Here is a 57,671-nt window from a genome sequence, read left to right on the forward strand (position 1 = left end):
AAGCATAGCGACAACAACCCTTTGGCGGGCATTCCAGACTATGACAAACTTTCCCACGCGTCAGATGATGGCGATGATTTGCCAGCCGATGACGATTACCCATCTTAACCGCCCCATCATGCAGGCGTGAGAATACCGCCACGCCTGCCATCTTGCAGAACCAAACAAAACGCCCCTAACGAATTAGGGGCGAAATGTGGAAAAACGAACAATAAAAAACACAAATTTCAATCACAAAAGAGATTATAACATGAAAGAAATTTCATTAAAACAAGAATTGATTAAAAATATTTCACTTGCCAAAAATGCAGGCGTGAAATATGATGAGCTTCTCTCTCAAAACTTACTAGCCGTTACGCCAAACGGTTTAAATTGGCTTTTTTTACGCCCAAACACCGCCAAAGCTGGCATTGGTGTAAGCGTAAGCCCATCATATACGCAAACTTTGCCCATGCTGGCAAATTTTCGCCCCTTTATGGTGTGGTTGATATTACAAAATAAGCCAGTTGGCGAATATGTAAAGCGGTTTCTAGTAAGACCGAGAGTGAGACCACACCGCCCATTTATGGGTAAATTACTCAAAACTTTACTAGGAGCGTCAATCATGACCGCATTTCTTACTGGCATTCTAGCCAAAAATTCCCTTGCAAAATCGCACGAGTTAGGCAATAATACCGCTACTACTAAACGAAAAGCGGTAAAGCCAAACCGTCATTCATTGGCTATTTTTATGCCCAAAGCTGGCGTAAATGCGTCATCACAAGATAAGCACGCCCCATCATGGGCAATCCGTGCTTTATCATCAGTTTTTGGCGGGTTGATAGGGGTAAATACAAAACCGAAAGGAAATAGCCCCAGCCGTCTTTTCGCGGTAGTTGAGACCTGCCACCCTATTTACGGGGTGGTATCACTAACTAAACGAAAAGGAAACCCCACCGTGAATAATACCGTTATTCATCATTCCCTAACCGTCCTAGCAGACGAATACCACCGCCATAGCGAACTACACACCCAAAATTCCCTTGCAAAATCGCACGAGTTAGGCAATAATACCGCTACTACTAAATTACTACACGGTTGCACACCGTCCAACAGTGCTTTTTTATTGTCTAAGACAAGACCAACAAACACCGCCCTAATTGGGTGCGTATCAAATTTTGTTGGGTTGATAGTGCAAAATACAATAGCCCTTGTGGTAAATATGCACAGCCGTGTAGTAACGGTAGTTGAGACCCAACGCCCTATTTGTGGGCGTGTTCATTCACTAACTAAATTTACTACTATGAACAATTCCATTCTTCATCATTCCCTAACCGTCCTAGCAGACGAATACCACCGCCATAGCGAACTACACGCCCAAAATCCATACGCAGGACATGGCGACCGTGCTAATGCCATCCATAACGCCATGAATGAGCTTGTAAAGCTGATGAATGAGCAAGATGGGGCAAGTGTACCACCTAAGCCAAAAACCATCACAGAACGCATTGTAGCGTTATTTAGCACGCCTGCTATCCGTGTTTTTGCCAAAGGAGGTGCAAGATGATTAAATTTATACTTGCCACACCAGCCAACGCCATGCATATTTGCCCACCGTGCAACCTAGCCAAAAATTCCCTTGCAAAATCGCACGAGTTGGGCAATAATACCGCTACTACTAAATTATCAGCGGTAAAGCCAAACCGTCATACATTGGCTATTTTTACGCCTAACACACAGGCAACACCAGCAAACACCGCCCCAAAAGGGTGCGTATCAAATTTTGTTGGGTTGATAGTGCAAAATACAATAGCCCTTGTGGTAAATATGCACAGCCGTCTGATAACGGTAGTTGAGACCCAACGCCCTATTTTTGGGGCGTATTCACTAACTAAATTATCAGGTGCAAATATGCAAAATTTCCTTGTTGGCATTCTAGCCAAACTATCTAACTTTACCCCTGCTGAAAGCCTTGTTATTAGCTTTATCGTTGGCTTGCCTATGGCTTGCCTTGCCATTGGCTTTTTGTCTGTAATGGGGGTGTAAGATGATTTCTTTTGAACATATCACACCAGCGACCGCCCACACTTGCCCACCGCGCAACCAAAGCACGCCATACACCAGCCAAGCGGTAGCATTTAAAGACATTCATGCGTTTTTACCGCCTGCTTGTGTGTTTGCCAATGGCAAAGATAAGCACCTTGTTATCACTTGCCAGCATTTTAATGAGCTTTCAGACGCAATCAAACACGCCCAAAGCATCGCAAGTAACGAAAGCATCAGCGTCGCCATTAAAACCATCACAGAGCAATTTTAATCTAAGGGAAAAATATCATGAATGTAGTTATCAATAACGGTACAACCGCCAATATCAACCAAACCACCACCAACAACATTAACCAGCCAAACCACTCATTTGACGAGCTTATGAGTGTATCAAGAAATGATATAGCTTGTTCAGCAGATGAATTTCATCTAGCGTCCACAAACTTTTGTTTGTTGTCTGAAGCGGTGGAGCTACTCAAAAAGCATAGAGATGACAAATCAGACTTTAACACCCTATGCGAGATAATCCAGCAGGCGTGCTACAACATGGCAAATAACGCTACCGACAGTCAGCAATACTTGGAGCAGTTGGCGAACACCACAAGCCATCAGCAGTTAGCCTAACCCAAGGCACAAGACACCCAAAAAGCCATTTATCTATTTTGGGTGAATGGCTTTTATTGTCTGATGGCTGGATTTATCGACATGGCAAAACAAAGCAGCCAAACCGAGCGACCGAACCAGCCCAAGTAATGATTAAAATTGTATCAGTGGAATTTATCATGACAAACGCCCACGAATTATTAAACCGCCCATTATTTGCCAAAAACGCATTTTTTAACAAGCGACCATTTGCCAATCAGCAAAACGCACACAGCCACGCCACAAGCCACGCCCAGCACCCACATGGGAAATCATACCACCCACACCCCACAAGCGAAAATAGACCGCATACAAGCGAAAATAGAGCGGTTGGCAAGCATGGTATGGGCAATCATCAGCACGCCATGCGATTTGATACCAATGACAAGCCCGACCCAGTCAGTTTTTATGCACGCTATGGCATACACCTAAAAGGCAAGCAGACTAATATTAAATGCGTTTTTCACAGCGACAAAACGCCCAGCCTAAGCATTAACAGGGATACAGGGGCGTTTTATTGCTTTGGTTGTGGAGCGTCTGGCGGTGATGTGCTTGATTTTTACCAGCGTTATCATGGCGTGGATTTTTTAACCGCTTGCAAAGAATTAAATATCTATGAACGCTAGCAAGGGCAACAACAATCACACAGAACAGACAAGGAAAATAAACCATGACAAACCACCACCAAAACCCCATGCAAATACCCACCAGCACCGCCACGCCTGCCACACCGCCAAAATACCCCAGTTTTAGCAATCAAGACGGGCAAGCGTTACAAACTTTGGTAAATGCCTTGCTTAGCATAGATAAAAGCCTACATGAGCAAGGTTTTGATATTAACCATTTGACCGCCATTTATCGCTATTATGATAAAGATGGTGATTTATTGTATTTTAAGCCCAGATTTGACAAGGACGGCAAAAAATGGATTAAGCCGTGCTGGTATGATGGCAGTCGCTTTCATCTAGGCGAACCAACCAAAGGCGAACACGCCCGTTATTCACCCAAAGCCAAACCGCTGTATCTATTACCAGATTTGACGACCGCCCACCCTACTCAAGTGGTGTATTTTGTGGAAGGGGAAAAATGTGCAAGTGCGTTAAACCGTTTGGGCTTTGTTGCGACCACCGCAGGAGCTTCCAGCAGTACCAATACCACCGATTTAACGCCCCTTGTTGGGCGTAGCGTGCGTTTATGGCGTGATTATGACACAGCAGGGCAAAAGTGGCTTGATGACATGGCAAACGCCTTAGATGGGCTTAAAATCGCTTTTGATGTGGTTGATGTGGATAGCATGGCACAAAATACACCGCTTGCCCCATCAGATGACGCACACGACCACATCACACGGCTAGAAAATGCACAAGCTGGCACGCTAGACATTTACCAAAACATTCAAAATTTACCGCTTATCGCTGGCACGGCATACCTACAAGCAAGGCACGCCCCAAAATCGGTAAATAGTACCTCCCCTGCCAAAGATGGGGATAATGACAAATGGGGTAAGATGGTTGCGTTTGATGAAGTTAAAAACATTGAAACACCATTCCCAGTAACCGCCTTTCCATCTTTACTTGCCAAAGTCGTTGAAAAAACCGCCTATTATCAGCAAGTCCCCTTGTCTATGGCTGGCTTTGGCGTGTTGGGTGCGTTAAGCCATATTGGACAAGGATTTATTGACGCGCCTTATATCAACAGCGACTACAACCCAGCCAGCCTATTTTTGGTGGTGCAGGGCGAAAGTGGGAGCGGTAAAACCCAAACCATCAAAATCACCCATAAAGCCATTTTGGATTTTGAACGGAGTGAATACGAAACCTACAAAGATGATAAGCGAATGTATGATAACGAATTATCCAGCAAAAGCAAAAAAGAAATCAAAGCCTTTCACGAACAAAACCACAAGCCAGCAGACCCACGCAGTATGTTTGGTAGTGGGAGCGTTCAAAAAGTCATGCAGGGCTTCACTGATGGCAATTACCAAAACGCCAGCTATACAGCAGACGAAGGGGCAAACCTGCTAGACGGTGCAAGCCTAAAAGCTGAAACAGCAGGTTCAAGCATTGGTGCGATTTGTGATATTTATAGTAAGGGTATCGCAGAGCGTATCACGATAAGCAATACAGGCAATCAAATAGCGTACGGCGTGCGTTTGACGCTGTTTTTATGTGGGCAAGATGTAGCATTAAAGCCAGCACTAAATAATACACGCCTAACCCAACAAGGATTATTGCCACGCTGTTTATTTGCCTTTCCCCCTGACAACAGGGGTAACAGAATGCTAATTACTGATAACTTTGCCACTGATGAGACTTTGCAAGAATACTGGCAAATTTGCCATAACTTTTTATCCTTGCCACCTGAACAAGGCAAACGCAAACAGCTGGCATGGCAAGCACAGGCATTAAAGCTGGTGCAAAGCTACTGGCAAAAGGTGGAAAACAGCCAACGCAAAGGCGGTATCAATCACAATGCCAAAGCCTATGCTAGTCGTATGGTTGAGAATGCCAGCCGTATTGCGTCATTATTCGCTTGGTTTAATGGTAAAAATGCCATTGGCATTGACGACATACAAGGTGCTATTGAGATTGTGGAGTATTCTGCCAGCGAGCGCAGACGCTATGATGACATTGCCACCGACATTACAGACGCTGAAAAGCTGTTACAATGGCTGGTTAAAAAAGCCAAAGAAACAGGACAAGATAAGTTTTATTTGTCGTATCTACAAACGAGCGTAACGCCCCAGCATTTACGAATTAAACAAACACTAGAAACAGCATTAGAATTGTTAAGTGATAACAATTATATCTATCTGAACACCGAGACCACCAACCGCCGTCCAAAGCGTGTAATAGAGCTAAACCCAGCATTGTTAAATCAATGTTAGCCCAACCGCCTTTATCATACAGGCAATACAAACAACAAGGGTAAGCGTTCGCCCTTGTTTTTTTATCGGTGCTTTGTTTGAATATAACAACCGCCAAAGCATACAGCACGCAAACACCAGCCCCACTGCCCAGATATAGCCATCAACAAAGATAAGCACCAGCACCGACCGAACCGACCGCCCCAGCACCGAACAGCAGGCTGAACCGTGCGACCATTCCAGCCACTACCACCCCTGCTAAGTTATTCCCATGCCTGCTAAGTTATTCCCACCCCTGCTAAGTTATTCAATTCTGATAATAAAACACCGAAAAGCCTTGTAAATAAAGGGTTTTATAGGGTTTTGTGTAGTCGTGGTTGTGCTGGTTTTAAGGGTACTTGGGGTAAAATTTATAATAACTTAGCAAAACTTAGCAAATGGCTGGAAAGTTTTTAACCCTTATGGTGTAAGGCTTACAAGGCTTTTTTTGAATAACTTAGCAAACTTAGCAGACTTTTGGGGGTGTATTTTTAAATTTATCCTTAAAAAGATGTGAATATGTTGATAATAAAAACAAGCACGCAAACACCAGCCCCACCGCCTAGATATAGCCATCAACAAAGATAAGCACCAGCACCGACCGAACCGACCGCCCCAGCACCGAACAGCAGGCTGAACCGTGCGACCATTCCAGCCACTACCACCCCTGCTAAGTTATTCCCATATCTGCTAAGTTATTCCCACCCCTGCTAAGTTATTCAATTCTGATAATAAAACACCGAAAAGCCTTTTAAATAAAGGGTTTTATAGGGTTTTGTGTAGTCGTGGTTGTGCTGGTTTTAAGGGTACTTGGGGTAAAATTTATAATAACTTAGCAAAACTTAGCAAATGGCTGGAAAGTTTTTAACCCTTATGGTGTAAGGCTTACAAGGCTTTTTTTGAATAACTTAGCAAACTTAGCAGACTTTTGGGGGTGTATTTTTAAATTTATCCTTAAAAAGATGTGAATATGTTGATAATAAAAACAAGCACGCAAACACCAGCCCCACCGCCTAGATATAGCCATCAACAAAGATAAGCACCAGCACCGACCGAACCGACCGCCCCAGCACCGAACCGCCAGCCAATCCGACCGCCAACAGTCGGGGGGTGTGCAAGAAATGCCAAACACCACACCAGCGGACACCACGCCCCTAGCCGTGCATAAAAAAAATTCTGTTTTGGAAAAAACTTCCGAAAAGACGGAGAAAGTAGGGCTGTAACAAAGTTACATAAAATTACATAAAACCGCCCCTATTTTCGCCAATTTTCGCACGCCTGCATGATGTGGTAAAAATGGGGTAAAATGGCAAAAACAGGGGGTTACTTTGAAAAAAACTGGTATATTTACTGGTATAACTGAAATTTAATATAAAATAATTATTTAAATATCAATAACTTATGTGTTTTGTGTGATGCCCGCTAGGTGCGCCATTTTATAAATACAAGAAAAATCACCCGATGATGACATCGAGTGATTTTTTGTTTTTAGTTTTGGCGATAGTTTGGTGCTTCTTTGGTGATTTGAACATCATGCACGTGTGATTCTTTCATGCCGGCAGACGTTACTTTCACAAAGGTAGTGTTCTTACGCATCTCTTCGATGGTGTGGCAGCCGGTGTAACCCATTGATGATTTTAGACCGCCCGCCAACTGGTTAATGATGCCGGTCACTGGGCCTTTATAAGGAACGCGACCCTCGATGCCCTCTGGCACTAACTTCTCAACGCCATCTTTGGCGTCTTGGAAATAGCGATCTGATGAGCCGTTTTGTCCGCTCATCGCACCCAATGAACCCATGCCACGATATGCTTTGTAGTAACGCCCTTGGAAGAGCTCAACCTCGCCCGGTGCCTCTTCTGTACCTGCCAGAAGGCTACCCACCATAATGCAAGAAGCACCTGCCGCGATGGCTTTTGCCATGTCGCCTGAGAAGCGAATGCCGCCGTCGGCGATTAGCGGAATGCGATCTTTAAGAGCGCTGGCAACGTTATCAATCGCGCTAATCTGTGGCACGCCAATGCCTGCAATGATACGGGTAGTACAGATAGAGCCTGGTCCGATACCCACTTTAACTGCGTTCGCGCCCGCGTCCATCAGGGCAAGTGCGGCATCGCCTGTCGCGATATTGCCACCGATTACTTGGATGTTTGGATAGTTTTTCTTGATCCATGCCACACGATCGATAACGCCTTTTGAGTGTCCATGAGCGGTATCTACGATGATCACGTCCACATTCGCGGCAACCAATGCCTCAACTCGTGCTTCGGTATCTACGCCCGTGCCCACTGCCGCACCCACACGCAAGCGACCTTTTTCGTCTTTACAAGCACTGGGGTTATTCTCAGCCTTGGTAAAGTCATTAACTGTAATTAGACCTTTTAGGCGAAAATCATCATCAATCACCACCACTTTCTCGATGCGGTGCTCGTGTAGTAGTGCTTTGATTTGTTCTTGTGGCGTGCCTTCTTTGACAGTGACCAATTTGTCTTTTGGCGTCATCACATTCGCCACTGGCTGATCTAAATTAGTCTCAAAACGCAAATCACGATGCGTCACAATACCCACCACGCGATCTGTACCACGCTCTACCACAGGCACACCGCTGATTTTATGCTCTTTAGTGATGCGCAATAGCTCACCCACGGTCGCCTCAGGATGTACTGTGATAGGATCGGCCACTGTGCCCGCCTCGAACTTCTTGACGTGACGCACACGACTGGCTTGATGCTCGATGTCCATGTTCTTGTGGATGATGCCCAGACCACCAAGCTGCGCCATGGCAATCGCCATCTTAGACTCAGTCACGGTATCCATTGCAGCGGAGATGATTGGTAGGTTTAGGTTGATGTCAGTAGTAAGGCGGGTGGTTAGTTTTGTTTCTTTTGGCAGGACTTCTGAATAGGCAGGCAGGAGTAGCACGTCATCAAAAGTTAAAGCGTCGTAGGCAATGCGTAGCATAGGTTATTTCCTTGGTGGTTGCCCTGCGATGAATCACGGAAAATGACCGCCATTCAATGAAAGCAGGTTATGGAATAACGCCGTATTGTATCAAAATTTCTAAGAAAAAAGCAAGCAATTTTTGGCTAATTTGTCAAACTTGCTAAAATTTGCTAGCAAAGTCAGGTAATTTTTGGCATAATGAATAAATTTTATTTGGCTATATAATGGCATTATAATGAGCATTTTTACAAACCGTATTTTTAATAAATTTGGCTTGGTTGGCGCCCTTGCCTGCTTAACTGTATTAAGCGCATGCGACAATAAGGCAAATAGCGACACAGCCACGCCAACCATCGCCTCAAGCAAAGCCCTACCCTCTGATGATGCTGTGGTCAGCGCTCTTCAAAAGAACCTACAAGCGTCAGGCGTAAACCTCACCGTTAAATCCGCCATGCCGACCGACATGCCTAACATGTACTGGGTGATGTTCGATGAAGCGCCGCCGATGTTTGTTGATGTCAACGGCGAATACATCATTCAAGGTCAGATCGCCAAAGTCGGCGGCGAAGAACCAGTTGATATCACTGCCGCCATGCAATCTACCATCGCCAAAGAGATGTTATCAGCGGTCGATAAGAATGAGATGATCATCTACCCTGCTACTGGCGAGACCAAAGCTGCCGTGTATGCATTCACCGACCCAAGCTGTCATTATTGCCAAAAGCTGCACAGCGAGATCGACGACATCACAGCTCAGGGCGTTGAGGTTCGTTATTTGGCATGGCCTAGAACCGAACAATTCGTGCCTGTGGCTCAAGCCATCTGGTGCAGCGCTGATCAAAAAGACGCCATCACTCGCGCCAAAAAAGGCGAAAACATCACCGCACCCGCCTGTGACAACCCTGTGGCAAAACACATAGAGCTTGGACATGCGATTGGCGTGAGTGGCACACCTGCAATCTTTAGCGAATCCGGCCATCAAATCGGCGGCTATCTACCTGCTGATGAGCTCGCTAAGATGGCAATCAAACATCGCTGATAGGTAGTGACTGCTTTTTAATACTTTCATAAAATTTTCACAAAATCACGTGAAAATTGCTAGTAAGTTTTATAAAGTTATGCTAAGTTAAGCAATCTTCTTTATCCTATATACAATCCATCAGCTGACAGACGCCAATTTTAATTAAGGAATGGATGATTTGATTGGCGCCGATTGTGATTATTATTAAATTTATAACATCAAACTTGACAACTTTTGAGAAACGATACCGTGAATAAGTCAATCAATCTTGCCGTATTAGGTCTGGGTACCGTTGGTACTGGCGTGGTTAATCTTCTAAAAGATAACGCCAATGAGCTGGCACGCCGCAGCGGACACATCATCAACATCACTCACGTCGGCACGCGCCGTCATCGCGATGACATCGACAGTAACATCAAACAAAGCACTGATCTGCTTGCCATCGCAGAGGCTGATGATGTGGACATCGTCATTGAAGTCATTGGTGGCACTGATGTTGCCAAAGATGTCATAATGCACGCCATCCGCCACAAAAAACACATCGTTACCGCCAACAAGGCACTGCTTGCCAAGCACGGCAATGAAATCTTCGCCTTAGCCGAAGAATACGGCGTACAAGTACGCTATGAAGCAGCGGTCGCAGGTGGCATCCCCATCATCAAAATTATCCGTGAAGCATTGGCCGCTAACAAAATCGACTGGCTAGCTGGCATCATCAATGGCACTGGCAACTTCATCATGACCGAAATGCAAACCAAAAACCGCAAATTCGGTGATGTGTTGGCAGAAGCTCAAGCGCTAGGCTATGCTGAAGCTGATCCTACTTTTGATGTTGAAGGTATTGATGCTGCGCACAAATTATCACTACTGGCATCGATCGCTTTTGGTATCCCGATTCAGTTTGATAAAGTATATTGCGAAGGCATCACTAAGGTCAGCCTACAAGACGTGGTGTACGCCAAAGAGCTTGGTTATAGCATCAAGCACCTAGGCTTCGCCATTCGCCGCGAAAATGGCTTTGAGCTACGTGTACACCCTACCCTTATCCCAGACAGCACCCTACTAGCCAACGTGAACGGCGTAAAAAATGCCGTGATGGTCGATGCTCATCCACTGGGTCAATCCCTGTATTATGGCGATGGTGCAGGTGCAGGTGCGACCGCATCAGCAGTCATGGCTGACGTGATGGATCTGATCTATGTCATCGCCGCCGCCACGCCAAGCGACGTGCCCCACTTGGCATTCGTCCCCGAGGAGCTATCAGATACGCGCATCCTATCTAGCGACGAGATGACTTCTGGCTACTATCTGCGCCTAACGGTTAAAGACGAGCTTGGCGTGCTTGCTGACACCACACGCATCCTAAGTGACAATGGCATTAACATCGATGCAATCTTACAGCGCGATGCTCATAAATCAGGACTGGTGCCGATCATTATCCTGACCTTGCCAGTGCTTGAAAAGCAAATAAACGAAGCCATCAAGCAAATCGAACGGCTAAATGCCGTTACCGAGCCCGTGGTGCGCATCCGCCTAGAAAGCCTAGACGAGTAAATCAACCCAATAAAAAAGAGCGTTATCAGCGCTCTTTTTTATTGTTCAAGCAATCATTAGATTCGGCGCCAAGTCGTACCTGCACGACTGTCTTCTAATTCCACGCCTTTGTCTTTTAGCTCATTACGAATGGCGTCCGCTCTGGCGAAGTCTTTATTTGCCTTGGCATCAGCACGCGCTTGGATTAATGCTTCAATCTCATCGGCACTTAGACCATCATCCGATAGGCTTGCTTGCAAGAACTCATTGGCAGATACCTCAAGCAGACCAAGCCCGCTTGCCAGCGTCTTAAGCAGTACGCCGTAGTTTCTGACAGCTTCATTATCGCCCGCATTGATGGCTTTATTTATCTCGCCTGCCACCGAGAACAGCGTACTGATCGCCTTAGGCGTATTAAAGTCATTATTCATCGCCTGCACGAATTCATCAGCATAAGCTTTGGCGAAGTCCGCTTGGACAATATCGGCATCAACGATAATCTCACCCACACTCTCGGCTGATTTTAGGGCGTGATATAGGCGGCTGATGGCAGTATGACTCTCGGTAAGTGCCGCATCAGAGAAATTGACCTGACTGCGATAATGACTGGATAAGATAAAGAATCGTACTGTCTCGCCGTGGAATTTGGCAAGCACGTCTTTAATGGTTGAGAAATTCCCCAAAGACTTACTCATCTTCTCGCCATCGACATTAATAAAACCAACATGTAGCCAGTGATTGGCGTAGGTCTTACCTGTGCAAGCTTCGGACTGGGCGATTTCATTCTCATGGTGGGGGAACTGCAAATCATGTCCACCGCCATGAATGTCAAAAGTCTCACCAAGGCAGCAGCCGCTCATCGCCGAGCATTCAATGTGCCAACCCGGGCGACCATCACCCCAAGGACTTGCCCACGCAGGTTCGCCCGCTTTGGCGCGCTTCCACAGCACAAAGTCAAAGGGATTGGCTTTATCGTCTGCCACGTCCACGCGGCTACCCGCCTGCATCTCATCAAGATTTCGCTTGGACAGCTTGCCATAATCCTTAAAACTATCAACCGCATAATACACATCGCCGCCCTTGGTATAGGCATGATTTTTGTCCATCAAAGTACTGATGATATTCTGCATCTCATTGATGTGCTCGGTCGCCTTAGGCTCAATGTTCGGACGCAGACAGCCCAAGGCATCTGCATCCTCATGCATGGCTTTGATGAATCGCTCGGTGAGCTGATTTATGCTCTCACCATTTTCATTGGCGCGGTAGATGATCTTATCATCAATGTCGGTGATGTTGCGCACATAACTCACATCAAAGCCAAGCGACATCAAGTGTCGATAAATCACGTCAAACGCCACCATCACGCGCGCATGACCGATATGACAATAATCATACACCGTCATGCCGCACACATACATACCGACCTTACCCGCTTCTAGCGGAACAAAGGTTTGCTTATCAGCGGTCATGGTGTTGTAGAGTTTTAGATTGTCTTGATGGTTGGCAAAAATACTCATGGCAAATCCGAATTGTCAATTTAAACGCATTATCATACCGAAAATTTACCCAAAATGCCATAATTTCCCCCACAAAACCACACCAAAATCAGAAAAACACAACAAATTTAAGCTTAGAATTCATACAGTTCAACAAAAATACCAAACGCAGAATAAATTAAACCGCCATCATGACAGCCACAAAAAACACCCTTGATATTAAGGGTGTTTTTGACTCAACAATCCAAGGATTAGTTAAATAGGTGATCAATCGCTGAACGCTCTTCTTCTAGCTCGTTAAGCGTGATGTTGATACGCTCTTGGCTGAATTCGTCGATTTCAAGACCTTGAACGATTTTGTATTCGCCATTTTCGGTCGTTACAGGGAAGCCGAACATTACGCCTTCTGGGATACCGTATGAACCGTCAGATGGGATACCCATGGTTACCCACTCACCGTTTGAGCCTAGAGCCCAGTCACGCATGTGGTCGATGGCTGCGTTCGCTGCTGACGCTGCTGATGACAGGCCGCGCGCTTCGATGATCGCTGCGCCACGCTTACCAACGGTAGGTAGGAAAGTGTTAGCATTCCACTCTTGGTCGTTGATCATGTCTTTTACAGATTCGCCATTCACTGTCGCAAAACGATAGTCTGCGTACATGGTTGGGCTGTGATTACCCCATACAGTTAGGTTTTTGATGTCTTTAACTGCAGTGCCAGTTTTCTTAGCTACTTGAGTTAGCGCACGGTTGTGGTCTAGGCGAAGCATTGCGGTGAAGTTCTTAGCAGGTAGATCTGGCGCTGACTTCATGGCGATGTATGCGTTGGTGTTTGCAGGGTTACCTACCACCAATACTTTAACGTCACGGCTAGCTACGTCGTTTAGTGCTTTACCTTGAACGGTGAAGATTTTTGCGTTTTCTTGAAGTAGGTCAGCACGCTCCATGCCAGGACCACGAGGACGCGCACCTACCAATAGGGCATAGTCTGCATCTTTGAATGCCACGTTTGGATCGTCAGTACCAATCACGTCTTGAAGTAGTGGAAATGCGCAGTCATCTAGCTCCATGATAACGCCTTTTAGAGCTTGTTGTGCTTTTTCGTTCGGGATTTCTAGTAGTTGTAGAATGACAGGTTGATCTTTGCCAAGCATCTCGCCTGAAGCAATACGGAACAGTAGGCTATAACCGATTTGACCAGCGGCACCAGTTACCGCGACACGGACAGGTTGTTTGCTCATGATATTATCCTTATACAGAAGTAGAATTTTGGTAATTTTGCAACTTCAAAACCATTTCAAAAATCACAAAATCATCTTAGTGTAGCACTTTTTTATGGCATTGACAAAGTTTTTTGCCATAAAATTAACGCGCTTATTTAGGTGCTGTTCTTAATGTCGCTCATCATTGACTATAAGATTATTACATCAATCAAAGCAGCGACTCAATCGGCAGCCACGACATGAACCACACGGCAAAGCGCTTGTGCCACTTGGTATCAGGATCTTGGTAATAAACAGTGTGAGTACCATCATCGTCTTGGCTATGCCAAGCAAGCTTATCCTGCTCAAGCTTTAGCTGATATGCCATGTCGGGCAAGCGCGCACGAATCTGACGCTCCGCGATGGCTGCCATCTCTGGCACATCAAAAATAATCCCCATCTCAGTGTTGTGTATCGCAGAACGCGGATCGAGATTGTACGAGCCGACGAATAGATAACGCTCATCGACAATAAAAGTCTTAGCATGAAGACTCGAACCACTGCCACCTCTATAGCTACCACCCAAGCCTTGGTTTTTCTTTTGGATGAGTGGCGCGGCTTCGGTTTTAAGTTCGTACAGACCGACGTTGCCATTTAATAACGGCTTTCGGTATTTGGCGTAGCCACTATGCACGGCAGCGACATCGTTGGCAGCGAGCGAATTGGTAAGAATCTTAACATCGGTATCTCTGGCGATGTTATTAAACAGCACCACGCCGCCATCAGTCGGTACAAAATAAGGCGAAACAATAGTCAAGGTGCTATTAGCCTTTTGAAAATAAGGCGCAATCTGAGACGTAACAGTATCCTCCCAGTCCTCATCCACACGCATGGGATTATCACTGATCAATCTAGCATCCGTCCAATAAAATTCAACCGTATGATAAATCAGTTTGCTGGCATAATCCGACTGTCTAAGCTCATCGATGTACTGCTTGGTAGCTTGTGTATTGATCGGCTCGGCGCTGATGGCGGCGGGCTTGGTGTCATCTGGAATGATCGCATTGGCAGGATAAGCACGCTCACTCGCCCAATAACGATCAAAATCCTCATTCAGCGCTGGCATCACCTTACCAACCACCGCCACATCCATATCAGCGAACATCATGCCATCGCCTGCACCAAAATATTCATCGCCGACATTGCGCCCACCCACGATCGAGATTGCGCTATCAGCGGTGAATGATTTGTTATGCATGCGCTGATTAAGCCGATCAAAATCATTCAAAAATCCAATCCAGCGGAAACGACGATGCATAAACGGGTTAAATAACCTCACCTCGATATTAGGATGATTATCCAGTGCCTTGAGCACACCATCCATGCCCGCCATGCTATTATCATCAAGCAGTATTCGAACGCGCACCCCACGATCGGCTGCCGCGAATATCCGCTGAGCGAGCAGCGCGCCCGAGATATCATTCTTCCAGATATAGTAACGAATATCAAGCGAATACTTTGCCGTCTCCACCAAGGACAATCGCGCCACAAAAGAATCAAGACCATTAGCAAAAGGATAAACACCCGTCTTATCAGGATGCTGACTTGTCTCTTGCATGATGTGATGGACAAGCAAGCTTGATTCATCCATGGGCAGCGTCATGGATGGCGTGCGTGCATCATTCTGTGGAAGCGGTCGATAGCTTAGTATGGCAGCCATGACCAGCAATGCCAATAGCAATACAACCGCTGCCACCATGTATTTTATAATTTTCATAAACCCTGGCAATATCTTAAAACACACCCATCATAAAACATTCATCCAATAAAAACCACATAAAATAATGACCCAGGTGGATAAATAAAAACACTGCTTATGATAAACGGTGTTTTACTATCGATGCTGATTCGCTTAGTATCTGGGCGATACCGTACCCATGCGCTGACTGATGGGTGTTGGGTTGCCAAGTAGCGCACTATAAATCGTTGCATTTTCCATGACGTGCTTGACGTAATCACGCGTCTCACTATAAGGAATGGCCTCGACATATTGATCAGCGCCAATCGGACCGTGGGTAGGCAGCCATCTGCGCGCCGCGCCCGGTCCTGCGTTATAGCCTGCGGTGGCCACGGCAATTTGATAGCCTGATTTGCCCGCCAAATCACTTAAGAACCAAGTGCCATAACGAATGTTCGTATCAGGATTGCCCATGTCACCTGTGCGCTCGCCAAGCCCACGCGCGATTTGGTTTGCGGTACCTGGGATGATTTGCATCAAGCCTGACGCGGCAGCGCCAGAGCGTGCGCTGGGCTGGAATCGACTTTCTTGGCGCATGATGCCGTATGCCCACGCAGGGTCTATGCCGACATTGCGACTGTATGACATGACGCTATTCTGATAAGGCATCGGGTGAGACAGCGCGGCAGCTCTTAGGTTTGGCATGTTATCGATGGCGTAGATGCTACGATGATACAGTCCTAGATCATGCGCGCGCTTGGCAGCAGCCAATGCCAGCGTGTTATCGTTGGCATCGCGGGCTTTTTTGACCGCCCAGTTCCACTCACGCCCTGAATGCTCAGGGCTGACATTATTGCTCATCATGACGAATGCGCGCGCAAAGTGTGGATCCCTCATCACGCGTGCGCTGTCTTGGGCGCTGATGTTCGGCAGTGCATTACCGCCAATCTCAGATAGGCTTAGCTGCTGACCCAATCTATCTTTTGCCAGCAGTCCATAATAATCCACGCCTGTGGCTAGGCTTTGGTAGATTTTACGGGCGTCGTTTTGTTTGCCGGTTTGTTCATAGCCGCGCGCCAGCCAGTATTGCCAAATGCGTTCACCTTGGTGGATGGCACTCATCTGAGTGATGGCTGACACCACGTCCTGCCATTGTCCAAAATAAATCGCCGCCTGCGCATAGTCTTCAGCTTCTTCTAGGTTGAATGGCTCGCCCATGCTGTTTCTAAACCAAGTCACCGCATCCATGCTAAAGCCGTCATCAGTATTCATGTTCATGCGCTTGACAGCGATACTACGGTAAGCATAACGGCGCGCCATGTCAGAGAGCAGCTTGGTTGAGCGGTTGTTGTCTTGGCTGATGTCATAGTTTAGCTGCATGATCGCTTCATTGTATGAGCGATGCGCCAGCTGACTGATGGCATAGATGTACAGATACTGATTCACATCGCTGTAGCCTTGACTGCTAAATTGCCCAAAGAAACCGTTTGGATTATTGGCAACTCCGCGCAACGTCTCAAAAGAGATCGGCAGACCCAATCGTGATGACAAATCTAGAATCTCGCTCACTTTATCCAATGGCGCTTGACGACTCGACAGCTGTCTGCGATCGATGCGCATCATTCGGATCAGCTGCTCATGCTGGTCAGTGCGCGTGATGCGTGGGTTCGCTGCCATCTCATGGGCAAGCTTATCGCACAGTGATTGCTTAATGCGGGTGTTTAGCCAGACGTTAGGTTTTTGTTCTAATGCGCGATAAGACTCACTGCTTTGGTTAAAGCCCAATGCAATCGCACAAGCCTCCGACGCATCAGCATTCACCACATTGGCTGCGACCGCGCGCACTGACGCATAGTCACTTTCACGCGCCTTGACCTCGGCATAGTCAGCGACCAGTTTTTCACTCATCACCTGACCGGGGTGCTTGGTGACAAAGTTATTCACCGTCTGCGGATCTTGAGCAGATAGGTTATAGTTGAGTCGCCAGTATTCAGGGTAGGCAGCAAACAGTGATCCTTGCATGCTTTGCTCGTATTGGCGCATCGCGTTGGGGCTTGATTTTTGGCGTTCAGCATCGATAAACTGATAAATACTTCCATCACCAGCATCGCCCTGTGCACACGCCACCTGCATTAAGATCGCTCCGCACAGCGCCGACAACAACCCCAGTTTTTGACCATTTTTGCTAAATTTTGGCATCACACCCTTCTTTAATCTGCTTTAAGTCTTAAAAATTAATCCATCTCGCCAAACTCAACACCTTGAACATCGCAAAACAGACAAATGCAACATAGCCTAACAAATTCATCTAACACCCTTGTATAAAAGTTGTAAATTACCCCTGCCTTTAGCTAAATCTTGGGCGTTTTCTGACAAAAAATTCGCTCAATGCACCAACCCATGTTATAATGATGAGTTTTTTGAAATTCCTTTTGTCAGCAATCCCTTGGAGAAAACCATGACCGTTGCTACCTTCAATCCCAAAGCACATCAAAAACCCACCCAAACCATAGAACACCAAGAGTTGCCAGTCATGGCAAATTCTGGCGACATCAAGCCAAGCGATGCACCAAAAAAAGTCTACATCGTCACGCAAGGCTGCCAGATGAACGAATACGACTCCAAAAAAATGGGTGATGTGCTTGGCGACAGTCATGGCATGCTAGTTACCAACGACATCAATGAAGCAGATGTGCTCATCATGAACACTTGCTCCATTCGCGAAAAAGCCCAAGAAAAAGTCTTCTCCGAACTGGGTCGCTGGCGCAAACTAAAACTTAAAAATCCCGACCTCATCATCGGCGTGGGCGGCTGCGTGGCATCCCAAGAAGGCGACAACATCCAAAAGCGCGCGCCTTTTGTGGACATGGTATTTGGTCCGCAGACCCTACACCGCTTGCCAGAACTTTATAATAAATCCACCAAACAAGTCGATGAAGTGCCACGCAATCGCATCGGTGTCGTGGATGTGTCGTTCCCAAGCATCGAAAAATTCGACTTCCTGCCAGAACCACGTGTCGAAGGCTATAAGGCATTCGTCTCCATCATGGAAGGCTGCTCAAAATACTGCTCATTCTGCGTCGTTCCTTATACGCGTGGCGAAGAGCTGTCTCGCCCGTTAGATGACGTACTTGCCGAGATTGACAGCCTTGCCGAACAAGGCGTCCGCGAAATCAACCTTCTGGGTCAAAACGTGAACGGCTACCGCGGCGAGAAAGACGACGGCAGCATCTGCCGCTTCAGCGAGCTGTTGCACTACGTCTCGCACATTGATGGCATTGAGCGCATTCGCTACACCACCAGCCACCCGCTTGAATTCACCGATGATATCATCGATGCCTATAAGACACTGCCAAAGCTCGTCTCACACTTGCATTTGCCCGTTCAAAGTGGCTCAAACAACGTGCTGGCAGCGATGAAGCGCAACCACACCATCGATGTTTACATCAATCAAATCAGCAAATTAAAAGCGATCCGTCCCGACCTACACCTATCCTCCGACTTTATTATCGGCTTTCCAGGTGAGACGGATGCAGATTTTAATGACACGCTGCAGCTTGCCAAAGATTTGGATTTTGATCATTCTTATAGCTTTATCTACTCAAAGCGTCCTGGCACGCCTGCATCAGATCTGCCTGATGATGTCAGCCTAGACACCAAAAAAGCACGACTGGCCGCCTTCCAAGAAGTCATCAAAGACTCCACCTTTGCCAAGACGCGCGCCATGGTCGGTCAGACTGTACGCGTATTGGTCGAAGAGCACGCCAACCGCCGCGAAGGCTACCTTCATGGCACGGCAGACAACACCCGCTCTGTGATCTTCAAAGGCAGTGATGAGCTGCTGGGCAAATTTGTCAATATTCACGTGACACGCGCCATCAGCATGCATCTAGTGGAAGGTGAATTGGTTGAGATTTTGGATTAATCTGTCCAAAATCTCGCCTACAAAAGCCGTACATTCTAGCAAGATTTTAGCCTTATAAAATTTTTTAACTGTGTTACAATCAATCTATCGATAAGCAAAAAGCCTGTCGAAATCACACAGCCAACAAGGAGAAAATCATGCTAGGTGACATCGAATACAACATCAACGAACTATTCAAACAATTAGGACTAGAATGCTCTGACGAAGCAGTGGATGCCTTCATCAAGGCCAATCAGCTACCTGAAGAAGTAAAACTGGCGGAAGCACCATTTTGGACAGAGCAGCAGCGCGCTTTCTTAAAAGAAGAGTATAAGCTTGATGCGGTTTGGACAGGTCCAATTGATGAGCTAAATTCACGCCTGCACTCGGACAACATGCAAAACTAATGCAAAGTACAATATGAAGCGCAATAAAAGCACCCAATAGAGGTGCTTTTATTTTGGCATGATAGATTAATCAGACAATCTGGGCGCGCCAAGCCAATAAATCCGCAACATCTTTAGCGATGCCTGCTTTTAGCTCATCAAGATTGGCGTACTTTTTTTCGCCATGCAGATAGGTTAAGAACACCACTTTTAAGGTCATGCCATACAGATCAGCATTAAAATCAGGCAAGTGCACCTCAAGACGATAATCTGAGCCATTGACACTTGGGCGTGTGCCGACATTGACCGTACCGAATAGACTACCCGCTTGCATGCCTAATACACCACCGCCAAGCGCGGACAAATCAATTACTTTGCCTTCTTTATAAGCAAAAACATCCGCACCATAGATGCCATTGACGGCAGGCTTAAGGCGATTCAAACTAACATTCGCGGTGGCAAAATCAAGCGTTCGACCAATTTTATCACCATGAACTACCTCGCCTGTGATCGCATAATCTCGCCCAAGCAATGTCTTAGCCAGCGCGAGATTCTGCTCGGACAATGCCTCTCTGACCGCTGTCGAGCTGATACGAACATCATCGTTCAATACCGTTGATAGATGATCAATGCTAAACCCTGCCCGAATCAAAAAATCCGTATCACCCGTGCGATCATGACCAAAGCGAAAATCATCGCCAAGCACCAGATGCTGGGCGTTCAGCTTGCGCAAAAGCTCAGCAAAGGCATCTGCTGACAGCTGACGTAACTCATCATCAAATCGCGCCACGATCAGATAATCAACACCTAAGCCTGTCATGATTTCTGCTTTCTCAGGCAGGCTGGTTAAGCGCGGTGGTGGATCATCAGGGCAAAAAAACTCTCGAGGCTGCGGCTCGAACACCATCACCGCAGATGCCAGACCCTTTTGTTGTGCGTCTTTGATAAGCGCGCCAAGCATCGCCTGATGTCCTCGATGCACGCCATCGTAGTTGCCGATGGTAAGCGCCAAGGGTGGCAGGTTAGCAGGATTGGCGATATTTAGATCAATGACTTTCATAAAATGAGCGATACGCTGACAAAATGGCTATTTTAGCACATTTTGTCATGCTGATAACGGTCTTTGGCTTATTGTTTTTTCGCCATTGCATCGACGAACAGCGCCCCATCCTTCTTTGCGGCAACTTCTTGGGCGGTTTTTGCATTAACATCAAGCCCCTTTATGATGGGCAGGCTCATGACATCAATGCGTTTTTTGGTGGATAAACTGACGGGCACCATACGCGCGAACTCGAACAGGTGCAGCCACATCTCCTCGCCCACCTCGATCTCTTCTTCGTCATCTAGGCGAATGGAGGCGATCTGCGACAGATCTTTGATCACTTCGCGCTCTTCGGCGGTCAGGCTAACACCCGTCACACCGATGCCTGTAATATAGCCACCCGCCCAATCTTTTAGGGCAAGCACGCGCTCATACAGGTCATGCTCATCATCTGGCACCAGCGGCTCATAAGCATAGGCATCATCTTTGTCTTTAAGGGCGAAGCTGACATCCTCGCCATACTCAGTTAATAGCTCCAATGCCTTTTGATTTGGCACTGCAAAGCTAAGTTCTTCTAGCAGTCGAGTCCAGCCCTCTTCATCGGTCGCATGGCATGCTGTCATGACACCCGTCATGATGCCGTGCAGCTCACTGATCGACACATCAGACCAATCAGCAAACGCTGTCGACCAATCATCCCAACCTGACAAAAAATCACTCATAGTCATCTCCGATAAAATAACCCTATTTATGCCATCATTTTCAAAAAACACAAGGGCTGGGCGATGATTTTGAACATATTTCACGCAAATTCGCTCAATTAAAAGAAAAATTTGACAGCTGTGCGCACTGGCGTGATAATATGGGAGAAATATTTTTAAATTGCTCCGATGACTTACAAGGACACACCATGATCAGCCAACTTCAAGCACTTGAACAAACCATTTTAGAGATGAAAAAGCAGTACAACGTCACCGCAACCGAGCTTGCCAACCTAAAGCATAAGCTTGCCAATGACACCAGCCCTGCCATCATCAGCGATTTACAGCTTCGCCTTGAGAAAACCACCCAAGAGCTACACTCACAGACAGATCGCGCCAATTCTCTTGAGCAGTCTCGCAACGCCCTACAGGCTCAGATTGAAGAATTGGTTGAACAAAATCAATCTCTTAACACGCACAACCAAGAACTTAAAGACAAAAATGCACTTGCCATCTCGCGCGCCGAAATAATCCAAGAATGGCTAACTCGCATCGACAACCAACACTAAAATAACAGCAAATAAAAGGACATCGCCATGACAGACCAAATCCAAGACACGAACCCAAGCGAGCTAATCGTAAAAGACCAACCTGAATTTAAGCCTGTTCACATCAGCATCGCAGGCACGCCGCATCGCATCATCTGCCCTGCCAATGAAGTAAAGTCTCTTGAAGCAGCCGCTGAGAAGTTGAACGAAAAAATTCGCGACATCCGCCGTGAGATCAAAGGCAAAGCCCCTAATAACGAAGAGCTTCTAGTGCTCGTCTGTCTAGATCTATACGACCAAGTACAAACCTTAACTCAAGACGCTCATAACCGCAGACACGAGAATAATCAAGCGACCGCCCTGATCGATAAGATCAATAAAGACGCGCAGTCGATTTTAAGATAATCTCTTAACACACCCAAGCAGTCGCCAAGCTCCGACAAGATTCATCACTTGAACGAATCTTGTTGAGATTTGGCGATTTTTTTGATTATCAATAAAATCATATGCGTAAGATGTATTGACAAATTATTTCAATTTAGTTAAATTGAGACTTTAATTTGCGCCCTATGCGCATCTTATGCTGTGCCGAGACGCATTTGACGACGGCTTTATTTTTAGAGATTTTTAAAGGAAATCACCATGGCAATGACATTAAAAACTTTGGCATTATCAATGACGCTTGGTCTATCTGCTGCGCTGCTAACTGCATGTGGCGGCGATAAAGCCGAAACGAAAGCAGGTGATGCTGCTGCGGCCACAGCTGCTGATAAGCTAGAAACCAAATTCGTAACCGTTGGTACAGGCGGTGCATCTGGTCCTTATAACATCATTGGTACAGCGATGACCGAACAATATGCCAAAGCCTTTGGCGTGAATGCCAAAACCCAGACCACAGGCGCTTCAGTTGAGAACCTAAACCTACTGGCTCAAAAGAAACTAGAGATGGCATTCGTCATGAGCGATACGCTAAGCGATGCCGTTAATGGTCAAAATAGCTTCACCACCAAGATCGACAGCGTGTCTCAAGTGGCCAGCCTATACCCTAACTACGTACAAATCGTAGCATCGGGTGCATCAGGCATCACATCCATCGAAGACCTAAAAGGCAAGCGTGTGGCAGTTGGCGCTCAAGGCTCTGGCGCTGAAGTAGCAACTCGCGCCCTACTTGAAGGCTTTGGCATCACTTATAAAGACATCAAAGTCGATTATCTGGGCTATGCAGAAGCTGCCGACAGCCTAAAATCAGGCAAGCTGGATGCAGCATTCCTAACCAGTGGTCTGCCAAACTCATCACTCATGGAGCTAGAACAAGGCTTCGATTTACAGATCGTTAGCGTTCCTGCCGACAAACTGGCACAAATCGCTCAAACCAAGACTTTCTTTATCCCGATGGACATCCCAGCAGGCACTTATGGCAACGAAGCTGACGTACCGACCGCAGCCATCTTGAACGCTCTGGTGGTGCGCTCTGACATGAGCAATGACGACGTGTACAAGCTAACCAAATCATTCTTTGAAAACCTTGAAACACTAAAAAGCGCTCACCAAGCTGCTAACGACATCAGCATTGAGAACGCCCAAAACGGTCTTGTTGCACCGCTACACCCAGGTGCTAAACGCTACTATGATGAAGTCGCTAAATAACCATTACTCGATCATGGCAACTCATTACATTAAAGCAGCTGTCGTGATGGCAGCTGCTTTAATGGCGATTGGCATAACACTGCCAATCAAGCCAACCATTGTGATTCATGCACAGCCCATTCATTGCCAACTGCCTGATACCTTTGGTCTAAAATGGCGACACTCGGTCGAAAAACAGTATTGGCAAGAAGTATATCAACTACATTATCCTGATCTTATTTTAACCAAAACCTATCTACAGACCTTTGGTGCAGGTACGCCCAATCTTGGTGAACCGACACGCGCACCTGATGGCTATCTAGGACAGCTCGTCAACTTACCTATGGATGAACTTAATTGGCTTGTATCGCACAACATGCAAGGCGAGATTGTCATGGGCGATGCTGTAGAGGCACACTCCGCCATCATGCCAATTCATCAGATGGTAGAGGATCGCAGCGTGGTGAACATTCGCCCTGAGAGGCTCACCGCTTGGCAATACATCACTCTGCCGCGATGCAAAGCCATGACGAATGGTGCAAATGGTTAATTAGATACTGGATTAATGGGCAGCATTCATCACGCCAAGTTTAGGCATTATAAGACAGTCACTGGATTTTATCTATGAGTAACAACACGCCATCGCCTAAGGCGAATGCACAAGAGATTCTAGAAAAATACGATCGCGAATCGGTCACGCGTAATGGTCTTAGCAAGACCACCAATTACATCATCGCCGCCATCGCCATTGCTTATTCTATTTTTCACCTTTACATCACCTTTAACCCCCTGCCTGAGCTGATTCAGCGCTCTGTTCACGTTGCTGTGGGGGTGGGTCTGATTTTTCTTATCTATCCTGCCACCAAAAAATCAGTGCGCAATAAAGTCGTACTCATCGATTGGGCGTGGCTCATCGCATCATTTTCAACGGCAGGTTATTTGATTTGGCAATATCAAGACATCGTCACCGTGCGCGGTGGCATACCGAATCAGCTTGACATTATATTCTCAGCCATCACGGTGCTTGTCGTGTTAGAGAGCGCAAGACGCATCACCGGCTGGATTCTGCCGGCATTTGCACTGATATTCTTAGCATATCCATTTGTCAGTCACATGGACTTTATGCCCGATCGACTGCTGACCAGACCTTATGATCTGGGTGATATTTTTGGGCAATTATACCTAAAAACCGAAGGTCTGTACTCGACCGCCATCGGCGCCTCCGTGACTTTTATTTTTCTGTTTATCTTATTCGGTGCTTTCTTAGCACGTTCTGGCATGGGGCAGCTATTTAATGACTTGGCACTTGCTTTGGCAGGTCATAAGCAAGGCGGTCCTGCAAAAGTTGCAGTCATCTCAAGTGGCTTCATGGGCTCAATCAATGGCGCTGCGGTTGCTAACGTTGTCGGTACAGGTGCATTCACCATTCCGCTGATGAAGCGCGTGGGCTACAGCAAGGACTTTGCTGGCGCGGTTGAGGCCAGCGCCTCTGTCGGCGGGCAAATCCTACCGCCAATCATGGGCGCGGCTGCCTTCATCATGGCAGAGACCACAGGTGTCAAATACAGCACCATCGCCTTGGCGGCAGTATTGCCTGCACTGCTTTATTATCTAGGTGTCATCGCTCAGGTGCATTTTCGAGCAGGTAAAAACAACCTGCGCGGCATCCCAAAAGCTGACTTACCACGCGCCAAAGAAGTGCTAAAAGCTCGCGGTCACATGCTGCTGCCTATCGCCTTTTTGGTGTATTTACTGGCGAACAATGTGCCTGTTGGCTATGCTGCTGCCTACACGATCGGCGCAACGGTTGTCATCAGCTGGCTTCGCCCTGAGACGCGCATGGGGTTCTCCGACATCGTGGCGGCACTCGTAGATGGCGCGAAACAGTCGCTGTCTGTCATGGCGGCCTGTGCGGTGGTCGGCATCGTTATTGGTGTGGTTAACCTAACCAGCTTTGGCACGGTGATGACATCATCGATCGTAACTCTGGGCGCAGGTTCGCTATTTTTGACATTGCTATTGACCATGCTTGCCTCAATGGTGCTTGGCATGGGTCTACCGTCAATTCCTGCCTATATCATCACTGCAACGATGGCGGCGCCAGCTTTGGCAAGCTTTGAGGTGCCTGTGTTGGTAGCTCACATGTTTGTGTTCTACTTTGGCATCTTTGCTAACATCACTCCGCCTGTCGCTCTGGCAGCCTTTGCAGGTGCGGGCATCTCGGGTGGCGACCCGATGAAGACAGGTTGGCAGTCATTGAAACTTGCGCTAGCAGGCTTCATCGTGCCATTCATGTTCGTGTATAACCCCAACATGATGATGATCGATGTGGCAGATGCAGCAGTTACCGCCAAAGAATTTGCGATGCCTGCATGGCACGTCATTGCCACTGTGGTCGCGACCTCGATCGTTGGTGTATTGGCGTTATCAGCCGCTATTGAAGGCTATTTTAAGACCAATATGCCATCATGGCAGCGCATCGTACTAGCTGCAGGTGCATTCTGCCTAATCATTCCTGAGACCATGACTGACCTCATTGGTGTCGTCGTGGTTGTGCTGATGATCGGCCTGAATATCAAAATGTCAAAACGCGCAATCGCTTAACCAGCATAAAAACAAAAAGCCAAACTAAATAGTTTGGCTTTTTGTTTAGTGTCATCACAACATCCCACTAAACTGATGCTGATCGCCTGCGTGCCACAGCTGCGCAACCGTAGCGACCTGCCCACGCGAGTGCGTCTTACGACCTAGTAACAGCACCGCATCATGTGGCTGGATCTGTAGAGCAGCCGCTACCTGATCATCAGCATTGACAGCACTGATGGTATAGCTGCCATATTCCAGCGGCAAATTAGCAATCAGAAATTCACTCGTGTTCACCTGACTAAAATCCTGCTCAATGAACTCAGGCAAAAGCTCAGCATTCACCCAGCGCTCCTCATACTGCACAGGCGTATCATCCGCGAAGTGTAGAATCTTTACCTCGAAGATTGCCGGCTGATCGCCATCCAAGCCATCGGACATAAGTGCAAATTCATTTAATAATGCCGATCTTAGGTGGGATTCTATGTCAGCATGGCAGATGATGGATTTAGAAAGGACTTTGGCGGTATAACGTTTGCCCTGCTGCTCAATGTCATGAGCGATGTTGCGGATATTGACATAGGCTCGGTTGAATTTTTGCTGCGCGACGAAAGTCCCTGAACCTTGGCGACGCTCAAGCACTCGCTCATCAGTCAGCTCCTTTAAGGCGCGATTCACCGTCATGCGCGCCACACCGAACTCCTTCGTCAGCACCATCTCTGTTGGGATGGCTGAACCGACAACCCACTCCCCTGCGTGGATTCTGGTCAGAATGTCCTGTTTGATACGAAGATAAGCGGGTGTTTTGGCGGTCATGATTATCTACTGCTTAAAATATACATCATACTAAAAGCCTTTGGGTTATTCAATGAATTTAGCGCAAGTTTGAGAACTTAGGTCATACTTTGGTCACATTGTCTTTTTATAATCTTGTCACTTTCTTTTTATTATGGGTTTTTTATGAATCGATCTAAATTTGCTCGCAGTTTACTTCCTTTAATGCTACTTGGCAGCGCGTTCGCTCATGCCGACACCACCGTCAAAGTCCCAGCCATCTTGGCGGGTCATGCCATACAACCTGCGCAAACTTTCGTACAAGCACCAAAAGATGCACCCAATTCGCTCAGATACAGCGGCAAACACACCACCGCTAAACGCACCGAAGCGCTTGGCTCAATCATGGGTAAATCCGCCGGTCGTCCGACAGGCATCGCCCTTCCTTTTGATGATCAGCCCATCCAAGGTCATTCAGGCATTCAGCGTATGCCAGATGGGACTTTTTGGATTTTAACGGATAATGGTGCTGGCTCAAAAGCCAATTCGCCTGATTTTATGCTGCATTTGTCACAATACGACATTGATTTTAATGATGGTCAATTCCACAAAAAACAAACCATCTTCTTGCATGACCTCGACAAAAAAGTCCCGTTTCACATCACTAACGAGGCCACTCAGAGTCGCTATTTGACGGGTGCTGACTTTGACCCAGAGAGTTTTCAGATTATCGGCGATACCTTATGGATTGGTGATGAATTCGGCCCTTATCTGATTAAAGCGGACCTAACAGGCAAAGTGCTTGGAGTGTTTGAAAGTAAGCTTGGCGACACGCCATTAATCTCGCCAGATCATCACAGTGTTCGTACGCCTAACACCCCTAAGGACACCGTTAGCTTTAATGTCAAGCGCTCCAAAGGCTATGAAGGCATGGCAAGCGATGGCAAATATCTATACCCAATGCTCGAAGGCGTGCTATGGGACTCAGCAAGTCAAGAATACCAAAGCAAAGACGGAACGCCATATCTGAACATCCTACAATTCGACACACAGAAACAGTCGTGGACGGATAAGGTGTGGTATTACCCACTAGAAGATGCCGCTCATGCCATTGGTGATTTTAACATGATTGACGATGAGCGCGCCTTAGTCATCGAGCGTGACGATGGTGAAGGCGTCATTGAATACGCCTGCAAAGATGGCGCGGACAAGACGACTTGCTTTGACAAATTACCCAAATTCAAGCGAGTGTATCTGATCAAATTCAACGATGCTAATGCAGGTAATTTCGTCCAAAAATTAGGCTATGTTGATTTATTAGACATCAAAGACCCCAACAGCATCGCCAAGACACCACACAGCCAAGGTCGCTTCCAATTTCCATTCTTCACCATCGAGAATGTGGACATCGTCGATGGCGAGCATATCGTCGTTGGCAATGACAACAACCTACCCTTCTCAAGCAGTCGATCGCCCAACGTCGCTGATGACAACGAGCTCATACTGCTGCACGTACCAGAGCTTCTAAAACTAGGAAAATAACAACAAAAACCACTCAAAAATGAGTGGTTTTTAATTTGCATTTCTCTTACGATTAAAATTCAATTGAGCTATTTTCACCCAAACTATCAGCAATTTTTTCACCACCAACTGCCGCTGCGGTCATCTTGAACATATTTACAATGGCGTTTCCACTTAGCCAATATTGAGCGCCATTAGGAATAACTTTAATCAATTGAACGTTCTTATCATCTTTGCCGTTTTCAAAAAATGCATTGTAAACCACAGACCAAAGTTCTTCTAACTTAGCAGGATCATTAATCAATTGGGCTTTACCATTAATTGACAGGTAATCTTTGGCATTATTTGATGTATAAGCAAGGTTGACCTGTGGGTTATTTTTTATATCCTTAACGGTTTCGGTTCTAGCATCACCAATAAACCAAATTTCCTTTGTTTCTAAATTAAAATCACTGGTCGTCATTGGGCAAGCGTGCAGATGACCCTCTGAAGTCACTGTGGTTAGCATGGCAAATTTCACATCTTTTACCATGTCATTGATTGTTTTTAATTGTTCGTTACGATTTTGGTTGGTCATACTTATTTCCTTTTTGAGTTAAAACTGTGTTGTGATTGGTACAGCGCATCATTCACGCTAAATCTACTTTAGCAAAAGCAGCAGTCAATTAGGGTAATTTTATGTGAAGTTTGGTATTGGTTTGTAACTTTCCAAAATAGATTTTGAAGAGTTAAACGCCAATTCAGTCATTATAAAAATCATTCGCCTTAAACAACAAAGCAAGCAGCGCTGCATAACAAAAAATACTGATCAGCGCCAAATACATCAAATTCACCGCACTGCGCTCAGGGCTAACAAAGCCAGACAGTGGGTTAAAGCTCGCCGCCTGTCCCCAAAACACATAATTCACCAGCAGCTGTAAAACAAAACCAACAAGACAAATGCGCCCGAGCAAACGCTCAACCTGATGGGAATGCTTTCTTACGATGTACATTCCTGCCGTCAATACAATCGCATAAACCACCAAAGAAATCAGATAAATCATCGCACACCCTTTTAAATGTTACATATTTAGCAATAATTATAAGGTATTTTAATGTAGCGGTTAAGTATTTTTGCTGGGTTTTTTCAGTCATTTTATGATGGAGTGTTGGGAAAACACCAAAAATACGCTACACTATCCAAAAACATCCTTCCTCCATTCTCATGCCAAAAATTTACTTCACCATTCTAATTCTAAGCTTAATATTTAGCATTCGCGCCGCCCATTCGCTGACATTAATACAAACACACCCAAGCGATCCGACCGCCTTCACGCAAGGGTTTGAATACATGGGCGATGATCGGGCAGTCTTGGCGACAGGGCTGTATGGGCGGTCCAGCATTGGCATTCTGAATGTCAAGACAGGCGAATACACCATCAAGGACACCCTGCCGCGGGCATTTTTTGGCGAAGGCATCACGCAGACCCCTTATGGGATTTGGCAATTAACTTGGCGAGAGAACGTCGCTTTTTTACGAGATGCTGATGATTTTGCCATCGTAGACACCGCCTATTACGGCGGCAAAGGTTGGGGGCTCGCCTATCGCGCTGATCAAGACATTATCTATATGTCAAATGGCTCATCGACGATCACAGTACGAGACGCCAAAACCTTTAAAATAAAATCACGCATCAACGTCCGCCATCAAGGCGCGAACATCGACCAATTAAACGAGCTTGAATTTGCCAACGGCTTTATCTATGCCAATATCTGGCAAAGCAATCTGATCGCCAAGATCGACCCTAATACTGGTAAAGTCGTTAAATTTTATAACCTTAGCGACCTATTGGCGAATGCCAACATCAGCAACCACGACCGTCAAAACATGGACGTGCTCAACGGCATCGCCCACATTGAGGGTAATCGCTTCTATGTCACAGGGAAATTTTACCCGATGATATTTGAAGTGACACTTGATTAGCCAATAAAAAAGCAGACCGTGAAGTCTGCTTTTTTGGTTAGGTTGATTAATTTAACCGTAGCTTATCAAACGTCAATACCCCATTTTCTACCCCCACCGAAATGGTATCGCCTGCGACAAACTCGCCTGCTAGGAGTTTTTGAGCAAGGGGATTTTCAATCTCTTGGACAATGGCACGTTTGAGCGGTCTTGCCCCAAACACAGGGTCGTACCCCACCGACACCAGCTCATTCATCGCTTCATCTGATAAGACAAGCCCTAGCTCACGCTCTTTTAGTCTGGCTCTTAGGCGGTCAAGCTGAATGCTGGCAATGCCTGCCATTTGCGATTGCCCAAGCGGGTGAAAGACCACAATCTCATCAATACGGTTGATAAACTCGGGGCGAAAATGAGCGTTCACCGACTCCATGACCGCCGATTTTATCTCTTCGTAGTCGCCCCCTGCCATGTCAAAGATTTTATGACTGCCAAGGTTTGATGTCATGATAATCACGGTGTTTTTAAAGTCCACCACACGCCCCTGAGAGTCAGTCAAACGCCCGTCATCTAAGACTTGTAGCAGGATATTAAAGACATCAGGGTGAGCCTTTTCCACTTCGTCAAATAGCACCACGCTATACGGCTTACGGCGAACCGCTTCGGTCAAAACACCCCCTTCTTCATAGCCAACATAGCCGGGAGGAGCTCCCACCAGACGGCTTACGCTATGCTTTTCCATAAACTCGCTCATGTCAATTCGCACCATGGCCGTCTCGTCATCAAACAAGAAATTGGCAAGCGATTTGGTAAGCTCAGTTTTACCCACGCCTGTCGGCCCTAAAAATAGGAACGAACCACTAGGGCGATTGGGGTCGGACAGCCCTGCACGGCTACGGCGAACGGCATTGGCAACCGATTTGACCGCTTCGTCTTGACCGACCACACGCTCATGCAAAATCGTCTCCATGCCAAGCATCTTATCACGCTCGCCTTGCATCATCTTGGCAACAGGAATGCCTGTGGCAGCCGACACCACTTCGGCAATCTCATTGTCCGTTACCTTGTTTCTTAGGAGCTTTGGCGTGCCTGTGTCATCATGCTGTTCATCGGCAAGCTGTTTTTGCAAATTAGGAATAATCTCATATTGCAAACGACCTGCCTGCTCCCAGTTGCTCTCACGTTGGGCTTTTTCTAGGGCAATGCGTGCCTTATCAAGCTCAATCTGGGCGTGCTTGGTGCCTTCTACTAGGGCTTTTTCGGCTTTCCAAATCTCTTCTAAGTCATTGTATTCTTTGGTTAATTCGTCAATTTGGGTTTGCAACTGCTGAACCTGTACAAGGCTTCCTGCATCATCTTCTTTTTTGACAGTTTCTAACTGCATTTTTAATTGAATGATACGTCTGTCAAGTTTGTCAAGGCTTTCAGGCTTGCTGTCAAGCTCCATTTTTATGCGAGACGCTGCTTCATCAATCAAATCAATCGCCTTATCAGGGAGCTTACGGTCAGTGATGTAGCGGTGCGACATTTTGGCGGCGGCGATAATGGCACTGTCAAGGATTTTGACCCCGTGATGTAGCTCATACCGCTCTTTTAGCCCACGCAAAATGGCAATGGTGTCCTCTACGCTTGGCTCGTCCACCAGCACCTTTTGAAAACGTCTCTCCAAGGCAGGGTCTTTTTCAATGTATTGGCGGTATTCATCAAGGGTTGTCGCCCCCACACAGCGTAACTCGCCACGGGCTAGGGCAGGTTTTAGCATATTGCCTGCGTCCATTGCCCCACTGGTCTTGCCTGCCCCCACCATGGTGTGTAGCTCGTCAATAAATAGGATAATGTTGCCGTCTTGTTTGGCAAGGTCATTTAGCACGCCTTTTAGACGCTCTTCAAACTCGCCATGATATTTCGCCCCTGCGATGAGCGAACCCATGTCAAGCGATAGAACTTCTTTATTTTTTAGGCTCTCAGGTACTTCGCCATTGACGATACGGCTTGCCAAGCCCTCCACAATGGCGGTTTTACCCACCCCCGGTTCGCCTATCAAAACGGGGTTGTTTTTGGTGCGTCTTGACAGGACTTGCACGGTACGGCGAATCTCATCGTCTCGCCCGATGACAGGGTCAAGTTTGCCGTCACGGGCTCGGTCGGTGAGATTGACGGTGTATTTTTCTAGGGCGTGTCTGGTGTCTTCGGCATTTTGAGTGTTCACGGTATCTCCCCCACGGATATGGTTAATGATAGCTTGTAATTTTTGGGTATCCACGCTCGCATCTGCCAGCACCTTTTTGGTGTCGCCTGTCTGACTTAGGGCGAACAGCACCCATTCGCTTGGCACAAAGCTGTCGCCTGCCTTGGTGGCAAATTTATCGGCAAGGTTTAGCACCTGTGCCAAATCAGGGGCGAGACTGGTTTGACCTGTGGGCGTGGATAAGGTCGCCAAATCGTCTAGTTTTTTGGCGGTGTCATGGTTTAGTCTGTTTATGTCCGCCCCTGCTTGGCTTAGCATGGCGATATTACTCTCATCTTGGAGCATGACGGACAAGACGTGCATGGCAAAAATCGCTGTATTATCACGCCCCACCGCTAGGGATTGGGCGGATTGCAGAGTTTTTTGCACTTTTTGGGTGAGTTTATCAAAGTTCATGTTTTACCTTTTGTCGTTTATTTTTTTGCATTTGGGAAAAGTTTTTCCCGCTTGTCAAATATATGCTTGACAAATGCAAAATTTTCAATAACAAAAAATCGGCTAAACCATAAAATTTTTATAAAATATTGATTTTTATATAAATTTATAAATTTTTAAAAATCCCTTGTAATTTTTACACCCGTTCCCATATAGCTTTTATTATTTTAACTCAACTCAAAACATGAATTGCTTCTGCCAAAGTTAAGAAGCAATGAATTAGGAGAACTACATGACTCGTCTAGCCCTACATACCGTTGATACCGCCCCCGAAAAAGCCAAAGAGCGTGTTGAAGCGGTACAAAAAGCTAACGGCTTTATCCCAAATCTTATTGGCGTACTTGCCAACTCACCGCAAGCCCTTGAAATGTATCAAGAAGTGAGTAAACTAAACAGCAAAAACTCGCTGACTGCCGAAGAGATTGAGGTCATTCAAATCACCGCTGCTGTTCATAACGGCTGTGATTTTTGTGTGGCAGGACACACCAAGATCGCCGAAGTTCGCCTAAAAATGTCGCCCGCGGTCGTAGAAGCCCTGCGTACTCGCACGGGCATTGACGAAAACGCCAAATACCAAGCCCTAGCCCAGTTCACCATGCAACTTATCGACAAGCGTGGTCAAGTCTCTGACGAAGAGCTAGAAGCGTTTAAAGCAGCCGGCTACAACGACCAAAACGTGCTAGATGTCATCATGGGCGTGGCACTATCTACTCTGTGCAACTACGCCAATACCGTTGCCAAGACCGACATCAACCCAGAGCTTGCCGCCTTTGGCCCAAACCGTTAATTCATTGATTTATCAATACATTTAACTAAAAAAAATAAACCTGCTCATTGTCAGGTTTATTTTTTGTGTACTTTTAGTCGAATACGACAGTCTTATTACCATCGACGATGATGCGGTCTTCTAGATGCCATCTGACAGCACGCGCCAATACATCACGCTCAATATCACGCCCGATCTCGCGAAGCTCAGGCACGCTATAAGCATGGCTCACACGCTGCACGCCCTGCTCAATGATGGGACCTTCATCCAGTTCGCTCGTTACATAGTGCGCGGTAGCACCGATGAGCTTCACCCCTTTATCAAATGCTTGCTTATATGGATTGGCGCCCACAAAGGCAGGTAAGAACGAATGATGAATATTAATCACTTTACCCGCCCAAGTATCGACGAATTTTGGGCTTAGGATCTGCATATAGCGCGCCAAGACCAAAAGGTCATTACCCTGCATTACCTCAGTGATCTTATCATAGGCTGATTCTTTGTCGTCTTTATTGACAGGAATGTGTATAAATTCAATGCCAAATCTCTCAACCGATTCGCGAAGGTCTTCATGGTTTGAGACGACTTTGGTGATCTGACATGGCAGCGTACCACGACTGTATCGCCATAGTAGCTCTAACATGGCGTGATCCTCTCTAGACACCAATACGCCGACCTTCTTGACGTCATGATTGCAGGACAATCGCCAATTTATCTCATAAGGCGCAGCGACATTGCGCGCGAAAGTCTCAGACAATGTGGCTTTTTTATTTGCCAAATCTTCTAAATGAAACTCTACACGCATGAAATATTTACCGCCATAAGCCTCGGTCGTGTGCTGATCCAATGAAACGATATTCGCCCCATGATGATACAAGAATCCCGATACCGCCTGAACGATGCCAGAACGATCCTGACAAGTCACCAACAGACGTGCGAGATTGTCATCACATTCAAAACAATTCGTCATAATTACTCTCTTTTTTGGTTATGTTAATCATAAAAATAAAATTAGGTTTGGCAAATACCAAACCCAATCCTTGGAAAAATCTCATCACATTTCACGCTCAGTGCGGATGAAAAAGCTCAAAATGATAAACCAGCGCCAAGCCGATCGCCCACACTAATGCCTGAAAGATTAGCACGAAGCGTTTTTGACCTTGAGTAGCATTCACCATTTTATTACCTGTCTTGATGCTGATAAAATCAGCCAGCACCGACAACACCCCGCACAGCGCGAACGCGTGATAGGCATAGCCATTATTCTGTGTGATGCTAATTGCAATCGCCATCACGCCAATAAAGAACAAAGTCAAAGACAGCACATTGGCAAAACGCTTATTCATAAAAATCCTTTTATCGCTCGCTTATCCTAACAATAGTGCATCATCCGCCACTTTCTCGCCACGCGTGCGCTCAAACATATCCAATAGATCCTGAACCGTCATGCCGCGACGCTCTTCGCCTGAGACATCAAGCACGACCTGACCTTGGTGCAGCATGACTGTGCGCGTGCCATGGGTCAGCGCCTGTTGCATGGAGTGAGTCACCATCATCGTGGTTAGTTTGTTGTCATTGACGATCTTATCGGTCAAATCAAGCACGAAAGCTGCTGTCTTCGGGTCAAGCGCAGCGGTGTGCTCATCCAAAAGAAGAATCTTCGAAGGCTGTAGGCTTGCCATTAGCAGGCTTACCGCTTGACGCTGACCACCTGATAACAAGCCCATGCGGTCGGTCAGACGATTCTCAAGGCCGAGCTTTAGCACGGATAATTTTTCGCGGAAAATATCACGGTTCTGACCATTTAGCGCACCTTTTAGGGTGCGAGGATTACCACGTTTGAAGGCAAGCGCCATATTCTCTTCGATGGTTAGTGCTTCACACGTGCCTGCCATTGGATCCTGGAACACTCTTGCAACCAGATGGCTGCGCTTATGTGTTGGTCGATTGGTCACATCAACACCATCGATCACCACAGAACCACTGTCAGGGCGAATCGCCCCGCTCACAGTATTTAAGAAGGTGGATTTACCTGCACCGTTGGTGCCGATGACGGTCACAAACTCGCCCTCAGCGATGTTTAAACTAATACCGCGCAAAGCTGGGTTCTCAATCGGTGTGCCTTTATTGAACGTTAAACGTAAGTCACTTGCTTGCATCATAAGAATTTTCTCCGTTAACATTCATTTATTGGATTGATTTTTTGCCAAATTTTGCAAACAGTCTGGCGCGAAATTTAGGCAACATGAGCACAATCACCACAAGCAATGCCGTGACAAGGTTCAAATCTTGTGGCCCAAAGCCAATGCTACGCAGTGTCTGGCTGGATAACGCAATCTGAATGAACAGCTTATAAAGCACTGCACCAATTATCACTGATAAGGTAATCCAAAAAATACGCTTCGCAGTCAGCACAGTCTCACCAATGATGACCGCAGCCAGACCAATAACGATCGTACCAATACCAATCGACACATCGGCACCGCCTTGAGTCTGTACAAATAACGCACCCGACAGCGCAATCAGGCCGTTGCTGATCGCCATACCAAGCACGATCATCCATGAGGTGTTAATGCCTTGTGCTTGTGCCATCTTGGCGTTAGAACCTGTGGCGCGCATGGCAAGACCTGTCTCGGTGCTAAAGAACCAATCCAAGAACAGCTTAGCAATCACCACCACACCCAGCGTCACAAGCACTCGCACCCACACGCCATTACCGCCTTGGATGAACGGTGCAAATACGGTTGGCTCACCCAAGAGCGATAGGTTTGGCGCGCCCATGATGCGCAAATTCACCGAATACAATGCCGTCATCACAAGGATGCCCGACAACAGATGCAGAATGCCTAATTTGACGTTTAATAATGCCGTGACTGTTCCCGCTGCCGCACCGGCAAACATCCCTAGGATACAAGCCATCCAAGGATTGATGCCCGAGATGATGGCAAGCGCTGCCACCGCGCCGCCCAAAGGAAAGCTGCCGTCAGCGGTCAAATCTGGAAAATCCAAAATACGAAAAGAAATCAGCACGCCAAGCGCCATCAGCGCATAAATCAAGCCACTTTCTAACGCCCCAAAAAAGGCAATCATCGACATAAAAACGCCCCTAAACTAAATAAAAACACACACCACGAGCGTCTTCGGGCGTGTGTTCTTTAAAAACGTGCAATATTTTACCATTTTATGACATATTTTTGTATGTTAAATTTATTAGATGTGCGAATGACTTGTCCATCATGTCACGCATCGTCATACAAAAATATTATTCAGCAACTTTCTGCGCGCGATCAATGATAGATTGTGGCACGGTAATACCTTGTTCTGCTGCGTATTTTTTGCTAACGAACAGATCTAGCTTTTGGGCTGCGTACACAGGGATATCGCCTGCTTTTTCACCTTTTAGGATGCGCGCTGTGATCTTACCTGTCTCGCGTCCTAGGTCTAGATAGTTCACACCTAGCGCCACAGCAGCACCACGCTCAACCACGCTTGGATCAGATGACACAAGTGGGATCTTAGCTTCTTTGGCAACTTGAGCCAATGCTTCATAGGCGTTGATGACGTTGTTGTCAGTTGAGGTGTAGATCACGTCAACTTTACCCGCCAGACTTTGGGCCGCCATGGCGATGTCGCTTGATTTTTGGGCAGGTGCTTCAACGATGTTAATGCCTTGATTGCTTGTGATGGCTTTTAGGTTTTTAAGAGTTACGGTTGAGTTGACTTCACCTGGGCTATATACAAAGCCGATGTTCTTAACGTTAGGCAGTAGTTCTTTGATCAGATCAACTTGTGGCTCAAGTGGCAATACGTCTGATGCGCCAGTTACGTTCGTGCCAGAACCGTCTAGTTTTGGCACAAGCTTGGCTTCAACTGGCTCTGTCACCGCTGAGAAAATCACAGGAATGTCGCTCGTGCCTGATACAACTGCTTGCGCTGATGGTGTAGCGATGGCGATGATGGCATCAGGATTATCCGCAACGAACTGCTTAGCGATCTGACCTGCTGTTGCCATGTTACCTTGGGCTGATTGGAAGTTGATGGTTAGGTTCTCACCTTCTTTATAACCTGCCGCACCAAGCTCTTCGATGGCGCCTTGACGCACTGCATCCAAGGCAGGATGTTCAACAATGGCAGTGATGGCGACAGTTTTTGCATCTGCTTTGGCATCAGGTGCAGCTGCCTTGTCATCATTACCGCAGCCAAACAATGCCGCACTTAATAAAGTTACGCCCAATAATTTAGAAAATCCATTAATACGATTTGGGTTGAACATCTTCATCTCCATAGCTTTGCCCACTTGGGCGGTTAATCAAAAAGTGATTCATGATAAACAAAATATCACGAAATTTCAATCATCAATCAGCAAAATCACTCATAAAGCAGCTAAGGCGACGAACATTTGTTCAAAAAACCTACAATCCGCCGCCAGCTCATGACTGTCTTAGTGTGAACGTGGTGTCTCATCCACGTTGATCGCGTCTTTCTTAACTTCATCGGTAAGAGTCACGCCTTGATCGGCAGCATGTTTTGGGCTGATGTACAGTGTTAGTGTGTTCATGACTTCAGGCTTGATGTCTGCTGGGTTTTTTCCATCTAGGATGCCTGCGACCAGCTTAGCGGTCGTCACCCCAAAATCAAAGTCATTCACGCCCAAGGCAGCCGTTGCGCCGCGACGTACTGAGAATTCATCGGACGCAATGATCGGCAAACCAAGCTCATTAGCCACCTGCACCATCGCTTCCATCGCTGACGCGACGTTATTGTCTAAAGACGTATAGATAAGATCAGCACGTCCATCTAATGCGCGTGTCGCACTTGCCACATCAGCAGAGCGGTTGGCAGGAATGTCCACTAAGCTCATGCCATACTTAGGCAGAATCTTAATCAATTGATCTTTTAGAACGACCGAATTCGCCTCACCTGGGCTATAGACATAGCCGATACGCTTGGCATCAGGCTTAACTTTAGTGAACAGCTCAATCTGTGGCTCGAGTGGTAGCTGGCTTGATAAGCCTGTGATATTCGCCTGTGTGGCGACGTTGTTGTTATCGATCAGCTTAGCCGCGACAGGGTCTGACACAGCAGTATATACCAAAGGAATGGTCTGAGTGGCAGCGGCCAGACTCTGCGCGGTTGGCGTAGAGATAGCGACGATCGCATCAGGATTCTCGGAGGCGAACTGCTTGGCGATTTGGCTTGCGGTTGCCATGTTGCCTTGAGCTGATTGGAAATTGACGGTTAGATTCTGACCATCTTTATAGCCCAAATCCGCCAAGCCTGAGACGATGCCACGACGAATATCATCCAACGAAGGATGCTCAACGATGGCAGAGATGGCGATGGTTTTGGGTTGTTTGGTGTTGTCTTGGGTGGTTTTGTCCGCCTCAGCTGGTTGGGCGGTTGTTTTTTCTTGATTGCAGCCAGCCAAAGCGAGAGCTGATAATGCAATAGCTGATAATTGTAGTTTAAAAGTTTGCATCTTTTTCTCCAAAAGGAATCTGCCTAGGCAAATTCGACACTATGAAATTATTCCGTTGTGCTAATACGTTTTGACAAACTGTCATTTTATCATATTATTAAGACAATTTTAAAAACACCCATAAAAAATCCCGAATATTATTCGGGATTTTTGGCATTGCTAAATTAATAAGTATCGTTGCTCTCAACGATTGTCAGCTCGACATTCTCATCAGCAGCCGACTGTTGAGCCGGTGCAGGTGCAGGAGCTGGCTCAGCTTGCTTCTGTGGTCGTGCAGCTTGACTCGGCGCAGCTGGTTCAGCCTTAGGACGTGCCTGCTCTTGGGTTCTTTGTGGGCGCGACGTCTCTTTCTTTGGTGCTTCTGCTTGAGCGGGTGGTAGTGGCTCAGGACGAGATTGGGTGCGTGGCTCTGCTTGAGCTGGACGCTGCTGTGGCTGTTCTTGACGAACCGTTTGGGTAGGTCTTGCTGTTGGCGCCGTCTCTTCACGCTTTTGGATGCGTGGTGCAGCGATCGGTTGGACAGGCTCTAGACGTACAGCTGGGGTATTTTGTGCATTGGCGTGCGATTCACCTGCCATGCCATGAACAGCCGCCACCAAAGTCTTAGCCACCAGACTTAGCACCGCGTTATCGGTACCGATGACTGCTTTATTATCCTCGATGGTATATGCAAAGTCCTTGGCAATCAGGCGGTTACCACCGACCAATGCAGCACCTGCTTCTGACGCCTGCTCATCAAGCTCAGTCAGACCATTATTCTCAAATGTGCTGTTGGCATAAGCAATGTCTTGAGCTGGCAGTGTAAAATGCACGTCAGCACGGCACGTCGCACCCGATGCAATGACATTCTGCAGATTGATGTCCACACCAGTGAGCTTTTGGCGAACCTGCTGCTCAAGTCCTAGGTGTGTCGCATCATCATAACCTTGCACTTCAAGTAGTGCGCTGTCAAGCAAACCAACCTGCAATGAATCCACCAAGCGATTGCGCAGGCTTGGCTCATCACATACCGCTTGAATCTCTTGGATGACAGGCTCTGCCACCACGATGTCCGCCTCTTGGGCGTTGTTTGGTTCTTCATTTTTGGTACAAGCGGTCAAAGCAAGCGCCACCACAGAGGCACCCACCGCATATTTTACTGCGCTTAGTGTTTTCATAGAATACCTGAATCTTTAAATTTAAGCATGGAGTTGGGCAAGTCTGCAAGCATCTTGGCATTTTTATGATAAAATAACGCATCAATCGCCCAACAAAATTGTCGGCATTATATCACAGCTATTGTCACTTTTTAAGCAAACAACAAAGCAAAAGTATGCCTGCTTAACAGTTATCCAATTATTTTTTATTCATTTTTACAAAATACTACAAAATCATGACAATTCAATCAGCCAATTTGCACCACTCTGATCGCAATTTTGACCCGATCGCCGATCATTTCGCCAAAAAAGTCTATGGCGGTTTAAAAGGACAGATCCGCCTTGCCGTCCTTGAGCGTGACATCAGCCAAATGGTAAGTGCGCTGGCTGGCGCGTTAAATCGTCCGCTTAGAATACTGGATGTGGGCGCAGGACTTGCCCAAATCAGTCTAAATCTCGCCAAACATCATCACTGCACGATCAATGATATCTCTGCCAACATGATCGATAAGGCCAAACAAAGCGCTGCCAACCAAGGCCTGAATGACATTCGCTTTATCGTCTGTCCTTATCAAGAGCTGCCATCTGCCATTCAGGGTGAGAAATTTGACCTCATCTTATGCCATGCGGTATTGGAGTGGCTCGGGGAGCCTGAGCAGATCATGGATTTTTTTGATGAATTTTTGGTGGATGGTGGCGCGCTGTCTTTGTGTTTTTATAATCCTGCCAGTTTGATTTATCGTAATTTGGTGATGGGTAATTTTTATCAGCTGGACAAACCAAAACCCGCTGACAACAAGTCTCTCACCCCGAACAATCCCGTCAGTAGCGATGACGTTGAATCATGGCTATCTGCTCGCCATTATCATGTGCAAGCACGCTCTGGCATTCGCGTGTTTTCCGATTATGCACCCTTAAAGCGCGGCGGTCTGAACAACCCTGATGACATCATCGCGATGGAGCTGAAATACTCAACGCAGCTGCCATTTCGCCTAATGGGGCGATATCTGCACATCATCGCCACCAAATCTACTAAGACAGATACCGACCAAGCACGGCATTGACCGCGCTTTCGGTGCGAAGTATGCGCTGTCCTAGCCCTGCCGCTGTCACACCAACCGACGCCAACAGCTCAATCTCATAAGGGATAAATCCGCCCTCAGCGCCAATGACGATCAAGTCTGGCAACCCATGCACCTGACTGTATGCATAAAAGTTCTCATCCGCATAAGGATGACACACCACCGCACGATCTCGTATCAGGCTGGGTAATTCATCCTGCACAAAGGGCTTAAAACGCTTCGCTAGAGTAATCTTCGGTGCGATGGTGTCTACACCCTGCTGCAACCCTTCTTGGACAAATTCATCCAGGCGCGCCAATAATGGCGACCCCCAATAGCTCTTATCGGTTCGATAGCTGTTCACCAGTACGATATGGTTCACACCTATGGCAGTCATGTCCATGATTAGGCGTCTTAGCACCTTAGGACGCGGCAAAGCAAGCACGAGCGTCACACCTAGCTTTGTCGGAGGCGGTGCATCAAGGCGCACTTCCCTTAACACAACTTTATCATTAATAAAGTCAATCACACCCGTACCAAGCTGTCCGCCCAACTCGCCAATCTTTAAGGTGTCGCCAACATCTGCATTTAGCACGTGCTTGATGTGTTCGACTTGGGCGGCATCTTGCATCGTAGCCGTCTGACCATCGATGTCATGAGCGCTTAGTAATAATACATTCATCTTACACCTGCCAATATGTCAAGCAGAACCTGAGTTTGCTTATCAGCGGCGTGCTGCTTATCCATCACAAGATCCCTGCCGGCTTGACCAGCCTTGGCTGCCAAGTCTTTATCGAATAACCATTTGCTTAAGGCTTTGGCAATATCATCCACAGAATCATCCGTCTGCACTAGTGCACCAACGCCTGATAATTCTTGCACCAAAATTTCACAGTTCTTGGTAAATCGACCCATAACCACAGGCCTGCCAAGGCTCGCAGGTTCGATTGGGTTGTGTCCGCCTTTATCCACCAAAGACCCCGCCACGAGCGCAACATCAGCCACCTGATACCACCCTAGCAGCTCGCCCATACTATCCGCTAGATATACTTGGGTGTCATAATGGATGGTGTCATTCTTTGAGCGTCTTTTTGTGTTAAATCCCATCTCATCGCACAGGCGCGCAACTTCATCAAATCTCTCAGGATGTCTGGGCACCAAGATCAACAAAACCGATGCATTCATCGCCATCAGCTTCTGATACACCTGTAGCACCAAACGTTCCTCGCCCTCATGGGTGCTGGCGGCGATCCATATGGGTCTGCGCCCGTCCTTATGATCAATTAGCTGCCAAGTGTTCGCCTCGGCTGCCAGCTCGTCATGCTTATCATCAAGCTGACCAAAGCTAGACCATTTTAAAGAGTCGATCACAACAACCTTATCATCCGATGCGCCAAGCTGTCGGAATCTCTTAGCAGATTCTTCATCTTGGGCGATGATGGCGCTAAGGTTTGCCATCATGCTACGGCTTAATTTGCCGAATCTGACATACCCTTCATAGGATTTTTGGGTCAGTCGTGCATTCACCATGACACTAGGAATGCCTTGCTGGCTTAGCTCATGTAGCATCGTCGCCCACAGCTCAGTCTCAATAAATATCGCCATCACAGGACGGACATGATTGATGAATCTCTGCACAACAGCTAAGTTATCCACAGGCACGAAGCTATGATTGACTACCACGCCCAGCTTATCTGCGAACAACTGCGATACACGATTAAATCCTGTCTGCGTGGTACTCGTAATCCATAGTTTAAACCCTTGATTTATCAGTTTTTTTAATAATGGATAAGCGGTGTTTAGCTCGCCAAGACTCACCGCATGACACCAGATGACACCTCTTGATAAGTCTTGATTGATGGCATCCGAAACAGACTTATCCACAGCCTTATCAACAATAATTTGCGATGAACTATTTGGTACAGGTTGATAATGTTCGCCAAAACGCTCATTCAACTCTCTATCCAAAGTCGGCAAATGGCGTGATTTTTTCTTGACCATCTGGCGGTAAATCGGCATGGCAAGACGTATGGCGATGGGGTAATAAATGGGCGGCTTCATTATGTTATTCATTCTACTGTAAACCATGTCATTGTAAAAGAAACTTCACCAATAAGCAAAAAATATACGGCAAGAATGGCCTGCCGTATATTTTAAATAAGTCTCGCTGGTTCATCATGCGTTGATGATGCTGCTCAGCGACTCAAGAACGTTCTTAGATTTTACGAATTTTTGAAGATTTGTGAGCGCTTCTTTTACCATAGCCTTATCAGGTTCGCCAAGCGTGTACCAACGCGACAGTGACGACACCATACGCGCTGCCAATGTTGGGTTCAATGCGTCTAGTGATGCGATCGCGGTCAAGAATAGCTCAATGCCTTCTTTTGTCCATAGTTGGGTTGGTTTGGCTGCTAAGCCCAGCAGTGTGCTACGGACTCGGTTTGGTGTATTCCAATCATAGTCCTCTCTGGTCATGAGCTGCTCAATGAATCGCACATCACGACTGTCAGCGCGCGCCTGCACACTAAACCATGAATCAATCACCAAATCTTCATCACTAAATCGATCATAAAAATCAGCCACATAATCATCACTGCGCGCCAAATCAAACTCAACCATCGCAGACAACGCACCTAAGCGCTCACTCATGCAGCTGGCATTGTCATACTGCGCATACGCCCAGTCTTCTGCCTCTGCCACACTTGCCGCTAGGGCGATGTTTAGCAGGACATTTCTTAGTTGGCGACGTCCTCTCGCTTCAGGCTCATCTTGATAGGTCTCAATAGGCAGTGCCTGATACCAATCACCAACGAAGTCTTTTAGGCTTGCCGCGATTGATTGCTTAAGAGCGTCGCGTTTTTGCTTGACGAGTGTCGGCTGATAATTCGACTCGTAAGCTGCCGCAAGCTCTTGCTCACTTGGTATGTCAAACAGACGCGCCGCCATCATGGCATCCGTTTTCATAAGCTCAGGGATGACCTTGGGCAGAGTTTGGGTTAGTAGTGATACATTGTCAGATTTGCCAAGTAGTAGGCGATTCACAAGCGTCTGCATTGCCTGCCAACTGTTAAACCCTTCGGTCTCAAAAGCCACCAACTTCACCAGATCTTCATCACTGTATTCAAAGTCAAGCTTCACAGGCGCAGAGAAATTGCGCAGCACTGAGACAATCGGACGCGCACCCGATGATAAGTTAATATCTTCAAAGACAAAACTGTCGCTGTCTTTGGTCAATAACAGCATTTTTTGCGCCAATAATTTACCAGTATCGCCATCAAAAATCGCTGTATCCACAGGGATTGGTAATGCCACAGGTGCATCATAGCCAGCCACATGGCGAGTTTTTTGGGATAGATTGACAATCACACGACTGCCATTCACCACAAAGCCACCCGACACCTCGGGCGTGCCAGGCTGACGATACCAAGCCAAAAAGTCAAGCACTCTTTCATCGCCGATTGATAGCGCTGATAAGAAATCCTCAATCGTCACTGCTTGCCCATCATGGCGACGAAAGTACTCATCCGTGCCTTGGCGATATTTATCCTTGCCCAGCAGATTTGCGATCATGCGTACAATCTCTGCGCCTTTTTCGTAGATGGTCAAGGTGTAGAAGTTATTAATCTCCACAAAGCTCTCGGGGCGCACAGGGTGCGATAATGGACCTGCATCTTCAACGAACTGATGCGCGCGCAATACAGCAACATCTTCGATACGCTGCACAGCCTTTGAGCGAAAATCGCCCGAGAAACTCTGATCTCGAAATACAGTCAAGCCCTCTTTGAGACAAAGCTGAAACCAATCACGACACGTCACGCGATTACCCGTCCAGTTATGAAAATATTCATGCGCAATGACAGACTTCACCTGAAAAATTCGCTCATCCGTGGTCGTCTCTGGACTGGCAAGCACACATGATGTATTAAAGATATTTAAGCCCTTATTCTCCATCGCACCCATGTTAAACTGACCTGTCGCCACAATCATATAGCGATCTAGATCATACGCACAGCCGTAATTATCCTCATCCCACTTCATCGAATCCTTAAGTGCCTGCATGGCAATGTGGCACTTATCCAAATCATGCTTAGTGGCATAGATTTCTAGTAGTACTTCACGACCTTCACTGGTCGTATAATAATCCTGCATGACCTCAAGATCCGCAATCACACAGGCGAACAGATAGCTTGGCTTTAGCGTAGGATCGTGCCAGATGCTATAATGGCGATCGCCCAGCTCACCACTTTCAATCAAGTTACCGTTGGCGAGTAAAGTTTTGTATTTTTTGTCGGCCTCCACGCGTGTGGTAAATTCAGCCAGCACATCAGGGCGGTCAGGATAGAAGGTAATTTTGCGCAAACCCTCAGGCTCACACTGTGTGACGAACATCACCTCATCGCCCGTACCCGCTTGATACAAGCCTTCTAGGGCGGTATTGGTCTGTGGCCAGATTTTTACCGAAGTCTCAATCATCGCCTCATCAGGCAACTCATGGATAATCAGCTGCTCATCGTCCAAACTGTATTGGTCATCAGACAATGGCGTACCATTTACTGATATCTCTAATAGCTTAAGTCCGCGACCCAATAGTACAAGCTTACCATCATGTTCACGCTTTACGGATAAGCGAGCATCCACGGTGGCATGATCATCATACAGCTTAATGTCAAGGTTAATGACCTTCACCTGATAAGCAGGTGGTGTATAATCTTTAAGATAAACTTTGGTCAAAGCGTTGTCAGTCATCATAAACTCCATCATCAAAATCCCACCATACTACCAAAAATCCAACACCAAAAAAAGCCTTCATTGTTTTTATTTTATTAATCACCACGATCATTTCTATCTTTAAAATCAGCACCTAACAGCAATACAAATCCATGCCAATCACCAACCACCACAAAAAGTCACTTGTAAAATTTTCTTAACTTTGTCATCATAAGCATACCATTTCAAACATTCATTCACATTGGAGTTACCATGTCATCACGCATTAAGGCAGCCCTACTGGGCGCAGCCATCATTGCACTAACTGCAGGCTGTGCCAGCAAGCCAAAAAGCCAAAAAGTTCTCGTTGCCCCTGTCAGCATCTCAGGCTATACTGGTCCTGCCTATCATGGCGGCAAACTTGTTAATAACAGCGATGAAATCAAAGCTGTCGCTGCCAACTTGCAAGGCGTGGTGTATTTTGACTTTGATTCAGATACCATCCGCGCTTCTGCCGCACAAACATTAAACGCCCAAGCTGACTTTTTGAAAGCCAATAGCGGTGCTCGCGTGCTGATCGCAGGTCATACTGACGAGCGCGGTTCACGTGAATATAACATCTCACTGGGCGAGCGTCGTGCTGCTGCGGTGCGTGCTTATCTAGCTGCTCAAGGTGTCAATCCTTCACACATTGAGATCGTCAGCTTTGGTGAAGAGCGCCCTGTAGCTGTGGGCACCGGTGAAGCCAATTGGTCACAGAACCGCCGCGCTGAATTGTCTTACTAGGTTAAAATAACAACAAATAAACCCAAGAGATTATCTTGGGTTTATTTTATTGCACAAAGTGCATTTCTTAGAATGCCAAAAAAACAGCCCGAATTAACGGGCTGTTTTTTATCAGAAATCTGATTAGAAGCGGTAAGTCGCACCAACTTTTACGATTGGGAACCAGTTTGCATAGTCTTTAGCTTCGATGTCGCGCTCTGCTTGAGCTGCCAAAGAATCAACGGACATCTCATTCTGACCATTAACATCAGCTGCTCGACCTGTTCCGTTTGCAGTGATATTAGCATCTGCTTTACCTAGATAGGTAGCACCGACTTCACCAAATACACCCCAATTATTGCCGATGTTTGGACGGAAGCCAACGGTCAAATAAGGCGCTAATTTATTGCGGTGCTCAAGGGTACCTTCCAAAGTTCCAACCTCTTGTTGAGTATAATCAGTGCCGCCGATACGATAAGTACCATTGCTACTTGGGTTGGCACGTACTTTAATTTCGTTATCAGGGACAATCACACCTGCACCAACGGTAAACCAGTTCGCTGCTGGGCGAAGCTGTACGCCTAAGTATGGGTTAGAAAAATCAGTCTCTACTTGGTAATTTACGCCATTAGCATCGAAGTTATCGTTGATGGCTTCTGCGATGTTACCGCCAGCCCAACCCGCTTGCAGTTCAACGCGATCATTGGCAGCCCAAGCGATGTTAGCACCATAGCCTAACGAACCTACTTCTAGGCTCACTGCTCCAGGATTGGTTGCAGTTTTAAAGAATGTCTTAGTGCCATCCACCAAAGTTGCACCAGTATCGGTCACAATATTTGCCATCGCGCTGGTTGATAGCAGTACAGCTGCACCAAACATTGATAGTTTAAGGGTTTTCATAGATTTCTCCTAAAATACAAACCATGTAAGACTAACTCATTTAATCTTACATTTAGCGTGTTGTTTGTTGTGAGGTTATTTAAAACCATTTTAGCGGATTTGTCTAGCGATGTTATTGATGGTTTTGTATAGTTTTGTATGATTTATAATCACTGTTGTACGCAGTCGGGTAACAAAAGCCAAATTACTTACATAAGCTATACAAAGTTCATAATGCTCAAGCCTACCGCGATCGCTATCAGAAAATTATATTTTTTATAACCCAATAAGCCTTTGCTTAAAATTCAACCAGTCAAAAAATCTATTCTTAATAATTATCGCCTATATTTCGTACATCATACCAACGTGTCGAACGAATGGTGCGAAGTATTTGCATGGCAAGCGAGTTATTCTCAGCATTGGACTCATCAAAATCATTCATATCAACGCCATCAATATTCAATCGATCATCCGCACTTGGGCGCAATAATTGCCAAGACGTCACGCCGCTATGGGCATTTACCATCGCGCCTGCCGTCCAACCGCCTTGAATGATGGGTGATATCAATGCACTTTGATTATTGATTGGTGCATCATTCTGATTGGAGAGTAACGACGTATCGCGCGAGCACACACCAAATGGCAAACAATAAGTCTGTAGCTGACTTATCGTGTCAGACGGGCAAGTCTTAGGCTGAATCACACTTAACTGATACATACCATGCACGCCGCGCTTAGATGAGCGTTTGGATGTTGGTACAACAACCCCTCCGCCCATAACAGTCACCGCATCATTACCGTTAATCTGAAGCTTATGATACCAGCCTGCAGAATGTGCGATGGATCTTTGTGATGGTGAGCTTGCAGGGCTAATGGGTTCGAGCTGATTTTTTGAGATGGTAGAATAACGCTCACGATTGATCAATCCTTTATCAAAGATGCCATAAACATGATTTGGCTTGCCATCTACGACACTTTGATCATTTGAGGCGATGGTTATCAGCGCAAATCGCTTAGCGTCCATTTGTGCAGCGTAATCGCCAGAGGGGTAAATGCTGACGATGGGTTTTTGATAAAAATGGGCGCGATTTTTATCAAATATCGGCAAGTTGTTATTATTGGCATGAAAGATACGCACTGCTTGCGCATTCATAAAGTCAGCACCGACATCAATACGAAAAATTTGCCCGCCCAAATCTGCAGCATAGACATGGTCAAACATACCATCGCGCTGTCGATCCACCAAGGTCAGCTCACCGCCGAAGCTGTGGTGCATGTCTTGAAGATTCAAGCTGTCATTTTGCCATTCGGTTATTTTTTGACCAGTTACTGCATCAATAACATAAATGACGGCACCATTCGCGGCAGACTTTTGGCAACTCGCTACATTGTTCTCATAGCAGCCATCCACGCCGCCACCAAAGACAAATACCGCACGGCTCTGATCCGTCTGTTTAATATATCCCAAAGAAATGGGCGCATGAATATAGCTTAGACGATCGAAGTTAGCATTTGGTGCGATGTCATAGAGCACCTTGAGCGAACCGCCTTTGGTGACATCAGTTACATCCAACGCCATCATTCCTGCGGCACTCCGACCAAAACCACCAATTGCAATCAGTCTTGCTTTACCATCCGTGCGCACCTCATGCAGCGACCATTGCGCATCCACACCAAGTTGCGCACCAAGAATTCGGCGAGGCATGTACGCCATGATTTGCCTACCTGTCGATGCATCCACCATGCGCAGCACGCCCAATGAATCACCATAGATCATCACGCCTGTGGGCGTATGAATGCTCGGCGGGTAGATAACCGCACCAATCGGTACGGTGGACGAATCAATACCGATGGCGCGCCTGATGTGTTGCAATTCATCATCTGTATAGCCTGATGGCAGATTGACATTGTCGGGGGACACCTTGATAAGCTTGTTGCTACTTTTATCAGCAGACATCCACAAATGACCATCCGACTTATGCCGCGACAGCATGCCTTTAGCACCAAATTGATCAAAGTTCGCGCCTGCCGCCCAAAGGTCAGCACCCAAAAACACGGACCCGTTACGATAAATGGGTAGATTATTTCCATCCATAATAACGCCTGATTGGGTTCGATATTTTAGAAGATTGCCCTGTGGACCATATTCTGTAGGATACACTGTAGTGATATAGGCATGATTGTCATGCGTCATCATACTGGTTAGTGACGGAGCGCTCAGACAGGATTCATCCGCCAATACACTTTGGGTGAATAACTGCGCCCAACTCGTCGAGATGCCAAAGATCATTATCAAGACCGCCAAACCAGCCTTAACAAGCCGATTATTCATAACCATAATAAAACTCCTGCACCAACATCTGATGCATGACACCTTCATCTATAAGACATCGCTTGACTTGCATCGGCTCGGCAGTACAGCTGGCATCTATTTGTCGCTCAGCTGCAAACGCATGCACCGTAAGATGATAATTGGTCAAATCAACACCATCTACCATCTGCAAATCATCCAATGGCACACCTGATGGCACATGACTAAAATCATCCGCATCGCCCGTATCTGCACGCAAAGACAGCCAAAGCAATACTTGATTATCTTGGCATGTCATGAAAGCAGGCGCTATCACCATTCTAGATGGCACAAAATTACCCCGACCTAACGCTAGGTCATAGCATAAATGCGCAATCACAAGGTTGTCATCGCTCGGTAGATTCTGATGGTAAGAGATGAGCTTATCAAGTATGCCTTGATCGACGGTTAATATCTGTCCATCTTTTACCATCGCCAATGGCGCATCTGCCACCACAAACAGCTCATTCGCTTTACCTGTGGTAAAAGACAATCGCGCATCATTAAGGCTTTGGCGAATGGCTAGCGCAGAGATACCGACAACCAACAGCATCGCCACCAGTACAATTAACAGCACAAACCCACCCTCTCGCCTGCAATACCCATATCTCATGGTGCATCTCCTGCATACTTGGCATTTCTTAGGGCGATACTTATCTGATGGAGCTGTCTGTCGTAATTGGCGTCGCCCTCGTTTACATGAACCATCGTGCCAAATACATCAAACGATTGTGCTGGTGCCTCACCATCAGACAATGGCGTTACCGAACGGCTCAGCAGTGCCAGATTGATCGTTACAATCGACTCGTGCAGTTTTGATTTTTGGTAATCCGCTATGGTCATCAGGCGAATGCCGTCGGGCATTTGGACGCCCAATTGTACCCACAATCCCTCCACATGACTCGCCATGATTGCACCTTGCCCGCCCAGTCCGTATACGACGTTAGCCTTTTTGGTATCTTTGGCATCAGTGTCGATGATGGCATTAATGTAGCTTGTTGAACTTTGGGAGAATTTACGATCTCTTGTGCTGTCGCGCTTAATACTCTCAGGCGCAAACCGAGCGGCATCACAGCGTAGGTTCATCACACCATCATCTGACTGCACAAAATACCGCTCTATCACCACTTGCCCATCCACCTGCGCCATCTCGCCACCCTTTAGACGCACACGTCTAGGACCTAGCGCAATATCACCCTCGCAGTCCCACATGTCCTGCGGTGCACGATAGATGATGGTAAGCTGTTCAGATGGGATATTGATCCGATTGACTCGGCCTGCCCTAGATGCGCCTGTCAGATAGCGGTCAATGTTGTTAGGGGTTTCTTGTCTTGAAAGCTGATCTGCATCGATCAGCACGCCCATAGGATTTGGACGATCTAGCACCGAGCCATCAATACCCAACCCACCCAAGCGCACATTACTAATCATGTTGGGCAGCACAAAGGACTGATGATTAATCTCTTGGGCAGCGCGCTCTTGGCTTATCGCTGTGCGCATGCTTAATATGTATAATTGCCCTGCCATCAATGCAATCACCACACCAATGAATAGCGCCGCCATCATCTCAATTAAGGTAAATCCACGCGCATGCTTCATCTAGTACACCACCATGGTCATGCACGTCGCACCTGGGTTGATGCTGCCGTTTGCATTCATACAACCATCAGCGGCAATACGTGCAGGTGTCTCGCCCCACGCTGCGATGAGACATCGCTGATTATCACATGGTAAGATATTAAGGCGAATGCCATGCACGGCGGCAGCCTTGGCGATCTGCAATCCTTGATGCCGAATAAACATCTCTTCGCTACAGCTCTTGGCATGACATGGCAGGCTCACCGCTAAGATGGATTTTTGATAATGGTTCATCTGATCAATCCCTGCGCCTTGGTTTAAGTGATTGAGCAGTCGCTCGTGCCCATCTCGAGCATCGTCTGACGCACCTCTTAACAACTCTGCCTGAGCGCTCATCGCTGATACCGCATGTGCGCGCATGGTAGCACTCTGGCTCTGGTACAGCGACTTCATTTGCACCATCAAAAATCCAAGTACTACCATAGACAGAATCAATAGCGCCACCAACACCTCAATTAGACTAAAGCCCTTCTGCGCGCGCATCATCCCTCCTTAGTCTTTAACAACGACATCTGTGCTGTACCATGTGCGGCACACACTGCGATAATTCTTGTATCTGGAGAATGTCGCATGATTGTACCCGCAGCCGCTTGAATCGTCGTGCCTGTGGTCGCCACGTCATCAAATAATATCAGCTGCCTGACAGGCGGCGCATCATTTAACACAAAAGCATCTTGAATATTGTCAAGTCGCGCCTGCCGATCCAGACCTCGCTGATGATTACTGTCAGCGATACGACCCAAGCCCTGCCAGATCGACAACCCCCAATGGTGCGCCAGCCATTTGGCGAGCACCATCACAGGATAAAAACCACGCTTGACCAAGCGCTTATCGGTGGTCGGCATGGGAACGATGGCGGTGTTCTTGGCATGACAGCCCACAGGCTTTGGTAATTGGCGCAGCGCATGAATCAATATCATTAACGCAGAGAGGCTCTCATGATCTTTAAATTGATTAAGCGCTTGATTGGCAGGATATTGATAATACGTGGCAAAATATAAATGAAAAAATGAAGGATTGTCAGAGACGCCAGTTAATGCTTTTAGACGAACAGGTGGCAGTCGCCATGTCATCAGATAATGGCAAGTATCACACAACAGGTTGGTATTGGCAATACTCTTGAACAGTTTAAATCCACCAATCTTGGCTTGATTATCTTTAGACACACGGTGCGCATAAGAATAAACAGGTTCATGACATAAGGCACAAAGACGATGCCATCTTTGCGCCTGTACTGCCAAAAAATAAGGAGGTACGCGCACCAATGTGGTACGCGCAGAGTGATTTAGGCGCCTATTTATAGACCCATCCAGTCGTTTAACATCACACCCACACCGATCGATGTGGCCTCGTGGTTGTAGTCAATCAGCGACTGACCATAACCCTGGAACAGCTGCACATAGCCGCTGATGCCTTTACCGATAGGATGTACGTAGTCTAGCTGTAGCGCACCTTTTCCTGTTTTTGGGTTGTAGCGCGCTGTGCCTGAGATGTTTTTGTTATTATCCAGTTGATAAAGGAATTTTACATCGCCGTAGCCGTAGTAATCTAGAATGTCTGGGTTGTCGTCAGGCTGCACGTCATTACCCTCTTTTAAGATGCGACCCCATAGACGCGGCATAACAGTCAGCTTACCCCATTCCATGCCTGCCATCATGTAGGCACGATTCCATGAGCGTGACAACCGCTCCCCTTCGCCATTAGAGTGATGCACCAAGCCGCCACCAAGCATTCTTAGACGACCACCAAATGGCAGATCCGCCGATACAGGCTGCGTAACAAATACTTCTGGCTCATAGTCATGGGCGTGGAATGGGCGAGAATTATCCTCATTATAAATCTGCCAGTGCGCCATGTGGGTATAGCCAAACCATAGGTCTGCATTCGTCCCAAAGACATTATCCATCATTTTTGATTTTAATGACAATTGGAATTTTAGCTCCAGGGCGCGCTGCTCATTAGGTGTATAATGCCAGGTTTCTTGAGTTGGTGTGCCAGGATGACGGTTTGGCTTGCCATGAAAATACATCGGCAAGATATACACAGGGTTATGTGGGCGTACACGCCACAGTCCTGCTTCACTGTTTTTGTCCAAATCATAGCTTAGTGACAGCGGTGTATAGTTGCTGGCCAGACGCTGCACTTCGGCTTCATTGATTGCTACATTGGCATTGCTATCAGTAATGTGCTCAACAGCATCTTGGGCGGATGGTTCGGCGAAGACCACTTGGCGCTTACCAGTAATGCTACGGATGGTCTCACCCAATGCGATTGGTTGTTTTTGTTGAAGTACGGCAGGCGTGTTGCCTTTAGCGATCGAATCAAAACACGCCAAACGCGCCGCATCACTAATCACCGCCGCACACTCATAAAACAACGACCCACCCTCAACACGACTCTTAATCGGCGCATCAATGACGTCGGTCACCGCAACATCAACAACCTCTGTCGCTACCTCAGGCGTGGCAGGTAGTGCGGTTTCAACACCATCGTTAGCAATCGCATTCATCGCAATCAATAGCGTCGCTGCGAGCGCTGTTTTTATAAAGATATGAGTATTCATAATGATACCTAGTTTTAAAAAAATCTTTGATTGCGCTTATTCAAAGCACTCACCTTGATGTTCGATATAGCCACCTTGATGACGACCCGCTGGATCATGATGCGTCCAATGCACCACACCGCCTTTATCGGTGTATTCATATTCACCATAAAACCCCACGTCATCGCCTTTTTTGAGCTTCGCCACTCGTGGTGCAAGGTCGATATTATGCGCGATCAGCACCGTGTGTTTGCTGTCTTCTAGGCGGACGATGAATTTTTGATGGCGAGAGCCCTTATTGTCATCAGGCAATATCGCTGCCACACGACCACAGCCTCGCACTTGGACGTCTGAACGCTGCTGATGATAGCTATCGATGATAAGCTGATTATTGCAAAATTGCTGTGCAGATGATTGCTGAGTCTTGGCAGAAGTTGGCTCAGCGACATGTTGCTTTTGGGTTGGGTTGTCTAATTCACAGCCTGATAGCGTCAATACGCCTAGGACAAATACAGACAACACCTTAGCCATTACATTCATAGGCATGTCATCATTGGGTAAAATAGGTATATTTTAGCTTAATTTTTATCAGTTTTATATCAAATCTTAGAGATTTTTAGCAAATCACTACATTTAAATGTCGATTGACAGTGCTTTATCCAATAAGATTCGCCCTTTTGGTGTGCGCTGAATGTAGCCTTGCTGAATCAAATAAGGCTCGATCACATCTTCTAGCGTCCCTCTGTCTTCTGCCATCGCCGCAGCAATCGCCTCCACGCCCGCAGGTCTGCCATCGAAGCGATCTTTTAGCATGAGTAAATAGCGTCTATCAAGATGATCAAGTCCTTGCTTGTCCACTGACAGCATGTCTAGCGCTGAACTTGCCATGTACTCGGTTACCAAACCATCGCCCTTCACCTCTGCATAGTCGCGAACACGACGCAGCAGACGATTGGCGATACGAGGCGTGCCACGACTTCGACGAGCCACCTCGATCGCCCCGCCTTTGTCCATGGCAATACCCATCAGTCTCGCCGCACGATCAACAATGGTCGTCAAATCAGCCACATTATAAAATTCAAGTCGCTGCACGATACCAAATCGATCTCGTAAAGGCGCGGTCAACAGCCCTGCACGTGTGGTCGCTGCCACTAGAGTAAAAGGCGGTAAATCAAGCTTAATCGAACGCGCGGCAGGGCCTTCGCCAATCATGATATCAAGCTGATAATCTTCCATCGCAGGGTATAGTATCTCTTCGATGACAGGACTTAGACGATGAATTTCATCAATGAATAACACATCGCCTTCTTCAAGATTGGTCAGCATCGCCGCCAGATCCCCAGCCCGCTCAAGCACAGGGCCTGATGTTGAACGTAGATTACCGCCCATTTCACGCGCGATGATGTTGGCAAGCGTTGTCTTACCCAACCCTGGCGGTCCAAAAATAAGCGTATGATCAAGAGCTTCTTGGCGCTGTCTGGCCGCCGTAATAAAGACCTCCATCTGCTCACGAACCTTAGATTGTCCGATATAATCAGACAAAGTTGCAGGGCGTATCGCACGATCTAATGCGTCGTCTTTTTTTGGATTGGGGTCGATTAGGCGGTTTTGACTCATTGTGATTCTTGTTCTTAGGGTGTTCTAAAAATAGCAAATAGTATAAAGGATTTTTGGTTTTTTGTCGCCACCATTCTCGGTAAGGCATTGCCCGTATCGCACCTTATAGATAAAGCCAAATCTGTCAACTTGTAATCATCCGTTAATGCATAAGACAAATTGTCGCCATGGTGATTATTTTTAAATCATAAAATAATCATAACTTTCAATGATTTATCAATAAATGATTAAAAATTAATATTACCAAATTTACACTCGTGTTGCTAATTTTTGAGGAAATAAACAATAACACAACACTTTCACCAAGGATTTTATATGACTTTTTTGGCGTAAAGATTTATTATATACGCAGCTTAAATTTAGCGTATTTTTTGCATGGTCATCACTAAAGTCTCAAACGCCTTGTCATCGCGATTCATCGCGCGCTCATTCGGCGTTGTTCGTACTCATCTTAATGTGAAGTCAATCGTCTGCATGATGATGGTTTTGGCGAGCGTGATGAATTTTGCCCACGCCAATCCACGCTTCATGGCGACTCACGGCACGTCTTATCAGTCATCTGAGCCGGATTTGGCGGTGACGCAGTATGAGCTTGCTTTGGTGCAGGTGTTGTCTGAGATCTGTCCGCCCATGCTGACTGCCAATCAGCGCATTGCATTTACCCGCGCTTATAACCAACAATTACGCTCATTCATTCCAACATCCGCCAGCCCAAACGACACACTGCGCCGAATGCATTCACAGCGCAATTATCGTAACGCCCTAAATAGCGTGCGCGCATGGACAGCAAGCTACCCAAAAGCCCAAAATCGCAAATTATGCCTACAGTTCGCTGAAGTTGAATTCTAAACCTATTATTATAAGAAGCCGTCTAAGAGTCGGCTTTTTTATTTGTCAAAATTTTGATAAGATAAGCAAAAATAATCACATAACAATACCGAGAATCATCATGTCAAATCACACCTTTAATCGTCAATTCCCCCTAACTCGCATGAGACGCCTGCGCGTATCTGATGGCATTCGAGACATGGTCGCTGAGACACACCTAAAGCCTTGTCATCTCATTGCGCCGCTGTTCGTGATCGAGGGCAAGAACGAACGCCAAAGCATCAAGAGCATGCCTGACGTTGAGCGATTGTCGATTGATTTGACCGTCGAGCACATCAAAGAGCTGTATCAAGCTGGCGTGCGTATGGTGGACATCTTTCCAGTCATCGACCCTGCCCTAAAAACTCCCAATGGCGATGACGCCTATCACCCAGACACGCTTGCTGTGCATGCCATTAAAGCCATCAAAGATGCTTGTCCTGACATGATTGTCATGACCGATGTGGCGCTTGATCCCTACACCACACACGGTCAAGACGGCATCATCGACACCACAGGGTATGTGCTAAATGATGAAACCATAGAAGCTTTGGTCAAACAAACTCTGACTCATGCAGCGGCAGGGGCAGATGTAATCTCGCCAAGCGACATGATGGACGGTCGCATTCGTGCGATGCGTGAGGCACTGGAG

Annotated in this window: 53 protein-coding genes (2 of these 53 only partly in view); 23 read left to right on the forward strand and 30 right to left on the reverse strand. The window is 46.8% G+C overall.

The window, feature by feature from the left end; translation table 11 throughout:
• From DYD54_RS07475 to DYD54_RS07505, 7 genes are all read left to right on the forward strand, one after another.
• A protein-coding gene (locus DYD54_RS07475; RefSeq protein ID WP_063514385.1) for a hypothetical protein crosses the window boundary here: on the forward strand, positions 1-108 show its 3' portion. It extends 237 nt beyond the left edge of the window; 108 of the gene's 345 nt are visible here — the last part of the coding sequence; the start codon falls outside the window, past its left edge; it ends in the stop codon at positions 106-108.
• Between the two features lie 142 nt (positions 109-250).
• Entirely contained in the window at positions 251-1,546 is a 1,296-nt protein-coding gene (locus DYD54_RS07480) for a hypothetical protein (RefSeq protein ID WP_063514386.1), read from the forward strand.
• Positions 1,543-2,025 (forward strand): hypothetical protein, encoded by a 483-nt coding sequence (locus DYD54_RS07485; RefSeq protein ID WP_084260662.1) that lies wholly within the window; start codon positions 1,543-1,545, stop codon positions 2,023-2,025. Before DYD54_RS07480 ends, DYD54_RS07485 begins: the two co-directional genes overlap by 4 nt.
• A gap of 1 nt (position 2,026) precedes the next feature.
• Complete coding sequence (locus tag DYD54_RS07490) at positions 2,027-2,296, forward strand: hypothetical protein (RefSeq protein WP_063514387.1); 270 nt, start codon at positions 2,027-2,029, stop codon at positions 2,294-2,296.
• Positions 2,297-2,313: 17 nt separating this feature from the next.
• The gene (locus DYD54_RS07495) at positions 2,314-2,649 is read left to right on the forward strand and encodes a hypothetical protein (protein ID WP_063514388.1); all 336 of its coding nucleotides are present in this window, start codon (positions 2,314-2,316) and stop codon (positions 2,647-2,649) included.
• 158 nt (positions 2,650-2,807) lie between these two features.
• Entirely contained in the window at positions 2,808-3,293 is a 486-nt protein-coding gene (locus tag DYD54_RS07500; RefSeq protein ID WP_167541393.1) for a CHC2 zinc finger domain-containing protein, read from the forward strand.
• A 44-nt stretch (positions 3,294-3,337) separates the two neighbouring features.
• Positions 3,338-5,554, forward strand: a complete 2,217-nt coding sequence (locus tag DYD54_RS07505; RefSeq protein WP_063514390.1) for a DUF3987 domain-containing protein — start codon at positions 3,338-3,340, stop codon at positions 5,552-5,554.
• A 1,506-nt stretch (positions 5,555-7,060) separates the two neighbouring features.
• Here the strand turns inward: DYD54_RS07505 and guaB are convergent.
• Positions 7,061-8,533 (reverse strand): IMP dehydrogenase, encoded by a 1,473-nt coding sequence (gene guaB, locus DYD54_RS07510; RefSeq protein WP_063514391.1) that lies wholly within the window; start codon positions 8,531-8,533, stop codon positions 7,061-7,063.
• A gap of 217 nt (positions 8,534-8,750) precedes the next feature.
• Here guaB and DYD54_RS07515 point away from each other — a divergent pair, with 217 nt between their 5' ends.
• Positions 8,751-9,554 (forward strand): DsbC family protein, encoded by an 804-nt coding sequence (locus tag DYD54_RS07515; RefSeq protein WP_063514392.1) that lies wholly within the window; start codon positions 8,751-8,753, stop codon positions 9,552-9,554.
• 231 nt (positions 9,555-9,785) lie between these two features.
• Positions 9,786-11,090, forward strand: coding sequence for a homoserine dehydrogenase (locus DYD54_RS07520; RefSeq protein ID WP_063514393.1), 1,305 nt, complete (start codon positions 9,786-9,788; stop codon positions 11,088-11,090).
• Positions 11,091-11,146: 56 nt separating this feature from the next.
• Here the strand turns inward: DYD54_RS07520 and cysS are convergent, their stop codons facing one another.
• The 4 genes from cysS to DYD54_RS07540 all read right to left on the reverse strand — a co-directional run bounded on the left by cysS (position 11,147) and on the right by DYD54_RS07540 (position 17,704).
• Positions 11,147-12,586, reverse strand: coding sequence for a cysteine--tRNA ligase (cysS, locus tag DYD54_RS07525; RefSeq protein WP_063514394.1), 1,440 nt, complete (start codon positions 12,584-12,586; stop codon positions 11,147-11,149).
• A gap of 230 nt (positions 12,587-12,816) precedes the next feature.
• The gene (locus DYD54_RS07530; protein WP_063514395.1) at positions 12,817-13,806 is read right to left on the reverse strand and encodes a malate dehydrogenase; all 990 of its coding nucleotides are present in this window, start codon (positions 13,804-13,806) and stop codon (positions 12,817-12,819) included.
• 190 nt (positions 13,807-13,996) lie between these two features.
• Complete coding sequence (locus DYD54_RS07535) at positions 13,997-15,544, reverse strand: phospholipase D family protein (RefSeq protein WP_063514396.1); 1,548 nt, start codon at positions 15,542-15,544, stop codon at positions 13,997-13,999.
• 135 nt (positions 15,545-15,679) lie between these two features.
• Positions 15,680-17,704, reverse strand: coding sequence for a lytic transglycosylase domain-containing protein (locus tag DYD54_RS07540; protein WP_063514397.1), 2,025 nt, complete (start codon positions 17,702-17,704; stop codon positions 15,680-15,682).
• A gap of 259 nt (positions 17,705-17,963) precedes the next feature.
• Between DYD54_RS07540 and miaB the strand changes: the two genes are divergently transcribed.
• Complete coding sequence (miaB, locus tag DYD54_RS07545) at positions 17,964-19,430, forward strand: tRNA (N6-isopentenyl adenosine(37)-C2)-methylthiotransferase MiaB (protein ID WP_063514398.1); 1,467 nt, start codon at positions 17,964-17,966, stop codon at positions 19,428-19,430.
• 137 nt (positions 19,431-19,567) lie between these two features.
• Positions 19,568-19,816 carry a DUF2789 family protein gene (locus DYD54_RS07550; RefSeq protein ID WP_063514399.1) on the forward strand — a complete coding sequence of 83 codons (249 nt, stop codon included), beginning with the start codon at positions 19,568-19,570 and terminating at the stop codon, positions 19,814-19,816.
• Between the two features lie 70 nt (positions 19,817-19,886).
• Here DYD54_RS07550 and ribF read toward each other — a convergent pair whose 3' ends face one another.
• Positions 19,887-20,855: a bifunctional riboflavin kinase/FAD synthetase gene (gene ribF, locus DYD54_RS07555; protein WP_063514400.1), complete on the reverse strand. Its 969-nt coding sequence runs from the start codon at positions 20,853-20,855 to the stop codon at positions 19,887-19,889.
• Positions 20,856-20,923: 68 nt separating this feature from the next.
• Complete coding sequence (locus DYD54_RS07560; protein ID WP_063514401.1) at positions 20,924-21,559, reverse strand: UPF0149 family protein; 636 nt, start codon at positions 21,557-21,559, stop codon at positions 20,924-20,926.
• Positions 21,560-21,747: 188 nt separating this feature from the next.
• Between DYD54_RS07560 and DYD54_RS07565 the strand changes: the two genes are divergently transcribed.
• The 5 genes from DYD54_RS07565 to DYD54_RS07585 all read left to right on the forward strand — a co-directional run bounded on the left by DYD54_RS07565 (position 21,748) and on the right by DYD54_RS07585 (position 26,316).
• Positions 21,748-22,107 carry a hypothetical protein gene (locus DYD54_RS07565; RefSeq protein WP_046696946.1) on the forward strand — a complete coding sequence of 120 codons (360 nt, stop codon included), beginning with the start codon at positions 21,748-21,750 and terminating at the stop codon, positions 22,105-22,107.
• 27 nt (positions 22,108-22,134) lie between these two features.
• The gene (locus DYD54_RS07570; RefSeq protein ID WP_063514402.1) at positions 22,135-22,491 is read left to right on the forward strand and encodes a cell division protein ZapA; all 357 of its coding nucleotides are present in this window, start codon (positions 22,135-22,137) and stop codon (positions 22,489-22,491) included.
• Positions 22,492-22,728: 237 nt separating this feature from the next.
• Entirely contained in the window at positions 22,729-23,733 is a 1,005-nt protein-coding gene (locus DYD54_RS07575) for a TAXI family TRAP transporter solute-binding subunit (RefSeq protein WP_370446596.1), read from the forward strand.
• A gap of 13 nt (positions 23,734-23,746) precedes the next feature.
• Positions 23,747-24,262 (forward strand): DUF1850 domain-containing protein, encoded by a 516-nt coding sequence (locus DYD54_RS07580; RefSeq protein ID WP_167541394.1) that lies wholly within the window; start codon positions 23,747-23,749, stop codon positions 24,260-24,262.
• A gap of 74 nt (positions 24,263-24,336) precedes the next feature.
• On the forward strand, positions 24,337-26,316 hold the full coding sequence (locus DYD54_RS07585) for a TRAP transporter permease (RefSeq protein ID WP_063514404.1): 1,980 nt from the start codon (positions 24,337-24,339) through the stop codon (positions 26,314-26,316).
• Positions 26,317-26,370: 54 nt separating this feature from the next.
• On the opposite strand, the gene hutC is transcribed toward DYD54_RS07585, so the two are convergent.
• Positions 26,371-27,111 (reverse strand): histidine utilization transcriptional repressor HutC, encoded by a 741-nt coding sequence (hutC, locus tag DYD54_RS07590; protein WP_063514405.1) that lies wholly within the window; start codon positions 27,109-27,111, stop codon positions 26,371-26,373.
• A gap of 144 nt (positions 27,112-27,255) precedes the next feature.
• Between hutC and DYD54_RS07595 the strand changes: the two genes are divergently transcribed.
• Positions 27,256-28,611 carry an esterase-like activity of phytase family protein gene (locus DYD54_RS07595; protein WP_063514406.1) on the forward strand — a complete coding sequence of 452 codons (1,356 nt, stop codon included), beginning with the start codon at positions 27,256-27,258 and terminating at the stop codon, positions 28,609-28,611.
• A gap of 52 nt (positions 28,612-28,663) precedes the next feature.
• Here the strand turns inward: DYD54_RS07595 and DYD54_RS07600 are convergent, their stop codons facing one another.
• Both DYD54_RS07600 and DYD54_RS07605 read right to left on the reverse strand, forming a co-directional pair.
• Positions 28,664-29,167 (reverse strand): pyridoxamine 5'-phosphate oxidase family protein, encoded by a 504-nt coding sequence (locus tag DYD54_RS07600; RefSeq protein WP_046696950.1) that lies wholly within the window; start codon positions 29,165-29,167, stop codon positions 28,664-28,666.
• 163 nt (positions 29,168-29,330) lie between these two features.
• A complete protein-coding gene (locus DYD54_RS07605) occupies positions 29,331-29,633 on the reverse strand; it encodes a hypothetical protein (protein ID WP_046696951.1) in 303 nt (100 codons plus the stop codon).
• Between the two features lie 161 nt (positions 29,634-29,794).
• Between DYD54_RS07605 and DYD54_RS07610 the strand changes: the two genes are divergently transcribed.
• Positions 29,795-30,553 (forward strand): glutaminyl-peptide cyclotransferase, encoded by a 759-nt coding sequence (locus tag DYD54_RS07610; RefSeq protein ID WP_063514407.1) that lies wholly within the window; start codon positions 29,795-29,797, stop codon positions 30,551-30,553.
• A gap of 46 nt (positions 30,554-30,599) precedes the next feature.
• On the opposite strand, the gene clpB is transcribed toward DYD54_RS07610, so the two are convergent.
• Positions 30,600-33,173: an ATP-dependent chaperone ClpB gene (gene clpB / locus DYD54_RS07615; RefSeq protein WP_063514408.1), complete on the reverse strand. Its 2,574-nt coding sequence runs from the start codon at positions 33,171-33,173 to the stop codon at positions 30,600-30,602.
• Between the two features lie 271 nt (positions 33,174-33,444).
• Here clpB and DYD54_RS07620 point away from each other — a divergent pair, with 271 nt between their 5' ends.
• Positions 33,445-33,999: a carboxymuconolactone decarboxylase family protein gene (locus tag DYD54_RS07620; RefSeq protein ID WP_063514409.1), complete on the forward strand. Its 555-nt coding sequence runs from the start codon at positions 33,445-33,447 to the stop codon at positions 33,997-33,999.
• A 73-nt stretch (positions 34,000-34,072) separates the two neighbouring features.
• On the opposite strand, the gene purU is transcribed toward DYD54_RS07620, so the two are convergent.
• The 7 genes from purU to DYD54_RS07655 all read right to left on the reverse strand — a co-directional run bounded on the left by purU (position 34,073) and on the right by DYD54_RS07655 (position 40,614).
• Positions 34,073-34,948, reverse strand: coding sequence for a formyltetrahydrofolate deformylase (gene purU / locus DYD54_RS07625; protein WP_063514410.1), 876 nt, complete (start codon positions 34,946-34,948; stop codon positions 34,073-34,075).
• Between the two features lie 97 nt (positions 34,949-35,045).
• The gene (locus DYD54_RS07630; RefSeq protein ID WP_046700934.1) at positions 35,046-35,324 is read right to left on the reverse strand and encodes a hypothetical protein; all 279 of its coding nucleotides are present in this window, start codon (positions 35,322-35,324) and stop codon (positions 35,046-35,048) included.
• 21 nt (positions 35,325-35,345) lie between these two features.
• Positions 35,346-36,140, reverse strand: a complete 795-nt coding sequence (locus tag DYD54_RS07635; protein ID WP_063514411.1) for an ABC transporter ATP-binding protein — start codon at positions 36,138-36,140, stop codon at positions 35,346-35,348.
• Positions 36,141-36,165: 25 nt separating this feature from the next.
• Positions 36,166-37,074, reverse strand: coding sequence for an ABC transporter permease (locus tag DYD54_RS07640; RefSeq protein WP_063514412.1), 909 nt, complete (start codon positions 37,072-37,074; stop codon positions 36,166-36,168).
• A 166-nt stretch (positions 37,075-37,240) separates the two neighbouring features.
• Positions 37,241-38,251, reverse strand: a complete 1,011-nt coding sequence (locus tag DYD54_RS07645; protein WP_063514413.1) for an ABC transporter substrate-binding protein — start codon at positions 38,249-38,251, stop codon at positions 37,241-37,243.
• Positions 38,252-38,419: 168 nt separating this feature from the next.
• A complete protein-coding gene (locus tag DYD54_RS07650; RefSeq protein ID WP_063514414.1) occupies positions 38,420-39,457 on the reverse strand; it encodes an ABC transporter substrate-binding protein in 1,038 nt (345 codons plus the stop codon).
• 164 nt (positions 39,458-39,621) lie between these two features.
• Complete coding sequence (locus DYD54_RS07655; protein ID WP_063514415.1) at positions 39,622-40,614, reverse strand: hypothetical protein; 993 nt, start codon at positions 40,612-40,614, stop codon at positions 39,622-39,624.
• A 215-nt stretch (positions 40,615-40,829) separates the two neighbouring features.
• Here DYD54_RS07655 and DYD54_RS07660 point away from each other — a divergent pair, with 215 nt between their 5' ends.
• Positions 40,830-41,657: a methyltransferase domain-containing protein gene (locus DYD54_RS07660; protein ID WP_063514416.1), complete on the forward strand. Its 828-nt coding sequence runs from the start codon at positions 40,830-40,832 to the stop codon at positions 41,655-41,657.
• Here the strand turns inward: DYD54_RS07660 and DYD54_RS07665 are convergent.
• The 3 genes from DYD54_RS07665 to pepN form a co-directional block, all read right to left on the reverse strand.
• Positions 41,626-42,336 carry a 16S rRNA (uracil(1498)-N(3))-methyltransferase gene (locus tag DYD54_RS07665; protein ID WP_063514417.1) on the reverse strand — a complete coding sequence of 237 codons (711 nt, stop codon included), beginning with the start codon at positions 42,334-42,336 and terminating at the stop codon, positions 41,626-41,628. The genes DYD54_RS07660 and DYD54_RS07665 overlap by 32 nt on opposite strands.
• A complete protein-coding gene (locus DYD54_RS07670) occupies positions 42,333-43,727 on the reverse strand; it encodes a 3-deoxy-D-manno-octulosonic acid transferase (RefSeq protein ID WP_063514418.1) in 1,395 nt (464 codons plus the stop codon). Before DYD54_RS07670 ends, DYD54_RS07665 begins: the two co-directional genes overlap by 4 nt.
• 102 nt (positions 43,728-43,829) lie before the next feature.
• A complete protein-coding gene (gene pepN / locus DYD54_RS07675) occupies positions 43,830-46,400 on the reverse strand; it encodes an aminopeptidase N (protein WP_256594036.1) in 2,571 nt (856 codons plus the stop codon).
• Between the two features lie 234 nt (positions 46,401-46,634).
• Between pepN and pal the strand changes: the two genes are divergently transcribed.
• Complete coding sequence (gene pal / locus DYD54_RS07680; RefSeq protein ID WP_063514420.1) at positions 46,635-47,147, forward strand: peptidoglycan-associated lipoprotein Pal; 513 nt, start codon at positions 46,635-46,637, stop codon at positions 47,145-47,147.
• A 123-nt stretch (positions 47,148-47,270) separates the two neighbouring features.
• Here the strand turns inward: pal and DYD54_RS07685 are convergent, their stop codons facing one another.
• From DYD54_RS07685 to ruvB, 9 genes are all read right to left on the reverse strand, one after another.
• Positions 47,271-48,026 (reverse strand): hypothetical protein, encoded by a 756-nt coding sequence (locus tag DYD54_RS07685; protein WP_063514421.1) that lies wholly within the window; start codon positions 48,024-48,026, stop codon positions 47,271-47,273.
• A gap of 307 nt (positions 48,027-48,333) precedes the next feature.
• Positions 48,334-50,337 (reverse strand): PilC/PilY family type IV pilus protein, encoded by a 2,004-nt coding sequence (locus DYD54_RS07690; protein WP_172459596.1) that lies wholly within the window; start codon positions 50,335-50,337, stop codon positions 48,334-48,336.
• Positions 50,330-50,968, reverse strand: coding sequence for a hypothetical protein (locus tag DYD54_RS07695; protein WP_063514423.1), 639 nt, complete (start codon positions 50,966-50,968; stop codon positions 50,330-50,332). The genes DYD54_RS07690 and DYD54_RS07695 overlap by 8 nt, the downstream gene beginning before the upstream one ends.
• Positions 50,965-51,954, reverse strand: coding sequence for a PilW family protein (locus DYD54_RS07700; protein ID WP_063514424.1), 990 nt, complete (start codon positions 51,952-51,954; stop codon positions 50,965-50,967). Before DYD54_RS07700 ends, DYD54_RS07695 begins: the two co-directional genes overlap by 4 nt.
• Positions 51,955-52,476, reverse strand: a complete 522-nt coding sequence (locus DYD54_RS07705; RefSeq protein ID WP_063514425.1) for a type IV pilus modification PilV family protein — start codon at positions 52,474-52,476, stop codon at positions 51,955-51,957. It lies immediately after the preceding gene.
• On the reverse strand, positions 52,476-53,159 hold the full coding sequence (locus tag DYD54_RS07710) for a ComF family protein (RefSeq protein ID WP_147285085.1): 684 nt from the start codon (positions 53,157-53,159) through the stop codon (positions 52,476-52,478). The genes DYD54_RS07705 and DYD54_RS07710 overlap by 1 nt, the downstream gene beginning before the upstream one ends.
• A gap of 131 nt (positions 53,160-53,290) precedes the next feature.
• On the reverse strand, positions 53,291-54,556 hold the full coding sequence (locus tag DYD54_RS07715) for a phospholipase A (RefSeq protein ID WP_084260667.1): 1,266 nt from the start codon (positions 54,554-54,556) through the stop codon (positions 53,291-53,293).
• 36 nt (positions 54,557-54,592) lie between these two features.
• Complete coding sequence (locus DYD54_RS07720) at positions 54,593-55,075, reverse strand: DUF3465 domain-containing protein (RefSeq protein WP_370446597.1); 483 nt, start codon at positions 55,073-55,075, stop codon at positions 54,593-54,595.
• Between the two features lie 93 nt (positions 55,076-55,168).
• The gene (gene ruvB, locus DYD54_RS07725; protein WP_063514428.1) at positions 55,169-56,152 is read right to left on the reverse strand and encodes a Holliday junction branch migration DNA helicase RuvB; all 984 of its coding nucleotides are present in this window, start codon (positions 56,150-56,152) and stop codon (positions 55,169-55,171) included.
• Positions 56,153-56,527: 375 nt separating this feature from the next.
• Between ruvB and DYD54_RS07730 the strand changes: the two genes are divergently transcribed.
• Together DYD54_RS07730 and hemB are read left to right on the forward strand one after the other, a co-directional pair.
• Positions 56,528-57,001 (forward strand): MCR_0457 family protein, encoded by a 474-nt coding sequence (locus tag DYD54_RS07730; protein ID WP_063514429.1) that lies wholly within the window; start codon positions 56,528-56,530, stop codon positions 56,999-57,001.
• Between the two features lie 100 nt (positions 57,002-57,101).
• Positions 57,102-57,671 carry the 5' portion of a porphobilinogen synthase gene (hemB, locus tag DYD54_RS07735; protein WP_063514430.1) on the forward strand. It continues 435 nt past the right edge of the window, so the window shows 570 of its 1,005 coding nt (coding positions 1-570); its start codon is at positions 57,102-57,104; its stop codon lies off the right edge, out of view.

It is taken from the genome of Moraxella ovis, from assembly GCF_900453105.1.
In the GTDB taxonomy this organism is placed as follows: Bacteria; Pseudomonadota; Gammaproteobacteria; order Pseudomonadales; family Moraxellaceae; genus Moraxella; species Moraxella ovis.

Bases quoted from the DNA above. Each gene is read 5' to 3' on its own strand.
- DYD54_RS07480 (WP_063514386.1), top strand. From the start codon at position 251: ATGAAAGAAATTTCATTAAAACAAGAATTGATTAAAAATATTTCACTT.
- DYD54_RS07485 (WP_084260662.1), top strand. From the start codon at position 1,543: ATGATTAAATTTATACTTGCCACACCAGCCAACGCCATGCATATTTGC.
- DYD54_RS07490 (WP_063514387.1), top strand. From the start codon at position 2,027: ATGATTTCTTTTGAACATATCACACCAGCGACCGCCCACACTTGCCCA.
- DYD54_RS07495 (WP_063514388.1), top strand. From the start codon at position 2,314: ATGAATGTAGTTATCAATAACGGTACAACCGCCAATATCAACCAAACC.
- DYD54_RS07500 (WP_167541393.1), top strand. From the start codon at position 2,808: ATGACAAACGCCCACGAATTATTAAACCGCCCATTATTTGCCAAAAAC.
- DYD54_RS07505 (WP_063514390.1), top strand. From the start codon at position 3,338: ATGACAAACCACCACCAAAACCCCATGCAAATACCCACCAGCACCGCC.
- guaB (WP_063514391.1), bottom strand. From the start codon at position 8,533: ATGCTACGCATTGCCTACGACGCTTTAACTTTTGATGACGTGCTACTC.
- DYD54_RS07515 (WP_063514392.1), top strand. From the start codon at position 8,751: ATGAGCATTTTTACAAACCGTATTTTTAATAAATTTGGCTTGGTTGGC.
- cysS (WP_063514394.1), bottom strand. From the start codon at position 12,586: ATGAGTATTTTTGCCAACCATCAAGACAATCTAAAACTCTACAACACC.
- DYD54_RS07530 (WP_063514395.1), bottom strand. From the start codon at position 13,806: ATGAGCAAACAACCTGTCCGTGTCGCGGTAACTGGTGCCGCTGGTCAA.
- DYD54_RS07535 (WP_063514396.1), bottom strand. From the start codon at position 15,544: ATGAAAATTATAAAATACATGGTGGCAGCGGTTGTATTGCTATTGGCA.
- DYD54_RS07540 (WP_063514397.1), bottom strand. From the start codon at position 17,704: ATGCCAAAATTTAGCAAAAATGGTCAAAAACTGGGGTTGTTGTCGGCG.
- miaB (WP_063514398.1), top strand. From the start codon at position 17,964: ATGACCGTTGCTACCTTCAATCCCAAAGCACATCAAAAACCCACCCAA.
- DYD54_RS07550 (WP_063514399.1), top strand. From the start codon at position 19,568: ATGCTAGGTGACATCGAATACAACATCAACGAACTATTCAAACAATTA.
- ribF (WP_063514400.1), bottom strand. From the start codon at position 20,855: ATGAAAGTCATTGATCTAAATATCGCCAATCCTGCTAACCTGCCACCC.
- DYD54_RS07560 (WP_063514401.1), bottom strand. From the start codon at position 21,559: ATGAGTGATTTTTTGTCAGGTTGGGATGATTGGTCGACAGCGTTTGCT.
- DYD54_RS07565 (WP_046696946.1), top strand. From the start codon at position 21,748: ATGATCAGCCAACTTCAAGCACTTGAACAAACCATTTTAGAGATGAAA.
- DYD54_RS07570 (WP_063514402.1), top strand. From the start codon at position 22,135: ATGACAGACCAAATCCAAGACACGAACCCAAGCGAGCTAATCGTAAAA.
- DYD54_RS07575 (WP_370446596.1), top strand. From the start codon at position 22,729: ATGGCAATGACATTAAAAACTTTGGCATTATCAATGACGCTTGGTCTA.
- DYD54_RS07580 (WP_167541394.1), top strand. From the start codon at position 23,747: ATGGCAACTCATTACATTAAAGCAGCTGTCGTGATGGCAGCTGCTTTA.
- DYD54_RS07585 (WP_063514404.1), top strand. From the start codon at position 24,337: ATGAGTAACAACACGCCATCGCCTAAGGCGAATGCACAAGAGATTCTA.
- hutC (WP_063514405.1), bottom strand. From the start codon at position 27,111: ATGACCGCCAAAACACCCGCTTATCTTCGTATCAAACAGGACATTCTG.
- DYD54_RS07595 (WP_063514406.1), top strand. From the start codon at position 27,256: ATGAATCGATCTAAATTTGCTCGCAGTTTACTTCCTTTAATGCTACTT.
- DYD54_RS07600 (WP_046696950.1), bottom strand. From the start codon at position 29,167: ATGACCAACCAAAATCGTAACGAACAATTAAAAACAATCAATGACATG.
- DYD54_RS07605 (WP_046696951.1), bottom strand. From the start codon at position 29,633: ATGATTTATCTGATTTCTTTGGTGGTTTATGCGATTGTATTGACGGCA.
- DYD54_RS07610 (WP_063514407.1), top strand. From the start codon at position 29,795: ATGCCAAAAATTTACTTCACCATTCTAATTCTAAGCTTAATATTTAGC.
- clpB (WP_063514408.1), bottom strand. From the start codon at position 33,173: ATGAACTTTGATAAACTCACCCAAAAAGTGCAAAAAACTCTGCAATCC.
- DYD54_RS07620 (WP_063514409.1), top strand. From the start codon at position 33,445: ATGACTCGTCTAGCCCTACATACCGTTGATACCGCCCCCGAAAAAGCC.
- purU (WP_063514410.1), bottom strand. From the start codon at position 34,948: ATGACGAATTGTTTTGAATGTGATGACAATCTCGCACGTCTGTTGGTG.
- DYD54_RS07630 (WP_046700934.1), bottom strand. From the start codon at position 35,324: ATGAATAAGCGTTTTGCCAATGTGCTGTCTTTGACTTTGTTCTTTATT.
- DYD54_RS07635 (WP_063514411.1), bottom strand. From the start codon at position 36,140: ATGATGCAAGCAAGTGACTTACGTTTAACGTTCAATAAAGGCACACCG.
- DYD54_RS07640 (WP_063514412.1), bottom strand. From the start codon at position 37,074: ATGTCGATGATTGCCTTTTTTGGGGCGTTAGAAAGTGGCTTGATTTAT.
- DYD54_RS07645 (WP_063514413.1), bottom strand. From the start codon at position 38,251: ATGTTCAACCCAAATCGTATTAATGGATTTTCTAAATTATTGGGCGTA.
- DYD54_RS07650 (WP_063514414.1), bottom strand. From the start codon at position 39,457: ATGCAAACTTTTAAACTACAATTATCAGCTATTGCATTATCAGCTCTC.
- DYD54_RS07655 (WP_063514415.1), bottom strand. From the start codon at position 40,614: ATGAAAACACTAAGCGCAGTAAAATATGCGGTGGGTGCCTCTGTGGTG.
- DYD54_RS07660 (WP_063514416.1), top strand. From the start codon at position 40,830: ATGACAATTCAATCAGCCAATTTGCACCACTCTGATCGCAATTTTGAC.
- DYD54_RS07665 (WP_063514417.1), bottom strand. From the start codon at position 42,336: ATGAATGTATTATTACTAAGCGCTCATGACATCGATGGTCAGACGGCT.
- DYD54_RS07670 (WP_063514418.1), bottom strand. From the start codon at position 43,727: ATGAATAACATAATGAAGCCGCCCATTTATTACCCCATCGCCATACGT.
- pepN (WP_256594036.1), bottom strand. From the start codon at position 46,400: ATGACTGACAACGCTTTGACCAAAGTTTATCTTAAAGATTATACACCA.
- pal (WP_063514420.1), top strand. From the start codon at position 46,635: ATGTCATCACGCATTAAGGCAGCCCTACTGGGCGCAGCCATCATTGCA.
- DYD54_RS07685 (WP_063514421.1), bottom strand. From the start codon at position 48,026: ATGAAAACCCTTAAACTATCAATGTTTGGTGCAGCTGTACTGCTATCA.
- DYD54_RS07690 (WP_172459596.1), bottom strand. From the start codon at position 50,337: ATGAATAATCGGCTTGTTAAGGCTGGTTTGGCGGTCTTGATAATGATC.
- DYD54_RS07695 (WP_063514423.1), bottom strand. From the start codon at position 50,968: ATGAGATATGGGTATTGCAGGCGAGAGGGTGGGTTTGTGCTGTTAATT.
- DYD54_RS07700 (WP_063514424.1), bottom strand. From the start codon at position 51,954: ATGAAGCATGCGCGTGGATTTACCTTAATTGAGATGATGGCGGCGCTA.
- DYD54_RS07705 (WP_063514425.1), bottom strand. From the start codon at position 52,476: ATGCGCGCGCAGAAGGGCTTTAGTCTAATTGAGGTGTTGGTGGCGCTA.
- DYD54_RS07715 (WP_084260667.1), bottom strand. From the start codon at position 54,556: ATGAATACTCATATCTTTATAAAAACAGCGCTCGCAGCGACGCTATTG.
- DYD54_RS07720 (WP_370446597.1), bottom strand. From the start codon at position 55,075: ATGAATGTAATGGCTAAGGTGTTGTCTGTATTTGTCCTAGGCGTATTG.
- ruvB (WP_063514428.1), bottom strand. From the start codon at position 56,152: ATGAGTCAAAACCGCCTAATCGACCCCAATCCAAAAAAAGACGACGCA.
- DYD54_RS07730 (WP_063514429.1), top strand. From the start codon at position 56,528: ATGGTCATCACTAAAGTCTCAAACGCCTTGTCATCGCGATTCATCGCG.